Raw genomic sequence first — 55,541 nt, forward strand, 5'->3', positions numbered from 1 at the left:
GGCCCTTATCAAGATTGCGCACCCACAGCGTGAGGCTATGGCCTTGCGCCAGCAGCATGCGGCACAGCGCCTGGCCTAAAAAACCGGTGCCGCCGGTAACGAGTATGTGGAGGGAAGGCATAGGGTGTTCAGTGTTAAAAATCCATGTTTGAATAGCCAATATGGAACCTACATTCTCTAACAACTACCAGTTTCTCGCCCGCTATAACCATTGGTTCAACCAGCGTTTGTACGCGGCTTGCGACGGGCTCAGCGGTGCGGTGCGCCAGCAGGACAACGGCGCATTCTTTGGCTCCATCCACCGCACGCTAAACCACCTGCTGGTGGCCGACCAAGTTTGGCTGCGGCGCTTTGTGGATTGCGGCATAGCACACGGTGCCGCTTGGCCGGTGCTCACCGATGCCATCCGCATGCCAGCCCAGCACCCGCTGAACCAGCCCCTGCACGCCGACTGGACCGCCCTGCGCGCCCACCGCGAAGCGCTAGACACCGCCATTGAAACCTGGCTGGCCGATGCGCCCGCCGACATGCCGGGCTGGACCATGGTCTACGCCAACTCCAAAGGCACGCAGCGCCAGCATCCGATGTGGCAGGCACTGACGCATTTCTTCAACCACCAGACGCACCACCGCGGGCAGGTGACCACCCTGCTGTCGCAACAGGGCGTGGACGTAGGGGTGACGGATTTGATTGCGCTGGTGTAGACCGCGCTATCACTTTACACAAATACTCTCATTTTGATAGCATAATGTGTAGGCCGAAATTACGCCATCTCCATATCTGCATACAAAACTGAATGTAAAGACCATAGGGCAGCGCGTTACATTGAGAGCCTCCTAACGCTGTTGTCCACCATGACCGAACCGCACTTCGCCGACACCCACCCCATGGCTCTGCCGGCGGCCAGCCCCCAAGCCACCCGCGCCACCCCGCTGGGCATCCGCTTCACCAGCTCGGGCAGCGAATACTTTCGTATCTGGATCGTCAACCTGCTGCTGACCTTGGTGACGCTGGGTATCTACCACCCCTGGGCCAAGGTGCGGCGGCTGCGCTACTTTTATGGCAACACCCTGGTGGACGGCGCGGCGCTGGACTTCCATGGCAACCCCAAGAAGATGCTCAAAGGATCGGCGCTGGTAGCCGTGTTGTTTGGCCTGTATTCCCTGGCAGGCCAGTTTTCGCCGATGGCGGGGCTGATCGCACTGGTGCTCGTGGCAGTGATTGCACCGGCACTGGTGCGCGCGTCCATGCAATTCCGGCTGGCCAATACCAGTTGGCGCGGTCTGCGCTTTCGCTTCACAGGCAGCATGCCCGAGGTCTACCGGGCCGTGTTACCGCTGTACGCGCCCGCTGTGCTGATGGTGGCCCTAGTGACTTTTGCCGCACCGGATGCCGCACACCCCACGATTTCGCTGTGGTTCCTGCAGTTCATACTGGTCATGGTGGTGCTAGCGCTGGCCATCCAACCCTGGACCTTCTGGAAGCTGAAACAGTACCAGCACAACCACTATGCACTGGCCACACAGCAAACCCGCTTCACCGCCACACCCGGCTCTATTTACATACTTGGTTTAAAAATTTTGGGTGTCCTGCTACTGGCCATCGCGGTACCTGCGGCGATGACGGTCCAAGCCATCGATAAGCTCGCCCAAACCCGTTCCCTATCTGCAGGAGTGACGGCATTTTTACTGGTTATTTTTATGCTGTTTGTCATGCTGGCAGCGGTAAAACCCTACGCTATTTCGCGCACGCAAAATCTGGTGTGGAACCACACCCGCAGTGCTTCCCTGCAATTTCTCAGCGATTTGCGGTTCAAGCCGCTGCTCTGGTTGACGCTGAAAAACTGGCTGCTGATGCTGGTCACACTGGGCCTGTATTGGCCGTTTGCCGCCGTGGCCATGGCGCGGCTGCGGCTACAGGCCATGTCCATCCAAAGCGACATCGATATGAATACCCTGGTGGGCCAGCACGGCAGCGGCAGCAACGAAGCAGCGGGTGATGCGGCAGGCGATATGCTGGGCTTTGACCTGGGTCTGTAAAAGTGCCCACCCCGCCACTGCCTGCTACCTATTTCGACGGCCTGCAGGCCCGCCCCCACCCGGTCACACTGGACATCGCCGACGGCGCTTTGCACATCCACGGCGACGGCATTGCCCGCAGCGTGCCCCTGCACGGCGTGCGCTGGCCCGAGCGTACACGCCACGGCATGCGGGTCACGCATCTGGCCGACGGCGGCGAGCTGCACTGCGCCGACAGCGCTGCCTGGGATCGCTGGTACCTGTACCATGGCCAAAGCGAGTCGCTGGTGGTGCGCTTGCAGCAAAGCTGGCGCGGTGTGCTGGCCAGCCTGCTGGCCATGGTCGCGCTGCTGGTGGCGGTGCAACAGTGGGGCCTGCCGCTGGCTGCCCAGGCATCGCTGCTGGTACTGCCGCAAAGCGTGGATGTAACCCTGGGCGACACCACTTTGCTGGCAGTAGACCAGGACATGATGCGGCCCAGCCAGCTGCCACGGGCCGAACAAGCCCGCGTACAGGCAGCCTTTGCCCAAGCCGTAGCCCACTTACCGCCCGCCAGCGTGCCCGATTGGCAACTGGTGTTCCGTGCCAGCCACATCGGCCCCAACGCCCTGGCCTTGCCCGGTGGCACCATCATCATGACCGACGAAATGGTCTACCTGGTCGGGCGCGACACCGATGTATTGACCGCGGTGCTGGCCCACGAACTCGGCCACGTACAGCACCGCGACGGCGTGCGCATGCTGGTCCAGGTGACCTTGCTGGGCACCGTGGGCTCGCTGGTGCTGGGCGACTTCAGCACCTTGTTGGCAGGCACTACGGCCCTGCTCGGCCAAGCCGACTACTCTTGCGAAGCCGAGCACGCCGCCGACGTGGCCGCCGTGCAACTGCTGCAAGCCGCCCGCATCGACCCGGCCACCATGGTCACCCTGTTCGACAAACTGGCCGAGGCCCGCAAAGCCAAACATGCCGACACTTCAGAGCACTGGCTGGGGATTGCGTTTGCGTCCCACCCCAACGATGCGGAGCGGGTGCGGTTTTTCCAGCAGGCGGGCAAGGGACATTAGGTTTACAAGGTTTTTAGGCCTCTTGCGCTTATTCCACCTACGCTAGAAGCTATTTATTTCATAGCAAACACAGCTACAGCAACGCAATCCCCTTCAGGCTCAGAAAGCAGCTTTCGCGGGTGATCTGCACAAAGTCTTCCAGGTACGGTTTGGCCCCCTTGCTGCTAGCCGCGTACAGCCGCCCCGTCAGCCCCTGCGGCCCCACCGGACGCGCGACGACGTAGCCGCGGTCCAGATAACCCTGTACCGCCCACAGCGGCAGGGCCGCCAGCCCACGCCCACTGGCCACTAGCTGCAGCATGGCGATGGTCAGCTCGGTGGTGCGGCGGGCCACGCGCACCCCGGCGGGCTCCAGCACCTGGCGCACGATGTCCAGCATCTCGTCGGGCACCGGGTAGGTGATCAGGGTCTGGTCGGCAAAGTCCTCGGCGACCAGGTAGGGCTTGGCGGCCAGCGAGTGGCTGTGGGCCAGCAGCGCGCGGATCTCGAAGCTGAACAGCGGGTGGTAGTCCACCGCCTCGGTCGCGTCCAGCTCGGAGACGATGGCCACGTCGGCGCGGTTCTGGTGGATCAGACCAATGGGGTCGGCGTGGAACCCGGAGACGATGTCCAGCTCTACCTCGGGCCAGCGGTGGCGGAACGCGTCCATGGCGGGCATCAGCCAGTCGAAACAGGTGTGGCATTCCACGGCGATGCGCAACTGGCCGGTCTGGCCGTCCAGCAGGCGGGCCACGTCGCGCTCGGCCTCGGCTATTTGCGGCAACAGCGTATCGGCCAGCGCCAGCAGCCGCAGCCCCGCCGCGCTGAACTGCGGCGGCACAGATTTGCGCTCGAACAGTGCCGCGCCGTAGCGATCTTCCAGCAGCTTGACCTGGTGCGACAGCGCCGATTGGGTGAGGTTGAGCAACTGCGCTGCCCGCACCAGGCTGCCCGCATCGCGTAGCGCCACCAGGGTGCGCAGGTGGCGAAATTCCAAGGGCGACTGCATCATTAGTATTTTTCACGTTAATGTCTAAAAACTTTCGTTTGAATAATAAACGAGATTCCGGGACCATCGCTGTCATTCCCATCCACACAGAAAGACGGCTTCCATGGCGACCCACATCCATACCCTCGGCTTCCCCCGCATGGGCGCACACCGCGAGCTCAAGTTCGCCCTGGAAAGCCACTGGCGTGGCGACAGCAGCGCAGCCGAACTCGAAGCCGTGGGCTCCGAGCTTCGCGCCCGCCACTGGGCGGTGCAGCGCGATGCGGGACTGGACTATGTGACGGTGGGCGACTTCGCCTGCTACGATCACGTGGCCAACCACATCCAGCTGCTGGGCTGCGAACCGGCACGCTTTGGCTTCAGCGGCGCGGAGCCCGAACTGGCCCGCTACTTCGCCATGGCCCGGGGCCTGAACCCCAACCACGACCCCAGCGCAGATTGCAGCTGTGCCCACGCATCCACCCAGGGCCAGCCCGCGCTGGAGATGACCAAGTGGTTTGACACCAACTACCACTACCTGGTGCCCGAGTTTTCCGCCGCCACCCGTTTCCATCTCGCGTCCGAGCGATTGTTTGACGAGGTCGCCCAGGCCAAACAGGCAGGCCACCCGGTCAAGGCCGTGCTGCTCGGCCCCCTGAGCTTTTTGTGGCTGGGCAAGGCTGCCGACTGCGACCGGCTCACTTTGCTGGACGGCATGTTGCCCGTCTATGAAACCATCCTGGCCCGTCTCAAAACCCTGGGTGCCGACTGGGTGCAGATCGACGAGCCCATCCTCGGCCTGGACCTGCCCGATGCCTGGCGCCACGCCTTCGCGCCCGCCTACTGGCAACTGGCGCGCAGCGGTGCGCAACTGCTGCTGGCCACCTACTTCTCGCCCCTGCAAGACAACCTGCGCCTGGCCTGCCAGTTGCCCGTGGCCGGGCTGCACGTAGACGCAATGCGCGCCCCCGAAGAGCTGGTAGGAGTAGCCGACTGGCTGCCCGCGCACAAAGTGCTGTCGGTCGGCATCGTGGATGGCCGCAACATCTGGCGCACCGACCTGGATGCCGCCCTGGCCCGCCTGCGCCCGGTGGCCGACAAGCACCAGGGCCCGCTGTGGCTGGCCCCGTCGTGCTCATTGCTGCACGTGCCCTACAGCCTGGGGGCAGATGCCACGCAAGACGCGGAAGTCGGCACCTGGCTGGCGGGCGCGGTAGAAAAGCTGGCCGAGCTGCGCACCCTGCAAGCCGTGCTGGATGGACAGGATGCCAGCGCAGCACTCGCGGACAACCGCGCCGCCGGCCTGTCGCGCCGCACCAGCCCCCGCGTGCACCGCGCCGACGTGGCCCTGCGCCTGGCCCGCGCCACCGCCGATGACGACCGCCGCACCACGTCCTTCCCCCTGCGCCAAACGCAGCAAAGCCAGCACCTCAATCTACCCCTGCTGCCCACCACCACCATCGGCTCGTTTCCACAGACAGGCGAGATCCGCGCCGCCCGCGCCGCCTTCAAACGAGGTACTTTGGATGCCGCCCACTACCGCGCCCAGATGGAGCTAGAAATCACCCACGCCGTGCGCCAGCAGGAAGCCCTGGGCCTGGACGTATTGGTCCACGGCGAGGCCGAGCGCAACGACATGGTCGAATACTTTGGCGAGCAGTTGGACGGCTTTGCCTTCACCGCCAACGGCTGGGTGCAGTCCTATGGCTCCCGCTGCGTCAAGCCGCCCATCCTGTTTGGCGACGTGGCCCGCCCCGCGCCCATGACGGTAGGCTGGACCGTGTACGCCCAAAGCCTCACCACACGCCCCATGAAAGGCATGCTCACCGGCCCCATCACCATCCTGCAATGGTCGTTTGTGCGCGACGACCAGCCGCGCAGCAGCACCGCCCACCAAATCGCCTGGGCCATCCGCGACGAGGTGCAAGACCTGGAGCGCGCCGGCATCCGCCTGGTGCAGATCGACGAGCCCGCCCTGCGTGAAGGCCTACCCCTGCGCCGCACAGGCTGGGCGGCGTACCTCGACTGGGCCACCCGCGCCTTCCGCACCACCGCCAGCGGCGTGGCGGATGCCACACAAATCCACACCCACATGTGCTACGCCGAGTTCAACGACATCCTGCCCGAGATTGCCGCCATGGATGCCGACGTGATCACCATCGAGACCAGCCGCTCCGGCATGGAGCTGCTGCAAGGCTTTGGCGACTTTGCCTACCCCAACGGCATCGGCCCAGGCGTGTACGACATCCACTCCCCCCGCGTGCCCACGGTAGACGCGATGGTCGCCCTGCTCCGCAAAGCCGCCAGCGTGGTGCCGGTGGAGCGCCTGTGGATCAACCCCGACTGCGGGCTGAAGACCCGCGGCTGGAGCGAGACGCAGGCGGCGCTGGGGAATATGGTGCAGGCGGCGCGGCAACTGCGGGAAGAGCTGACGCAGGTTTGATGGCAAAAATAGCCTCTAGTGTTGGCACATCCATACAGCCACCCACCCGCTGGAGGCCGCCGCCCGCCGCTCCGGTGTGGAATACGCGCTACCGATCACGATTAGCGAGAACACCGTGATGTGCGCGGGCAGCGTGGTCACCAAGGATTTGCCCGCTAATGTGGTGGCGGCGGGGAATCCGTGCCGGGTGATGCGGGCGTTGTAGGAATGCTATCTAAATAGCAGCAGATTACGCTGATTAAATAAGCATTGGCAGCTTCTTTTTATGCGCTCATCAGCGCCAATTGAAATGCATTTTTGCAGTTAGAGTGACTCTTTGAAATCGTAATATTTGCGGGATACATCAGGTCAGATGCAATGAGTAAAAAACTTTCCTCGACACAACTCCTCGGTTCGCAACAAGGGATTGATGAGCGTCTTAAGCTTCTAAAAGCCCCCCATATGGCCCGCTTGGTCCAATTTAGAGAGCAACTTACAGAGGACGCTCCCACACACGTCCCGCACTTCGATCCGCTCGATGGCGGTGTGCGGGCACGCTGCCTACTGCTTCTTGACTCCCCTGGTCGACGTTCAGCAGATTCCGGCTCGACAACGGTCGTAGGGACTGGCTTCGTGTCCCGGGACAACCCCGACCCCACAGCAGACAACCTACGTGCAGCCACGCTTCAAATGGGTTTGCCGCGTGACGCAACTGTTCTATGGAACACGGTACCTTGGTACCTCGGCGACGCGAACAAGCTCGCCCCAACGGTCGCCGCCAACTGGCACGCTGCCATGCCTGCGCTTAGGCAACTCGTTCTTCTACTGCCGGAGTTGCAGGTCGTAATACTGCTTGGCCGGAAAGCCGAACGCGCAGAGAAAAATGCTTCGATCGGAGTTCGCTTCGCTGACCGTTCTGAAGTGCCCACATACAGGGAATCAGGCATACAACCATGCTCACCTGAAGATCAAGGTTCTTGATGAACTAAGCGTAGCCGCACGCCACCTGGGTTTCAAAAGCGTCTAGTCGTCACTAAGCGAATATGCCTACAGTACGTCAGGCACCGTCTGTCCTCTATTTAAAATAGTAGCTACTAGCGTAGGTGGAATATGCGCTAGCGGCACTTTTTTCTTAAATTTATCCTCACCGGCTATCCATAAACAACTCCGCCACCACCCCGCGCAGCCAGCGGCTGGCCGCATCGTGGTGGTAGCGCACATACCAGTACTGCTTCACCGTAAACGGCGGTATCGGCAGCGGGCACGCCTGCACGCGCAGACCGGCGGCCTGGGCCAGGGTTTCACCAATCTGGCGCGGCAACGTGGCGACCAGGTCGTTGTTGGACAGGATGGCGGCCAGGCCCAGAAAGCCGGGCAGCTCCAGCAGCACGCGGCGCTCTACGCCCAGGGCTTTGAGGGTGCTGTCCAGCAACTGGTAGCCGGTGCCCGAGACGATGCCGATGTGCGATTCGGCCAGATAGTCTTGCAGGGTGAAGGTGTTGCCAATGCGCGGGTGGCGGGCATTGCACAGGCAGATCCAGTCCTGGCCGAACAGGCTTTGCTGGTAAAAGCCCGCCTCTTGCCCGGCCTCTAGGCCGCGCACCAGGCCCAGGGCCAGATCGGCCTCGCCGGACTGCAGGGCAGGCACCAGGCTGGCATCGATGGTGGCGGCCTCCAGCCGGACCTGCGGGGCCAGGGCGCGCACGTGCGAAAACAGGCGCAGCAGCAGGGTGACGTGGCTGGCGTCGGTCATGAAGATGCGGAACTCGCGCCGCGAGATGGCGGGGTCGAACACGGCTTCGGATTCGGACAGACGGCGCAGGCCCTCCAGCACCTCGCGCACGGTGGCGATCAGGCCGTCGGTGCGGGGTGTGGGCTGCATGCCATCGGGCGTGCGCACAAACAGCGGGTCATTGAACTGGGTGCGCAGCCGCCCCAGCCAGATGCTGACGGTGGGCTGGCTCTGGCCCAGTTGCTCGGCCGACTTGGTGACGCTGCGCGTGGTGTAGAGCAGGTCCAGCAAGCGCAGCAGCTTGGGCTCCAGCAGGGTGGGATCGGTGTCGGCCATAAAGAATCTAAATGCTGGTTATTGCAGGCATTGCGGTGTAAGTATAGGTATGCAGCGCACGGGATACTGCCAAAATAGCGGCCTAACCACCTACTCCAGCATGCACAACCCATTCAACCGCGCCACCGAAGATGTGGGCAACATTGTCGAATTCGGCCACGTCAACCTGCGCGTGGCCAACCAGCAGCAGGCCATCATCTTCTACGCCATGGGCCTGGGTCTGACCCGCGACCCGTACCAGCGCGTGGGCATTGAAAACGCCTGGATGAACATCGGCAGCAGCCAGTTCCACCTGCCCACCGGCCGCGCCGAAGTACTGCGCGGCGTGGTAGGCCTAGTGATGCCCGACCTGGACGCGCTGCTGGCGCGACTGGGCCAGATTGCGCCGCTGCTCAACGGCACGCAGTTCAGCTTCGAGCGCCACGGCGAGGTGGTGCTGGCCACCTGCCCCTGGGGCAACCGCATCCACGTGCACGCGCCCGACCCGGCGCAGTTTGGCCCGCTGTTGCTGGGCATGCCGTATGTGGAGGTGGACTGCGCGCTTGGCACGGCGGCAGGGATTGCGCGGTTTTACGCCGAGATTCTGGGTGCACCGGGCAGCGTGCGCGAAGACGGGCGCGGCGCGTTTGCACGCATCCCCATGGGCCTGTGGGGCTATCTGGTGTTCCGCGAAACCGCGCGCCCCCTGCCTGCCTACGACGGCCACCATGTACAAATCAGCGTGGCCGATTTCTCTGGCCCGCACCAGCGACTGCTGGCGCGCGGGCTGGTCACCGAAGAAAGCAGCCAGAGCCAGTACCGCTTCCAGGACATTACCGATCTGGATACCGGCCGCGTGCTGGCCACGCTGGAGCACGAGGTGCGCGGCATGCGGCACGCCTCCTTCGCCCGCCCCCTGGTGAACCGCAACCTGGCCAACCACGGCGATGCCTACGTGCCGGGCTGGGAAGATACGGCTTGGCTGCGGCCCCCTAGCCCGTAAAGCCGAACAGGCGGCGCGGCGTGTCCCACTGCATGGCCTGCCTTGCCGCCGCATCGGGCACCAAGCGGTCGAACAGCGCCAGCAGAGGGCCGTAGTCGATGCGCTCGGGTGCCCGCAAAAACGGCCAGTCCGAAGCCCACACCAGCGACTGCGGCGTATACGCACCCACCAGCGCCTGCGCGAACGGCCCGGCATCCGAATACGGAAACGGCTGCACCGAGGTTTTCACCAAGCTGGAAACCTTCACTACCGCACGGCCCGTCTCGGCCAGTCCCAGCAGCGCCTGGAACCCGGCCTGGCCCACGCCCGCTGTGGAGTTGGGGCGGCCACAGTGGTCAAACAGCAGGCGCGCACCGCTGTCGACCAGCAGGGGTTTCAGGGCCACCAGTTCATCGTGCTGCACCTGCACTTGCGCCCACATGTCCAACTGGCGCAAACGCTCCAGCAAGGGACCGGCATCGCGGTAGTAGTCCACGCCCAGCAAAGCCACGTTCAGCGTCACACCCACCACGCCTGCGGCCTGCAGATCCTGCAGTTCCGCCAAGCTGGTGTCCAGCGGCACCACCGCTACGCCCTTGAAGCGACCTGCGCTGTGGACCACCGCGTCGAGCAGGCAACGGTTGTCAAAGCCATAGCCTGAATTGGGGCCAACGATCAGCGCATGGCTCACGCCGTGGGCATCGAGCGTGTGCCCTAGTTGCGCGGCGGTGGCGATCTCGTGCCCAGCGGGCTTGTAGAAGTTGTCTTGCGGGTACGGAAAACGGGCCGGATCGAAGATGTGTACATGGCAGTCGATCTTGGGGTGTACTGGGGTGTCCACAGAATGCTCCTTTGGTTTTGTACCAGATTGTCCATCCTGAATCGACCTGCATCTACATTGCCAAAAGCAATGCAATGTATTGCCTGCATTGCATTTACAGCATGATGACCAAAACCTACGATCTGCCTCCATAGATACGGGAGACGGTAGTGAAAATTTGCATTGTGGGCGCGGGGGCCTTGGGCTGTGCCATCGGTGGCGTGCTGGCGGAAGCCGGGCACGCGGTATGGCTGATCAACCGGGGCCAGGCGCAGGTGGATGCCTTGCGCCACCACGGGCTGACCCTGCGTGAAAACGGTGTGGACCGCCAGGTCGCCGTGCACGCCGCCACCCGCAGCGCCGAGATAGACGGTACGGTGGACCTGGTCATCGTGCTGGTCAAGTCCTTCCACACCTTCGAAGCTATTGACTCTGCACGCTGCATCGTCGGGCCTGACACCGTGGTGCTGTCGCTGCAAAACGGACTGGGCCACGAGGACGTGCTGGCCGAGGTAGTGGGCCGCCAGCATGTGCTGGCCGGTAAAACCTATGCCGGTGGCGTGATGCTAGCCCCCGGCCATGTGCTGGTGGGCACCCAAGGCAAAGAAACCCTGATCGGCGAGCTCGACGGCCAGGTGTCCGACCGGGCCACCGCGATTGCCGCCGCCTTCAACCAGGCCGGGCTAATCACCACCGTCAGCAACAACATCCTGGGCACCATGTGGGACAAGCTGTTGGTCAACGTGGCCACCGGTGCCTTGAGCGGCATCACCCGCCTGACGTACGGCGACCTCTACGCCGTACCCGAAGTCGAAGCCTACGCCGTGGCCGCCGTAGCCGAGGCGATGGCGGTGGCCAAGGCCGCAGGCATCCAACTGACCAGCACCGAGCCGCGCCAGGCCTGGGTGAAAGCCGCCGACGGCCTGCCCGCTGCGTTCAAGGCATCCATGCTGCAAAGCCTGGAAAAAGGCTCGGTCACCGAGATCGATTTTGTGAACGGCGCCGTGGTGCGCTGGGGCGTGAAGTACGGCGTGCCCACCCCTGTCAACCAGGCCCTGGTGGCCTGCATCAAAGGCATTGAGCGTGGATTGCCCCGCTGACCATTTACCAAGAGACAAAACCCATGACCCAAAAATCTTTTGTAGAGCACGTCGCCATGCGCGTCCAAGACATCCAGTGGCACATCCGCTTCTTCTACGAGGTGCTGGGCATGGACGTGCGCGAGATCGACGGCCCCGCCGATGCCCCGAACCAGTACTGGACGCTGGGCGGCATGCAGTTGATGAGCACGCCGGGCTTCACTGCCCCGCCCAGCAACGACGCGGGCTGGCTGGCCCACCTCGGCATCATGGTGCAAGACCTGCCCGCCGCCCTGCAGGCTGCGCAGGCCTGGGGCGTGAATCCCCTGCCCCAGGGCAGCAACTGGCTGCAATTGCCCGACGGCCTGGCGATTGAGCTGATCCAGGCCAGCGGCACGTCCGTCGCCGACGTGCTCGCCATCAACCCCCGCGCAAAACTCTGAGCCCCACCATGATCATCCCCACACTCCACTTTCAGACCCCCGAAAAATATTGGGACGATGCCCAGGTCGGCGACAGCTGCACCAGCCCCACCTACCTCGTGACCGGTGAGCGCATCGATGCCTATGCCGAGATCACCGGCGACTACACCCCCGTGCACGTGGACGAGGCCTACGCCAACGCCTCGCACTTCGGCTGCCGCGTGGCCCATGGGCTGATGGGCCAGTCGGTGGCCGACGGCCTGAAGACGCAGAGCGAATACCGCTTTCTGCCCGGCATGTCGCTGGGCTGGACCTGGGACTTTTTGCTGCCCATCAAGATTGGCGACGTGCTGCACGTGCGCTTCACCGTGGGCAGCATGCGCGCCAGCAAAAGCAAACCCGGCTGGGGCATCGTGGTGCTGCCGTCCGAACTGCTGAACCAGCACGACCAGGTGGTGCAAAAAGGCGAACACCGCCTCATGGTGCCGCGCCGTCCCGCGTGATGGAACAGCCCCAGGCTTGCGCACTGCGTGTCGCAGCGCCCCCCCCTTGCAGGGGGCAGCAGCAGCAGCCTGGCAAAGCCAGCTCTGCGCTGTTCACGAAAAGGCTTCGCTGCGCTCGCCTTCGGACTGCAAAAGCGAACCCTTTGCTTCGACATTCATCGTTACTAATTTCATAGCTACCTGTGTAGGCCGCACCTGCGCTAGAAGGACATTTCATGCCTAAAAACACCCAAGCCCTGCCGTTGGCCGGTTTCCGCGTGGTCGATTACAGCCACTTCCTGGCCGGGCCCTACCTGAGCCGCTGCCTGGCCGCCCTGGGCGCGGACGTGATCAAGGTGGAGCGGCCCAAGGCAGGCGATGCCGGGCGCGCCCACGCTTACTTCATCCAGGGCCAGAGTGGCTACTTTTTGCAGCAGAACATGGGCAAGCAGGGCCTGTGCATCAACCTCAAAGACCCGCGCGGCCTGGCGCTGATGCACAAGCTCACCGACGGTGCCGACGTGTTTGTCGAAAACTACCGCCCCGGCGCGCTGACCAAGCTGGGCCTGGGCTACGACGAGCTGTCCACCCGCAACCCCGGCCTGGTGTACTGCTCCATCTCGGCCTACGGCCACACCGGGCCGGACGCGCACCGCGCCGGATTTGGCCTGATCGCCGAGGCCAAGAGCGGCATCATGGCCATGGTCGGCTCACCGGGCGAGGCACCGCCGCTGCTGCGTGTGTCGCTGGGCGACATGTACACCGGCATCCACGGCGTGGCGGCGGTGTGCGCGGCCCTGCTGGGTCGGGTGAAATCGGGCCGCGGCCAGCATATTGATTTGTCGCTGTACGACTGCCTGGTGTCCATGCACGACTACGCGGTGCAGTGCTACACCTTGTCGGGCGGCAAAGAAATGCCCGAGCAAACCGGCCATGACATGCCGCAAAGCACGCTGTACGGCGTGTTCACCGCCAGCAACGGCTACCTGGTGATTGCCGCACAGGTGGACGATGCCTGGAAGCGTTTTGCACTGTTGATCGGCGGCGAGGCGCTGGCGGCCGACACGCGCTTTCATACCTCCGCCGGGCGCAATGCCCACCGGGTGGAAATCCTGGCCCTAGCCAAGGCCTGGGTGGCCGCCCGCAGCGTGGCCGAAGTGTTGTCGGCGCTGGATGCCATCGACGTGCCGAGCGCCAAGGTGCAAAACATCGAAGAGGTCTTGAACGACCCGCAGATCGTGGCCCGCAACATGGTCATCGAACAAGACCACCCGGTGCTGGGCAAGATCCGCATGCCCAACCTGCCGTTCCGCTTCTCCGACTGCGACACCTTGCCCCAAAGCGTCGCCCCCCGCATGGGCCAGCACAACCGCGAGATCGCTGCGGGCCTGGGCTACAGCGCCGAAGAGATCGACGCGCTGCTGGCGGCAGGCGTGCTCTACGCATCCGAAGACTAAAAGGAAAAACCATGACAGATCAATACGCCGTCATTGGCAACCCTATCAGCCACACCAAGTCGCCGTTCATCCACGGCAGCTTTGCCAGCACCACGGCGCAAGACCTGGTCTACACCGCCATAGAAGGCCCGCTGGACGGCTTTGCCGCCGCCGTGGATGCGTTTCGCGCCGCGGGCGGCCAGGGGATGAACATCACCGCGCCGTTCAAGCTGGATGCCTTCCGCTACGCCACCGAACTGACAGAGCGGGCCCGGCGCGCCGGGGCCGTCAACGCCATGAAGTTTGTGGGCGAGCGCGCCTATGCCGACAACTTTGACGGCGTGGGCCTGGTGCGCGACATCACCCACAACCTGGGCTGTGCCTTGCAAGGCCAGCGCGTGCTGCTGCTGGGCGCAGGCGGCGCGGCACGCGGGGCGCTGCTGCCGTTTCTGGAACAGAACCCGGCCCAGTTGGTCATCGCCAACCGCACCCTGGCCACGGCGCAGGCGATGACTGAGGGCACTTCGGCCACGGTCTGCAACTACGGCGATCTGGCGGGGCAAACCTTCGACATCGTCGTCAACGCTACCTCGGCCAGCCTGCGTGCCGAGTTGCCGCCCGTGCCCGCCAGCGTGTTCGCCCAGGCCCGGCTAGCCTATGAACTGGCCTATGGCAAAGGCCTGACCCCGTTTCTGCGGCTGGCGCACAACGCCGGGGTGGCGCAGCGGGCCGATGGCGTGGGCATGCTGGCCGAGCAAGCCGCCGAGGCCTTTGCCTGGTGGCGCGGCGTGCGGCCGGACACTGCGGTGGTAATTGCCCAACTGACGATTCCGCTGGTGTGATCGCTCCCGGCAACACCGTGCCGAAGGCATGCCCCGCCCGCCGCAAGGGGCTAGGCACGCGCGCCACAATGGCCCACTTTTAACCGTTGGAGACCCCGCGATGGACCTGCATCTACGCCACAAAAACGTACTCATCACCGGCGGCAGCAAGGGCATTGGCCTGGCCTGCGCGCAGTTGTTTCTGCACGAAGGCGCGCGCGTGGCCATCGTGTCGCGTTCGCAGGCCAACCTGGACGCGGCCAAAGCAGTGTTGGGCGACTGCTGGTGCATGGCGGTTGACCTGACAGACGCATCCGCCGCGGCCGCCACGGTGGAACGGGTCGAGGCCGAATTTGGCCCGCTCGACATTCTGGTCAATAGCGCCGGAGCCGCCCAGCGCACCAACGCCACCGACCTGACCCCCGCCGCCTGGCGCGCCGCCATGGATGCCAAGTATTTTTCGTACATCCACGTGATCGACCCGGTCATCAAGCGCATGGCGGCACGCGGCACGGGGGCCATCGTGAATGTGATCGGCAATGGCGGCAAAATTCCCTCGCCCACCCACCTGGCCGGGGGTGCCGCCAATGCTGCCCTGATGCTGGCCACGGCGGGCCTGGCGCTGGCTTATGCGCCCCAGGGCGTGCGCGTGGTGGGGCTGAACCCCGGCCTGACCAACACCAGCCGCGTTGCCGAAGGCATGCAGGCCGAAGCTCAACGTGCCGGGGTGTCCGAGGCCGAGGCCTTGCAGCGCATGGTCGCCAAAATGCCCCTGGGCCGCATGGCCGAGCCCGAGGAGATTGCCGACCTAGTGGTGTTCGCCGCATCCGAGCGCGGCCGCTACCTCACAGGGGCCAACATCACGGTGGATGGTGCCGGTGCGCCCACGGTGGTGTAGCCTTGAATTGCTATTTAAAATATAGCTACTAGTGTAGGTAATATATGCGCTAGATGCATATTTAATGCTTATTCTCAAACTTGCCGCAAGGGTAATCCCTAGGCTCCACATAATTAACCAGTTGGTACATTCACGGGTTTGGGCCTGCTGCGCTAGGCCTAACCGTTTGTATTTCCCCCATTTCAACGTCCAGGAAACCCCATGAAAATCGTCATGCTCCACGGCATCAACCACAACATGTTTGGCAAGCGCGACCCCAAGCAGTACGGCACCATCACGCTGGACGAGATCAACGCAAGCCTGTCGGCCTTGGGCCAGGAACTGGGTGCCACGGTGGAGGCTTTTCAAACCAACAGCGAAGCCGCCATGTGCGAGCGCATCCACCAGGCCTACACCGACGGCGCCGATGCGGTGCTGATCAACGCCGGGGCCTGGACGCACTACAGCTACGGCATCCGCGACGCGCTGGCTATCCTGACCTGCCCCATCGTCGAGCTGCACATGTCCAATATCCACGCCCGCGAAGCCTTCCGCCACGTCTCGGTGTTCGCCGAAATCGTCAAGGGCCAGATCTGCGGCTTTGGCGTGGACAGCTACCTGCTGGGCCTGCGCGCCGGCGTGTCGGCCGCCCAGGCAGCCAAGAGCGCCTAAAGGCCATTTGCTATATAAAAAATAGCTACTTGTGTAGTATTCATATGCGCTAGAAGCCTTTTTTTTATATATTTTCAACCCACATCCAAGAGCACAAAATGATCAGCGGCAAGACAGAAATCATCGCCCACATCGGCTTCCCCACCCACGCCTTCAAGGCGCCGATGATCTACAACCCCTACTTCGACCCGGCCGGTATCGACGCGGTGGTGGTACCCATGGGTTGCAAAACCGAGGACTACCCGGCCTTTTTGAAGGCCGTGTTCAGCCTGCAAAACATCCGCGGCGCGCTGATCACCATGCCGCACAAGGTCACCACCGTGGGCCTGCTGGACGAGGTGTCGCCCACGGCCCGCATTGCCGGTGCCTGCAACGCCGTGCGGCGTAACGCCGACGGCAAGCTCATCGGTGACATGTTCGATGGCGAGGGTTTTGTGCGCGGCGTGCAGCGCAAGGGCTTGCAGGTCACTGGCATCCGCGCGCTGGTGGTGGGCTGTGGCGGCGTGGGCTCGGCCATCGCGGCATCGCTGGCGGCCGCCGGAGTCAGCGCCCTGCAGTTGTTCGATGCCTACACCCCGTCCATGGAAGGCCTGGCCACCCGCCTGCGCGAGCACTACCCCGCGCTGCTGGTCGAAACCGGCTCCAACGACCCCGCAGGCTGCGACCTGGTGGTCAACGGCACGCCCATGGGCATGAACGACGGCGACCCGCTGCCCATGGACGTGGACCGCATCGCGCCCACCACCTTTGTCGGCGAAGTGGTGATGAAGTCCGAAATGACCGCCTTTCTGCGTGCCGCCGTAGCCCGCGGCTGCCCGGTGCAGGTGGGCACCGACATGCTGTTCGAGCAGATTCCGGCCTACCTGGAATTCTTTGACCTGCCCACCACCACGCCCGAAGTGCTGCGCGCGGTGGCCACGCTGAAATACTGATCGACCTGCTCTGGCTCGCTCTCCCCAGCATGGGAAAGGGGCGAGGAAGGGGCTGAACCCCATCCCATGCTCCAAATCCTTGCCATTACCGCGCCCATCTACCTGATCATCGCGGCGGGCTATCTGTCTGTGCGCTACGGCCTGTTCAGCAAACCCGACATGCGGGTGTTGGGCCGCTTTGTCGTCAACTTCTGCCTGCCAGCGCTGATTTTCAACGCCCTGTCCAAACGCCCGCTGGCCGAGGTGCTCAACGGCCCCTACCTGCTGGCCTACGCCGGTGGCTCGCTGGCGGTGGTAACGCTGGCCATGCTGGTGGGGCGGCGGCTGCGCGGGCAAACCATGCCGCTGGCCACCATGCAAAGCCTGGGCATGGCGGCCTCGAACAGCGGCTTTGTGGGCTACCCCATCGTGCTGCAGTTGCTGGGCCCCACAGCCGGCGTGGCGCTGGCGCTGACCATGCTGGTCGAGAACCTGCTCATCCTGCCGCTGTGCTTTGCCATGGCCGACAACGAGGGCCAGGATGCCGCCCGGCGCTGGCACCACACCCTGTTCATCAGCCTGCGCAACCTGCTGAAAAACCCCATGGTGCTGGCCATCCTGGCGGGCTTTGTTTTCGCCCTGCTGGACCTGCACCTGCCTGCCGTGCTGGCGCAGACCGTGCAGATCGTGGCCACTGCGTCCAGCCCTGTAGCACTGTTCGTCATCGGCGGCAGCCTGGTCGGCCTGAAGCTGGCCGGGATGCGCCGCGACCTGGCCTGGGTGGCCACAGGCAAGCTCATCCTGCACCCGCTGGCGGTGTTCACCTTGCTGTGGCTGCTGCCGCCCATTGCCCCGGAGCTGCGCGTCGCCGCCGTGCTGTTTGCCGCCATGCCCATGCTGAGCATCTACCCGGTGGTGGCCCAGAAATACGGGCTGGAAGGCTTCACCGCCGCAGCCCTGCTGGTGACCACCGTGGCCTCGTTTTTCAGCATCAGCACCTTGCTGTGGGCCATGCACCACCTGCTGGGCTGGACGGCTTGAGTTTTTTAATGAAATCGGCTTCTAGCGCATATTCCACATACACTACTAGCTATTAATTAAATAGCATTTTTGCGCCAAGGCTCAGCGGATGCGCAGGGTGTCGCCCAGGTAGGCCAGCAATCCATCGACCTTGGGCAAGGCTTGTCGGCTCAGTAGCCACACCAGATGCAGCGGCAGGCCCTCGGTGGCCCAGTCCGGCAGGATTTGCACCAGCCGACCGTCGCGCAGGGCATCGTCCACCAGCCAGGTCGCCAGCTGCGCAATGCCGAAACCAGCCACCACGGCCGCCACCTGGGCCTCGGCGTGGCTGACCACCACGCGGGCCTGCACGCTGCGGCGCTCGGCCGGGCCCGCGCCCTGGGCAATTCGCCAGGTAATGGCACGGTCATCCGCCCCGCCGTAGGCCACCGCGTCGTGGTCGGCCAACCCGGCCACCGCAGTGGGCGTACCGCGCTGGGCTAGGTAGCTGGGCGCAGCGCAAAAAATCAGCCGCTCGTTACCCAGAAAACGGTGCCCCAGGTTGGTCGGCCAACGGTCTGGCCCGCCGATGCGCACGGCCACGTAGATGCCCTCCTCCACCACGTCCACGAAGCGGTCGGTGAACGAAATATGGGGCTGCAGCCCTGGATGCCGCTCGCAAAAGGCCAGCAGCTACGGCAGCACCTTCAAGCGGCCAAAGGTGGCGGGCACATCCACCCGCAGCCGACCCGAAGGCTCCAGCCGCTCCGCCGCCAGCAGTTGCTCTGCCGTCTCCAGATCGTCCAGCACCCGCACGCAGATGCGGTAGAAGGCGCTGCCCGCGTCCGTCAGCTTCAGGCGGCGGGTGGTGCGCTCGAAGAGCTGGGTTTTCAGGCGGGCCTCTAGCCGCGCCACCGATTTGCCGACGGCGGAATTGGTCTGGTGCAGGCGCAGCGCGGCAGCCGTGAAACTACCCGCGTCGGCGGTAGCCACAAACGCTTCAATGCCCTTGAGACGTTCGGAAGGAAGCATTTTTCTCCGCCTTATTTAAGAAAATTCCTCCAGAGTTTAAAGAAATAGCATCGCAAATAAGAACTTAATTCTCCAATATGCTGCGCGCTTGTTGACTGTATTCCGGAGTTTCTTGCCATGTCCCGCGTCTTATCTAGCACCTTACCCCTCTCGGCCAGCAGCCCCCCGTCAGCGGCCCGTGGCCACAATCTGGCGGTCTTCGTGCTGGCAGTGGCCGCCTTTGTGATCGTGACCACGGAATTTCTCATCGTCGGCCTGCTGCCTGCGCTGGCGCGCGACCTGTCGGTCTCGGTCTCGGCCGCAGGCCAACTGGTGACCTTGTTTGCCCTGGTGGTGATGCTGTTTGGGCCGGTGCTGACGGCCTGGCTGTCGCACATCGAGCGCAAGCGGTTGTTTGTGGCCATTCTGTTGCTGTTCGCAGGCGCAAACGCGCTGGCCGCCCTGGCACCGAATGTGGGCGTGCTGGCGATTGCGCGCTTTGTGCCTGCCCTGGCCTTGCCGGTTTTTTGGGGTACGGCCAGCGAGACGGCGGGGCAGTTGGCCGGGCCTGCGCGCGCGGGCCAGGCGGTGTCGCGGGTCTACCTGGGCATTTCTGCCGCCATGCTGTTTGGCATCCCGCTGGGCACCTTGGCGGCGGATGCCATCGGCTGGCGCGGTGCGTTCTGGGTGCTGGCCGCGCTGTCGCTGGCCATCGCTGCGATGGTGCAGTGGTGCATGCCACGGCTGCAGGCAACGCAGCGGCTGCGCCTGGCAGAGCAGGCGCGCATTCTGCGCGACCCCGTTTTCGTAGCCAATGTGGCGCTCTCGGTGCTCGTATTTACGGCGATGTTCACCGCCTACACCTACCTGGCAGAAACGCTGGAACATGCCGCAGGCATTGCACCGGCGCAGGTGGGTTGGTGGCTGATGGGCTTTGGTGCGGTGGGTTTGGTGGGCAACTGGCTGGGAGGCCGCTGGGTGGGGCGGCATCCTCTGGCCACCACCGCCGCTTTCTGCGCCTTGCTGGCTGTGGGCATGGCGTTGACCATGCTGCTGGCGGGCGCGGCGCGGGTGTGGCTGGGCCTGGCGCTGGCGGTGTGGGGCGTGGCCAATACGGCGCTGTACCCGGTGTGCCAGATCCGGGTGATGCAGGCCGCATCCCACGCGCAGGCATTGGCGGGCACGCTGAATGTGTCGGCAGCCAATGCAGGCATTGCATTCGGTGCCGTCCTGGGCGGCTTGAGCATTCCGGCCTGGGGCGCGGGCAATGTGGGCTATGTGGCGGCGGCTATCGCCCTGCTGGCGGTGGTGGCTGTGCCCGCCGTTGCCTGGCTTAAAAAGCCTTAGCTCAGCGCGTGGCAGCTGTCTGGTGAATCACCACCACCACGGCATCCGGGTGCGACAACATCGCCACGTGGCTGGAGGCTACTTCGGTCACCCGCGCGCCCATCTTGTGCGCCATGGCGCGGCGATGGATTTAAGGAAAGTAGGTCGCTAGCGCTTATCCGCCATGCACTAGTAGCTCTTAATTCAATAGCATTAACCTATTCTGCAGCCTCGTGCTGCCAGCGCGGCAGCACGGCACCGCAGTCGCTGCAAAAGCGCGCACCGGGTGCATGGCCTTCGCTCAGGCATTCGTGGCAGGTGCGGGTGGTGGGCACGCGGGGCATGCGCTGCAGGGTGAATTCGGCGCTGACAATGCCGGTAGGCACGGCCAGCGTGCCCCAGCCCAGCAGCATCATCAACGAGGCGATCACCCGGCCCAGGTCGGTCTTGGGCGTGATGTCGCCAAAGCCCACCGTGGTCATGGTGGTGATGGCCCAGTACACGCCCACCGGGATGCTGGTGTAGCCGTTGGCCGCGCCTTCCACCACGTACATCAGCGTGCCCATCACCACGACCACCACCATCACAAAACTCATAAACACCAGAATCTTGCGCCGCGATGCCGACAGCGCCTGCCCCAGGGCGCGGAACTCCGCCACGTAGGCGGTGAGCTTCAGAATCCGGAAAATCCGCAACAGGCGCAGCACCCGCACATCGATCAGCGCATGCAGCCCCGGCACCAGCACCGCCAGGTAGGTGGGCAGCAAGGCCAGCAGGTCGATGGTGCCAAAGCCACTTTTCGCATAGCGCATGGGCCGCCGCACACAGGCCAGCCGGGCGATGTACTCCACGGTAAACACGGTGGTGAACACCCACTCGAGCACATTGAACACGGCGCTGTAGCGGGCATGCACCTCGGCCATGCTGTCCAGCACCACCACGCCCACGCTGGCCAAAATCACGCCGATCAACAGCAGGTCAAACAGCCTGCCCGCCCGCGTATCTGCCTCGAAAATCACCGTATAAATCTTCAGCCGCCAGCCCGTATCGGGCCGCCCAAACCGTTGTCCATCCAGAGGCTGTAAGGTCGTTTTTTTCGTCATGGCGGGATCTTATGCGGATAGGATGCGCCTGGGACCGAAGTACTTATCCAGGAGAGCACCATGGCCATCCAGCGAGATACCCCCTACAGCGGCATGAACTTCAGCGTGGACCTGGGCGACGGCCAGGAAGATGGCACCGGTGCCGGCCTGCTCGAAGTCGTCTTGCCGCACGCCGCCTTGACCGTGCTGACCTACCGCAACGGCAACGACCGCGACAACGCCGTCAAAAAGCTGCAAACCACCACCCAGTACAGCAACCTGGTCCTCAAACGCGGCGCGCTCGGCGCACTCAACTGGTACAGCTGGTGGAACGGCATGCGCAACGGCGAGCAAGGCATCCAGCGCAACATCACCGTGCGGCTGCTCAGCGAAGACCATGGCGACGTGGTGATGGTCTGGAAATTCCGCAACGCCCGGCCCGTGGGCTACCACTTCTCGCCCCTCAACGCCCTCGGCACCGAGGCGCTGGTCGAAACGCTGGAGCTGGTGGTGGAGCGGATGGAGATGGAATAGACCGGCTATCCTGCCCGGGATGCCCGCCCTGCCCGAAACCCCTGCCCCGCCCGACCACCTCACCGCGTACTTCTACAGCGGCGACACCTTGCGCAGCCGCAGTGTGGGCACCAGGGTGCTGCATGGCACGGTCGATGTGCCCGCGCCCCCGGCCCGGCTGTTGGCCGACTGGGAGCGTGACATCGCCACCCACCTGGGCCTGGAGCCCGGCGATGTAGACACCCTGCCCTTGGCCCGCGCCCGCATGCGCTGGCCCGACTACCCCCGCTGCGTGCAGGCCGTGGCCGACTGGCTGCACACCCTCGGCCTGCCCGACCTGCTGCCATCCTGCGACACCGCCCTCATGGCCTGCCGTGGTGCGCGCTACCACCACGACGGCGCGCAGTACGCGGGTGCCGCGTTTTGCAACCTGTTCCTGAGCGAAGACAAAGGCCTGGACGTGCACTTCCCCGGCACCGGCCAGCGCATCCCCCTGGCCCGGGGCGCCGTGCTGGTCTTCGACACCGGCCAGCCGCATGCCGTCATCCCGCGTGGCAGCAGCGGGTTTGATGCAGCCGACTTCCCGCCCGGGCGCGACTGCAGCCAGGTGTTTTTGACCTGGGAGCTGCCGATTACGCATCCCGGTGTGGGGCGCGTGCTGGGGGTGGAAATGGATACCGACCCGGTGCTGGGGATGGAGCAGGAGCAGGTGTGGTGCAGTGGTGCACCGGCCTGCGTGTGTGCGGAGACCGGGCGGTGGCAGCCAATGGACTGACGGGCAGGCAGAGCTTTCCCGGTGCATTGGCTACCCGGTCAACCGGTAAAACCGTTGTTTACACCCCAAACGCTGCCAACGCAAAATCCCCCCGCTGCAGCTCCTGCACCAGGTAGTCCACGCACACCTTCAGCTTGGCCGAATTGCCCAGCCGCGTGGCCGTCACCGCCCATACATTGGCCTGTTGGTAGTAGACGGGCAGCACGCGCTCCATGCTGCCGTCTTGCAGGCGGGCGGCCACGTCCCAGCTGGACAGCAGCACGATGCCATGGCCGTCTACTGCCCAGTTCTGCACCGCGTCGCTGTGGTTGGAGCCCAGGGTGCTGGTGACCTTGACCGACTCCACGCCCTGCGGGCCCTCCAGCCGCCACACACCGTAAGCCTGGTCGCGGTCGCGGAACAGCAGGCAGTCGTGCTGGGCCAGCTCGGCCAGGGTCTTGGGTGCGCCGCGGCGGGCCAGGTAGGCCGGGGCGGCGCACAACACGCGCACGCTCTGGGCCACGGGGTGGGCCACCAGATACGGCTCTTGCACATCGCCCACGCGAATGTCGATGTCGAAGCCTTCCCCCAGCACGTCCACCCGGCGGTCCACCAGCTCCAGCCAGATGTCCAGCGCCGGGTACTGCAGCTTGAGCCGCGCCAGGATGTGCGCCACGTGGTTGCGGCCCAGGCGCAGGCTGGTGCTGATGCGCAGCGCGCCTGAGGGTGTGGCCCGCGTGCGGCCCACCTCTTGCGTCAGGCTATCTGCGGTGTCCAGCACCTTGCGCGCCCAGAGCAAGGCAGTTTCGCCCTCGTCGGTAATGGACACGCGCCGCGTGGTGCGGTGGAACAGCGCCAGCCCCAGGGCTTTTTCCAGCCCGGCCACCCGCTTGCTCACATAGGCGGGCGAGATGCCCAGCTCCACCGCCGCCGCGTTGAAGCTGCTGCGCCGCGCCACGCAGCAGAAGACCCGCAGGTCGATCAATTCCCATTGATTGTTCACCATCAGCTCATTGTGAATCAGCTTCCGGGCTAATTACAAATCGATTGCTTATGAATACGATGCCGCACCGCAACCCAAAGAGACACCATGACCCAGCTAAAACTCGCCGTGGCAGGCGCAGGCATCATCGGCCAGGCGCATATCGCCATCCTGGCCCAAAGCAGCCGCTGCACCCTGTCGGCCATCGTCGACCCGTCCCCCGCCGCCGTGGCCACCGCCTCCCAGGCCGGGGTGCCGCTGTATACCTCGCTGGCCGCGCTGTTGGCCGCAGGCAAGCCGGACGGTATCGTGCTGGCAACGCCCAACCACCTGCACCTGCCGCAGGCGCTGGAGTGCATAGCGGCGGGCGTGCCCATCCTGCTGGAAAAGCCCATCGCCGCCACCCTGGCAGAGGGGCTGCAGCTGCAAAAAGTGGCAGAGGAAACCAGCGCCCGCGTGCTCATCGGCCACCACCGTGCCCACAGCCCCATCATGGCCAAGGCCCGGGAAATGGTCGGCAGCGGCAAGCTGGGCAAACTCGTCAGCGTGGTGGGCAGCGCCCAGTTCTTCAAGCCCGACGACTACTTTGCCAGCGGCCCCTGGCGCACCCAGCCCGGCGGCGGCCCCATCCTCATCAACCTGATCCACGAGGTGCACAACCTGCGCATGCTGTGCGGCGACATCACCGCCGTGCAGGCCTTTGCCAGCAACGCCACGCGCGGCTTTGCGGTGGAGGACACGGTGGCCATCAACCTGCGCTTTGCCAGCGGCGTGCTGGGCAGCTTCATGCTGAGCGACACCGCCGCCAGCGCCCGCAGCTGGGAGCAGACCAGCCAGGAAAATCCGGCCTACACCAGCTACGCCGACGAAGACTGCTACCTCGTCGCAGGCACCCTGGGAAGCCTGGCCGTGCCCACCATGCGCCTCAAAACCTACCCCCGCGCAGAAGACCGCTCGTGGTGGAAAGCGTTTGAGGTCAGCGTGGTGGGCATGGTGCGCGACGACCCGCTCAAGCGCCAGATGGACCACTTCGCCGATGTCATCGAAGGCAAAGCCGCACCACTGGTGAGCGCACGGGATGGGGTGCAAAACCTGCGGGTGACAGAGGCGATTACCCAGGCGGCGAAGACGGGGTTGGTAGTCACCATTTGAGTGTGAACTAGGCCTTAACCGCCAGGCAGAACCTTGTCCAATGGCAATTGCATGCTGGACTTCAGCCACCCCAGCGTGACCGAGGTGCGAAAGCGCCGTATGTTGTCGTCGCCCTCGAACAGCCGCTTGGTCAGCGCCTCGTAGTCGGCCATCGAGGCTACGGTCAGGATCAACAGGTAGTCGGCCTCGCCGATCACGCTGTAGCACTGCTGCACCGCAGGCTCGGCGGCGATGCGGGCGCGCAGGGGGGCGGTGCGGTCAGGCCGTTCGTTCTCAATGTGCACTTCGGTGATGATGGTCAGCGGCAAGCCGATCTTGGCCGCGTCCAGCACCGCCACATTGGCGCGGATCACACCACTGTCTTGCAACTTGCGGATACGGCGCTGCACCGCCGGAGCCGACAGATGCACGGCCTCGGCAATCGCGCGCTGGGGCACGCTGTTGTCCTTTTGCAAAATCTCCAGAATGGCAATGTCAAACGCGTCGAGGGGCATGGTGGCGGGCATGGTGAAGTCTGACAAGTAAGGTGTTAAGGTGAGCGAATCTTGCGTTTGTGCCCTGAATTTGCAGCGAAAACCAGGCGCTTGGCGATTTATATTTTCACCCATGGCTACGACACATTTTCAACGGGCAATTCCTTTTTTGGCAGTGCTGGGCGCGGTGACCGCGCTGGGTATCGGTACCTCCTGGGCGAAACAGCTGTTTCCGCTGGTAGGCGCGCAGGGCACGACGGCGGTGCGGGTGGGGTTTTCGGCGCTGCTCTTGCTGGCGCTGTGGCGGCCGTGGCGCTGGCATCTGTCGCGTGCCGACGCGATCTCCATCGCCTGCTATGGCGCCACGCTGGGGGCCATGAACCTGATGTTCTACATGTCGCTGCGCACGCTGCCGTTTGGCCTGGCCGTAGCGATCGAATTTGCCGGGCCCTTGACAGTGGCCATTGCCGCGTCCCGCCGCAAGGTGGACTTTGCCTGGCTGGCGCTGGCCGGTTTTGGCCTGCTCATGCTGCTGCCGCTGGGCCTGGGGGGCCGCGATCTGGACCCAATAGGCGTGCTGTACGCGCTGGCAGCGGCGGTGCTGTGGGGCCTGTACATCGTCTTTGGCAAGCGGGTCGGCCATCTGCATGCAGGGCATTCGGTGTCGCTGGGCCTGCTGGTGGCTTCCATCGTGGTGGTCCCGGTGGGCATCGCACACGCTGGTGCCGCGCTGCTGTCACCCACGGTGCTGTGGGTGGGGGTGTGCGTCGCGGCAATCTCCAGCGCGATCCCGATATCGCTGGAGATGGTGGCCATGAAACGGCTACCGAAAGAGGCTTTCGGCATCATGATCAGCATGGAGCCTGCGGTGGCCGCGCTGCTGGCCATGGGCCTGCTGGACGAGCACCTGGACCACCGGCAGTGGCTGGCCATCGCCTGCATCATGGCCGCCTCGATGGGCAGCGCCTCCACGGCGCGGCGGCCGCAGGCCCAGGTGCCGCAGGCAGCCGCCTGCCCTGCCGCCTGACGCAGTCGCTGCCACACGGCGGGGGAATGGACAGCCGAACACCCACCCGGGCTCGCGCCCTAGGCGCGATGGGGCGCTGCGCGCCCCCGATCCCGCTCCCCAGGGTCCCCATCTGTATGCGCCGAGGAGCACAGCTTTGGGCGGATCAGGGCTGGCGTCTGTTTGAGCGCCAGCGAGTTTAGCCAGACCCCGCCCAAAGCGCGCACCGCAGGTTCCCCGGCGCGAGAGCGACGGGGCGCTGGCAGTGGGGGTGGCCTTTCTTTTGGTTCCTTTTCTTTGGCCAAACAAAGAAAAGGGACTGCGCCGCCGGGCGCACATCCCGGCCAGCGGCGACTGAGGCATGTACCGCTATATAAGTCGCCCAAACCTCGACCAAAATATCTAAGGAAAATGTGGCTTCAGTGCTTATTCAAATAGCATAAAACGCTATAAAAATAAGAGCATTTAGTACCTTCAGCAATTAAAAAAAAATAATGTTGCACGAAAATTCTCAAGGTTTCGCCGGGCTATAGCGGTCAGCCGTTTATCTTGTATATCCCGTTGGTGTCAGGAGTTATGCATGGTCGTTTTTGAGATAGTTACCCCTGGAACTTGGCTGGATTACGAGGATAGAGATTGGACAGGGAGGATTCATAACCTACTTCGTTCCCTTGAATCTCATTTCTTTGAAGCAAATTCGGCACTGAATTTGTTTATCAGCACGCAGTCGATTCGCCCATCGTTTGCGGATCGAAACAACTGGGAACACGACTCTCAGCGTCGCTCAGAGATTGAACGCGCTGTAGAAGAAGAGCACAGAGGCTGCATGTCTCCAGAGAACTGGGATGAAATTCATTTTGAAGCCGAGGTCCGTTTTAAGCGCGAAAAATGGTCGAACGGTGGAATTCCTCGCGCGTTCCAACAAGATTTGCCATTTATCTATGCGCGCGCCTTTCTTTACGCACTCGATGCTTTTGAGAAATTTCTTGCCGTTCTCTCGAAGGAGGCTAACGTTTCAAAAGAAGTCGCGAGTTTCTATGCGCAGATGGCCGAAGATTTCCCAGACCTCCGGGGTGTGCGAAACACTGTTCAACATCTCGAAGATCGCTCGCGCGGGCTTGGCGCTGGTAAGAACCCGCAACCGCTTGATCTGAAGCCGATAACGAACAGCCTTATCAATGCTCCGGACGGAGGCGTGCTTGTTCTGAATAGCTTAAACGGAAGTCGGTACGGTTCCACAATGGCGGACGGTCATTATGGGGAGGTAGATGTCTCACTGGATTCAATGGGGCGCTTGCAAAAAATTATTGAAGGAGTCTTACAGTCGTTTAAGTGGCGTGGTGCGAAGCAACACGCGCCGAGTACGTGACCCACAACCATTCATGGAGGGCCATATCGTGCGGCAGCGATAGCCTTGGCTCTGTTGAGACCCGCACTCAGCCCTACCCCCGCCCCAACGCATCCTGCCCCCCCGGCCCCAACACCCCCAACCTTACATACCCCGCCAACCCAAACGACGCAGCATCCCGCAACTTCACCCCCCGCGCACGCAACCGCTGCAGCCGCAACGACAAATCATCCCCCGGCGGCCGGGCGCAAAAGAAGTTCGCCACACTAGGCACACACTCCCACCCCAGCGTGCGGCACAGAATAATCTGCCGCGCCTTCCACTCCCGCAAAGTCCGCAGCGACTGCGCCAACCACACCTGGCTGTCGGGCTGGCACCAAGCCTGCAACATGGCCACGCCGTGCGCGCCCACGGGCCAGGACGGGCACAGGGCCTGCAGCGTCGCGGTGTCAGCCCCCCGCGGCGCAATCGCATACGCGGCGCGGATGCCGGTCAGGCCTAGCGCTTTGTTGGGGGTCCACATCTGCCATACCCGGTCCAGGCGCGCGGCATCCAGGCTGGGTGTGCCTTCCAGGCGCAGCGGGGCGTAGGCACAGTCGAGCACCAGGCTCTGGCCGGGCTGCAATGCGTCCACCAAGGCCGCCAGACCGGGGTGCGCCTGCCCCAGCGGGCTGGACGGCTCACAAGCCCACAGCAATTGCGCGTGCTGGGCATCGGCCGACACCAAACCCCAGGCCTGCGCCGCCTGCGCGTAGTCGCCGTAGTGGTGCTGCGGCAGGCACACGCCCTGGCCCCAGTGGAGCGCGCTGATGCGGTGGATAAACTCGCTGGCGCTGGCCGCCAGCAGCACCCGCGCCGCATCCACACCATGGAACGCGGCCAACTGCGCCCGCAGCGCCGTGTACTGCGGGTCGGGGTAGCGGGTGGCATCGGCTTGCTGCACGGCGGCCAGGGCGTGGGGGCAGGGGCCGCAGGCGTTGCTGTTGGTGGAGAAGTCAAACTGGGGCACGCCCAGCGCATCTGGCCCACCGTGAACCGCCGTCATAACCACCTCTCTATCAAAATCATAGCTACTACCGCATACAGAACCAGCGCCAGTACCGCATTACGCGCATGGAAAATAGCCACAGGCGTATCCCACGATGCGGGCTCGCGGAGCGCCGGGTTCAGCGTGTACACGCCCGGCTTGCCCAGGCGCACGCCCAGGCACAGCGCCATGGCTGCCATCGGCCAGCCGCTGTTGGGGGATGGCGTGAGGCGCGCCTGCTGCCCCAGCGCCCGCCACTCGGTGCGGTAGTCCAGCACCATCAGCAGCACGGCAGTGATGCGCGCGGGCAGCCAGCTCAGCACGTCGTCGGCCCAGGCCGCCCACTTGCCCGCCCATTCCCAGACCCGGCCATTGCGCGTGCCCCGGTAGCCCCACATCGCATCGGCGGTGTTGGCAAAGCGGTACAGCGCCGCGCCGGGCAGGCCCAGCAGCACGAACCAGAAGATGGGGGCGACGACCGAGTCGTTCAGGTTCTCGGCCAGCGACTCGATGGCGCTCTCGCGCACCTGGCCCTCGGTGAGCGCGGCCACGTCGCGGCTGACCAGCCAGGCCAGGCGCTGGCGGCCCGCATCCAGCGATTCACCCAGGGCCGCCTCCACCGCCAGCACTTCGCTCTTCAGCATCGCCCAGGCCAGCAGGGGTTTGAGCAGCAAGCCCAGCAGCAGCACCGCCAGCAGGCTACCGGACCACGCACCCAGGGCTTGGGGGAGCTGCAGAATACTTTTTTGCAAAAACCACGCCGCTACATAAACCGTAGCTGCTCCCGCCCACCACATGAGCGCAGCAAGACTGAAAGACTTGTAATCGGGTGTGGCGGTGGCCGTTGTCGGAGCCACCCGCCGCCCAGCCCAGCCGAGGTAATTGCCCATCCACACCACCGGGTGCCAACGCACGGGTGGTTCGCCCAGCCGCCAGTCGACCAGCACGGCCAGCACCAAGGCGGCAGCCCACAGCACGCCGCTTACACCGGCCGCAGCTGGTCCGCCAGCGAACGCGTCTTGTCGGTGGCCACGTCGCCGGTGTGCAAGGTGGATTTGCGCTCGATCAGCAGGATGTGGCATTCCTCCTCGGCTACCGGGTTGTGCCGCATGCCCTTGGGCACGACATACATCTCACCCTGCACCAGCTCGACCACGGCGGTTTCCAGCTCAATGCGCAAATGGCCTTTGAGGACCAGGAACATCTCGTCCTCATGGTCATGGCTGTGCCAGGCCAGGGAGCCCAGCACCTTGGCAACCTTGATGTACGAGTCGTCCAGCTCGGCGATCACGCGGGGCGACCAGTATTCGGTCAGCGATGCGGCGATGTCGGCAGGGGAACTGATGGGAGTCATGGCGTGTCTGTAGGTTGAAAAATGGGGCTAGTCTGGAATCAAGCGCTTGCCCAGGCCCACGGCCTCGTCTTGCGCGTAGCCCAAGTGGCGGTAGAAATCGAGTACGGCGGTGTTGCTGCTGCGCACCTGCAGGTTCAGCTTGGGGCAGCCCAACGCCAGCAGTTGCTGCTCGATGTGCTGCATCAGGGCCGCACCCAGGCCGTGGCCGCGCTGACTCGGCTCTACCGCCAGGTAGTTGACCCAGCCGCGGTGGCCGTCGTACCCGGCCATGGCCGTGGCGATAAGTTGACCGTCGGCCTCGCCCACCAGGAACAGCTCGCGCTGCACCTGCAGTTTGCGGGCAATGTCCTTGTGCGGGTCGTTCCAGGGGCGGGTCAGGCCGCAGGCCTGCCACAGGGCGACCACGGCGGCTTCGTCGGTTTCTTGGTAGGGGCGTATATGCATGGTGGGGGTATTGTCAGGCCCCGAACAAGCTGGAGGCCTGGCCCCAGGCATCGTCAAACACCAGCCCGGCCAGGGCCTCGCGCCGGGCCCAGTTTTGCTGCTGCAGCATGGGCTGGTCGTAGAACTGTTCGACCGGCCCCAGGCACAGCAAGGCGATGGGTTCGGCCCCCTCGGGCAGGCCCAGCGCATCGGCCAGGGCCAGCGGATCAAACAGCGACACCCAGCCCATGCCCAGCCCCTCGGCGCGGGCGGCCAGCCACAGGTTCTGGATGGCGCAAGCGCTGGAGGCCAGGTCCATCTGCGGCAGGGTGCGGCGGCCAAAAATGTGCTGCTCCCGGCCATTGGGCAGCACCACGGCCAGCACCTCGGCCGCATCCAGCAGGCCTTGCACTTTGAGCCGCATGAAGTCGTCTGCACGCTCGCCCAGTGCCTGGGCGGTCAGCAGGCGCTCGGCCTCTACCAGGGCGTGCAGTTGCTGGCGCAGGGTCGCCTGGGTGATGCGGATAAAGCGCCAGGGCTGCATGAAGCCCACGCTGGGGCCGTGGTGGGCCGCCAGCAACAGGCGTTGCAGCAGCTCGGGGGCCACGCTGCCGCCGCTGAAATGCCGCATGTCGCGGCGCTCGAAAATGGCACGGTAGACGGCAGCGCGCTCGGGGGCGCTGAAGGCGTTGTCGACCATCAGCCGCCACCCCGCTCTAGTTTTGGTAGCGCAACCCACTGCTGGGACAAGCGCTGGATGGTGATTCGGTCATCAAAGACCTGCTCTACTGCCCGGTGGGTGGCGGCATCGGCGCAGGCACCGGCGTGGCACACGCGGCCTTGGGCCAGCACTAGCAGGTCGTCGGCCTGCAGCGCGATCGACAGCTCGTGCAGCACGCTGACCACGGTGTGGCCACGGGCCACCAGCTCGCGCACCAGCAGCAGCCAATCGGTCTGGTGCGGAGGGTCCAGATTGGCCAGGGGTTCGTCCATCAGCAGCACCGGGGCCTGCACGGCCAGGGCGCGGGCCAGCAGCACACGCTGGCGTTCGCCGCCCGAGAGCTGGCCCAAGCTGCGGGCGCGCCAATCCCAGGCCTGGGTGGCGCGCAGGGCCTGTTCCACGGCGGCCAGGTCCTGGGCGCTGGGTGCCGCCAGCCAGGGGCGGTGCGGAATGCGGCCCAAGAGCGCCACATCCCAGACGCTGAGGTCGTCGGCGCTAGCCTCCCCCTGCCCCAGCCAGGCCAGGGTTTGGGCGCGCTGGCGGGCGGGCATGCTGGCCATATTCTGGCCCAGCAGCGTCACCGTGCCAGTGAACGGCAGCAGGCCCGCCAGCACCTTGAGCAACGTGGATTTGCCCGCGCCGTTGGGGCCGACGATGCCGGTCCAGCAGCCCGCTTGGATATCGACGCTGACACCCTGCAATACAGGTACTTTTGACAGGCTGGCGCTTATGGATTCAGCGTGGATAGCTACATTCTTCATAGCACACCGCCCGTGCGCTTGTGCATGCGCCACAGCAGGTAGCTGCCGCCCAGTACCGCCGTGAGCACGCCCACCGGTAGTTCCTGCGGGGCGGTGAGCCAGCGGGCCAGGATGTCGGCGGCCAGCAGCAGCACGCCGCCGGTCAGGCTGGCCAGCAGCATCAAGCGGCTGTGCGTGGTGCGCACCAGCGAGCGGGCCACGTGCGGCGCGGCCAAGCCTACAAAGGCGATCATGCCGGTCTGCGCCACGGCGGTGCCGGTGGCCAGCGCCAGCACCAAGATCAGCGCGGCGCGCATGCGCGGCAGCGGCAGGCCCAGGCTGGCAGCTGTGGCTTCGCCCAGGGTCAGCCCGTCCAGCACCGAGCCGAGCAGCCAGGCCACGGTGGTACACACGGCCCACACGGCCAGCATCAGCAGGCAGGCGGTCCAGCCCACAAAACCGGTGCTGCCCAGGTTGAAGCCCTGTAGGGCGCTGAGGATGTCGGGGATGGCCAGCGTGACCAGGTCCTTGCCCGCGCCCAGCACCACGCCCACGATCACGCCCGCCAGCAGCAGGCGCAGGGTGTGCTGCACGCCCCGGGCCAGCGCCAGCGTCAGCAGCACGCCGCACACGGCCCCGGCAAAGGCCGCACCCGTCAGCCCCACGCGCACCAGCCAGGCGGTGGCAAAGGGCGACACGCCCAGCACGGCCAGCGCCAAAGCCATGGCCAGCGACGCCCCCGAGGCGCTGCCCAGCAAATACGGGTCGGCCAGCGGGTTGCGGAACAGGCCCTGCGCCACCGCGCCCGCCAGCCCCAGCAAGGCCCCGGCCACCCAGGCCCCCAAGGTGCGCGGCAGGCGGATGTCCCAGACGATTTGCAGGGCGATGGGGTCGTGGCGGGCGGGCAGCACGCTGTCGAAACCGGTGCTGCCGATGCTGGTGCCGACCAGCAGCAAGGCGAACGCCAGCAGCAGCAAAACCAGAGCGAGCGCACCGGGGTGGGACTTCACGGAGCCTTCTCCAGCAGGCACGCAGCCATAGCCCGCGCGGCCTCGGCCATGCGCGGGCCGGGGCGCACCAGCACGTCAGACTGCTCAGGCTTGAAGCTGCACACCCGCTGCTCGCGGATGGCGCGGATGCCACCCCAGCCCGGGCGCTGCGCCAGGCCTATGCTGTTGCGGTCGCCGACCATGATCAGGTCGGGGTTGGCGCGCACCACGAACTCGGGGTTCAGCTTGGGGAACGGGCCCAGCGCGGCGGGGACCACGTTCTGCACGCCCAGCCGCGTCAGTGTCTCGCCGATGAAGGACGTGGTGCCAGCGGCGTACGGTGCGGCGTTCACCTCGAAGTAGACCCGGGTGGCTTTGACCCGCGCGGGCAGCGACTGGGCTGCTGCCGACACACCGGCATCGATGCCGCGCCAGATGCGGGCGGCATCGTTGACCGCCAACAATTGCCCCAGCGTGCCCAGCACGCGCTGCACGTCGGCATAGGTTTTGGGCTCCAGCGCCACTACCTTCAGGCCCAGCGCCTCCAGCCGGGCGCTGGCGCGGGAGGCGGTGGCCAGCAGCACCACGTCGGGGTGCAGGGCCACGATGGCCTCGATGTTCGGGTCCAGCCCTCCCCCCACCTGGGGCAAGGCGCGCACGCTGGCCGGAAAGTTGGAATAGCGGTCTACCCCCACCAGGCGCGCGCACTGCTCCAGCGCACAGACGCTTTCGGTCAGCGAGGGCAGCAGGCTGACGATGCGCTGCGGGGTCTGGGCGAACTGCACGGTGGTGCCGCGGTCGTCAGTGACCTGCAGGGCGTGGGCCGACGATGCCAGACACAGCAGCAATGCCCAAAACCTCATGCTGCATCCTTCAAGGTCAACGGCAAACCCGCCGCCATCAACGTCACCCGCTGGCAGCGCTGCGCCACCTGCTGGTTCAGGCTGCCCAGCGCATCCACAAAGGCCCGCACCTCGCGGCCCAGGGGGATCACGCCCAGGCCGATCTCGTTGCCCACCAGCACCAGCGGGCCGGGCGCAGCGCCAATTGCTTCCAAAAATATAGCTACTGGCGTATGCGGAATATGCGCTAGAGGCTGATTTTCTTTAAATTCTGCAGGCATGAGCAAGTTGGTCAGCCACAACGTCAAACAGTCCACCACCACCAGCGTGTCGGGGTGGCTGTGCTGGCGAATAGCCTCGGCCAGCAACAGCGGCTCTTCCACCGTCACTATGCCCGGCACGCGCTCGGCCCGGTCGCGCTGGTGGCGGGCGATGCGCTCCACCATCTCCGCGTCCCAGGGCTGGGCGGTGGCGATGAACACGGCGCGGTGGCCTGGATCGGCCAGCCACGCCGCAGCCAGCTGCTCGGCGCGGCGGGACTTGCCGCTTTTTTGGCCACCGAGGATGAGTTCGCTGCGGGTCATACCGGCCTAGAACTTGTAGCGCAGCGAGGCCGTCACGGCACGGCCTGCTTCGGGGTAGATCGACTGGGTCTCGCCCGCAGTGCAGCCGTAGGCCTGGGTGTAGTACTTGTGGCCGGTGGCATTGGCCACGCCCAAGGCCAGCTCGGCGGCACCGAAGCGGTAGGCGTAGCGCACATCCACCGTGGTGTAGCTGGGCATGGTGCAGGCATTGGCAAAGTCGGGGTTTTGCGAGGCCACCCAGTTCACGCCTGCATCCAGGGTGTGGCCGGGCGCGGGCCGCCAATCGGTGCGCACCGCCAGGGTTTTCTTCGGCACCAAGGCCAGGTTTTTACCAGCGTAGGCACCTTCGGTGAAGGTGGCTTTGCGCAAGGCGGCATTCAGGCGCAAGTCCCAGGCGGCGCTGAGGGCGTGGCGCGACTCCAGCTCCAGCCCCTGGCGCTGGGTCGGGTCAAAGTTGACATTGGCACCGAAGGGGCCGTAAGGGCCCTGGCCCGACGGGTCGTAGCCAATTTCGTGCTGGAGCTTGCTGCGGTACACGCGCACATCCACCTGGCTTTGCTCCAGCGTCCAGCGCGCACCCAGCTCCATGTCGCGCGAGGTTTGGGCCTGCAGCGACACGTTGGGGTTGGTGAAAGAAAACTCGTCGACGTTCGCCAGGCGGAAGCTGCGGCCCACCCGGGCGTAAACGGTCACATCGGCTGCCACCGGCTGGCTCAGCCCCAGATTCCAGGCGTTTTGGCGTTCTTTCAGGGTCGATGCCGACGCAGCCTCGGCCTTTTTCATTTCTTCGGTACGCCAGCCGATACTGAAACGGGTGCCCGTGGCCGCCAGCGTGAAGTCGTCTTTGGCATACAGCGCCGTGCTGCGGGCGGTGGCCACCGTGCCGACCGGAGTGAAGCTGGATTGGGTGGTGGTGCGTTCCCACGCTCCCTTGTCCATACCGATGACGAAAACGTTGTCCGATGCCCCTACTTTGCGCGCATTGCGGGCGCGCACGCTGTAGTTGGACGCGTCCACGTCGTAGCCGTACGGGCTGCCGTAGACCACGCTGGTGTATTTTTTCGTCCGTTGGTTGGCATCGGCAGCCAGTTGCCAGTCGCCCACGGTGGCCTCGGCAAACACACCGGCATTGTCTTTCTTGAACGAGCCGAAGTCGGTTAACGATTGGGCCTGGCGGAGGTTGGCGGCGTACTGCGCTGCCGTCAATGCGCCTGGCAAACCGCTGTCTTGGTCGTTGCGGCCCGCGCGCGCGCCCAGGCGCAGCCATTCGTTGCGCCACTGCCCCGTCACCGCCAGGGCTTGCGTGCTGGAGACGAAGTTGTCGCGGTGGCCGTCGCTGCGGCGGTCGTCGGCCGCCACGTCCAGCGAAAACCCGCCGGAGGCGATTACGGCATTGGCCCGCAGGTCCTTCAAATTATGGCTGCCCACGGCGGCGTACACCTCGGCCGAACTGACCCGTTGCACGCCCATGGCCGCCTTGGTGGTGACCACAATCACACCGCCGGTAGCCCCCTCGCCGTACAGGACCGCACCGGTGCCGCGCAGAATTTCAATGCGGGCGACGGATTCGATCGGGATGGAGGCCAGCCCGGCGGTCGCCATATCGGCCTCGTTCAGGCGCAGGCCGTCCACGATCACCACCTGGTTGCTGTCGGCTGTGACACCAAAGCCGCGCAGGTCCAGGCTGTAGTTGTTGCCGCCCGAGATGTCCAAACGGCCTACTACGCCCAGCAGCTTCATCACGGCTTCGTTCACCGTACTGGCACCCGAGGCCTGGATTTCCTCTGCGGTGATAACGCTTACGCCAAACGGCAGCGGGGCGGCAGGTTCGGCGAAACGGGTCGCGGTGACCACCACCTCTTTGAGCTGTGTCTGGGCCCAAGACGGCAATGCGGCGGCCAAGGCCAAGGGCAGCACGGCCAAGCGTGCAGAGGCGAAAACAGTTTTCATGGAAGGCAATCAATCAGCAATAGGCCCGCACCGGCGTCCCCGCCAGGGCTTGGGCATCAAGGCAATGCGATTTTTTGAAATTAAAAAAGACGCACCACCACCTTGTTGGCCGGTATCCGGGCTGGCGGAGAACTTTCACCGTCTTCCCAGATGCGTGCGCATCCAGTGACTGGGTGGTGAAAGATGAGCATGGGGCTCATCCGCTTTACCGTTGCGGGGGCAGCGCAGGCTTAAAGGTGGTAAATATGTTCCAACACCTCCTCCTGCTTCCCGTTGAACTGCGGCATGTGAACCACGTCGCGAGCACCAACCCACTGATTTTACGGTTGAATCGCGCCCCACTAGAATGTGCAAGCTTATGGCCACCCCCACCCAAATTGAACAAGTTGCAGAACGTACCGAGCGCCTGCTGGTGCGTTACCGCAAATTGCAGCGCGCCAACCAGTTGCTGACCGAACAGGTCGCCGGGCTGGCCTATGAACGCGATTCGCTCAAATCCCGCCTCGGCGCAGCCCGCGCCCGCATCGACGCACTGCTGGAGCGCTTGCCCCAGATCGGCAACCCGCCCGCCATCCGCCCCGCCCCCCGCAAGGACGCAGAATGAAGCAGCTCGACGTGCAGATCCTCGGCCAAAGCTATTTGCTGGGCTGCCCGGAGGGCGGCGAAGCGCGCCTGCTGGAGGCCGTGAAGATGGTCGATACCGCCATGTGCGCCATCCGCGACGGCGGCAAGATCAAGGCCCGCGACCGCATCGCCGTGCTGGCCGCCCTGAATTTGGCCTTCGACCTGACCGACCGGGCCCGAGCGCCCGTGCGCCCTGCGCCCGTGCAGTCCGAGGCCGCCAACGACGACGACCCGGTGCTGACCACGTTGATTGGGCAACTCGACTTGGCTTTAGGCGACGACGGCCACCTGATTTAGCCTAGAATCAAAGCGTCTGCGGTGCATGCCGGGCTTTATATTTCCTTGAACCAATGCTCCATGAGCCCGGGCCTGGAATATCCCCTGGGGAGCGTGATCATCTCGCGTTAGATGAACCCAACTCCAGGGTGACCTAGCCCACCTGAACCCCGGTTCAGGATGCCGGTCCGGTGGCTTCCGCAGACACCTAATTTCTTCTTCGAGCCACTCGGCCTCGACATCCACACTTCCCACCCATTCAGCCAACACCCCACCGGGCGGTGCCGTAGACGCGGGTAACAACTTGTAGTCACGGGGTAAAGCTACGGCGCTTTGCGCGTGGTGTGCCTGGTTGCGCTTATAAACGAACCAGTACATTCAAAAAAAGACCACAATGGACCCCACTGCATCCCCTGTGCCGCGCCGTTTGCTGCTGACCGGTTTGCTGGCCAGCTACAGTTTTTCTATCTTTAACCTGCCCACTGCCTGGGCCACTGGCGACAGCAAAACCGACACCACGCCGATGCCCGAGGCCTTTGTCAAGGTATCACAGTGGCTCACCGGTCGCTCCACACTCGACATGGCGCAGGCCGAGCGCCTGCACACCGCACTGCTAGCCCAGGATGGCACTTTCGACACGCAACTGGCCTTGCTGGCGGCGTTTATCGCGCAAAAAAATCCCGATCTGGCCACGTTGCAAGCCGCGCTGGACACAGAAAAAGCCCGCTTTGCTACTCTGCCCGCCAGCATCCTCACCGCCTGGTATGTGGGCGTGGTGGGCAGTGGTGTGGCGGCGCGCTGCGTTACCTACGAAGCCAGTTTGATGAGCCTGGCCGTGGCCGACCGCCTCAAGCCGCCCAGCTATGCCTACGGCCCGTACGGCAGTTGGAGCCGCAACCCGCTCGCCATCCCCTAAAACCATCAAAAAATACCCCATGAATGAACCACTTTCGGCCGATGTTGTCGTCATCGGCTCGGGCATCGTCGGCGCGCTGGTTGCCCAACGCCTGGCTTTGCAAGGCGCTTCGGTGCTGATCCTGGAATCCGGCCCCCGCGTGGGCCGCGACCGCCTGGTCGCCAACTTTCGCAACTCGCCACGCAAAAGCGACTTCATGTCGCCCTACCCTTTTTCTGCCTGGTCGCCACACCCGGTGTACCAGCCGATGGACAACGACTACCTGGTGCAGGCCGGACCGTACCCCTACAAGGCCGAGTACATCCGCATCGTGGGTGGCACCACCTGGCACTGGGCGGCACAGGCCTGGCGCGTGCTGCCCAACGACCTGCGCATCCACAGCCTGTAAGGCGTGGGCCGCGATTGGCCGATTGCTTACGAGGACCTGGAACCGTTCTACCAGGAAGCCGAGGTAAAAATGGGCGTGTCCGGCGCGCCCAACAACGGCTCGCCACGCGCCAAGCCGTTCCCCATGCAGCCGGTGGCCGAGTCGTTTCTGGAGCAGCGCTTTCGCGAACGGCTGGCGGGCAGCGGGCTGGACGTGATCACCAACACCACGGCACGCAACAGCATCAACTACGACGGCCGCCCGGCCTGCTGCGGCAACAACAACTGCATGCCGATCTGCCCGATCGATGCGCAGTACCATGGCGGCCTGGCGGTGGACGCGGCGGAAAAAGCCGGTGCCAAACTGGTCGAGAACGCCGTGGTCTACCGCATTGAACACGACGCGCAAGACCGCATCGTCGCCGTGCATTACTACGACCCAGACAAGGGCACGCACCGCGTCACCGGCAAGACCTTCATCCTGGCCGCCAACGGCATCGAAAGCCCCAAGCTCTTGCTGCTCTCCAGCAGCGAAAAATTCAAAAATGGCCTGGCCAATAGCTCGGGCAGCGTCGGCCAGAACCTGATGGACCACCCCAGCAACGGCCTGACCTTCGATGCCGAAGAAGAACTGTGGCCTGGCCGCGGCCCGATGAGCCCGGCGTCCATCAACGGGCTGCGCGACGGGGCGTTTAGGTCCGAATCCGCAGCCTTTCGCATCGACATCTCCAATTCGTCCCGGGTGGAATCCATCACCCGGAATTTGATCGCCAAAGGGGTGTACGGCCCGGAGCTAGAGCGCCAGATCCGCTTCTACGCGGCACACGAGGTCAGCCTGAAGAACGTGCTGGAAATCTTACCCAACCCCGACAACAAGGTGGTGCTGAGCGACAAGAAAGACGCGCTCGGCATCCCCCGCCCGCAGGTGCACTACGCCATGAGCGACTACGTGCACAAGGGCATGGCGGCGGCTAAAGCGCAATACATCCGCATTGCCACCATGATGAGCGGCACCAACCTGCGCCATACGCCCGACGGTATTTATGGCAACAACCAGCACATCACCGGCACGGTGAGCATGGGCGCAGACGCCAAAAACTCGGTGGTGGACGGCTTTGGCCGCGCGCACGACCACCCCAACCTCTACATCGCCAGCACCGGCGTGATGCCGACGGCAGCCACTGTCAATTCGACCCTGACCGCCGTGGCCATTGCGCTGCGCTCGGCCGAACACATCCACGCCAACGCTTGAAGATGCCCATGCTCAAAACCCATTTATGCGCCTTGGTTGCGGCTTGTCTCAGCGTGTTCTCGGTAGCCGCCCATGCGGACACTACCGAACTCGTCACCCGCGGCCAGTACCTGGCCACCGCCGGTGACTGCATCGCCTGCCACAGCGCCCCGGGCGGCAAACCGTTTGCGGGTGGGCTGGAGATCACCACGCCGTTGGGCAAGATCGTCTCGACCAACATCACACCCAGCACCACGCATGGCATCGGCAGCTACACGCTGGCCCAGTTTGGCGCTGCGCTGCGCCACGGCGTGCGGGCAGACGGTGCGCATCTTTACCCGGCCATGCCGTACACCGCGTATGCCAAGGTGAATGACGCGGATGTGGCGGCGCTCTACGCCTATTTCCACGAGGGTGTGCAAGCGGTGGATGCAGCGCCGCCACCTACGGCCTTGCCGTTTCCGTTCAATATCCGTTTGTCGATGGCGGCCTGGAACCTGCTATTCCTCGATGACAAGCCGTTTGCACCAGATGCCAAGCAAAGCGCCGAATGGAACCGGGGCGCCTACCTGGCCCTGGGCCTGGCGCATTGCAGCACCTGCCACACGCCGCGCAATCTGCTGATGGCCGAAGACCTGTCGAAAAGCCTGGGCGGTGACGTGCTGGCCAGCTGGTATGCGCCCAACATTAGCAGCGATGCGCTCAGCGGCATTGGCGGCTGGAGCCAGGCCGAACTGGTGGCCTACCTGCGTACCGGGCATGCCGAGGGCAAAGCCCAGGCGGCTGGCCCTATGGCCGAGGCCATCGACAACAGCTTTCGCCACCTGAGCGAAGCCGATGTGAACGCCATGGCGGTGTATTTGAAGTCCACCGCCCCGGTACACAACCCGGCCGATACCCAGGCCGCCTACCGCTGGGGCCAGCCGACCGCCGGGTTTGTGGAGGTGCGCGGGGTCGATCTGCCCGCCGATGCCAACCAATGGGCCGGTGCCCAGCTGTACGACGCACACTGCGCGTCTTGCCACCAGGCCAGCGGCGAAGGCGTGGGCCTGGCTTTCAACGGCGCGCGGCTGCCATCCCTGTTCCACAACACGGCACTCGGCCATGCCAACGCCAACAATCTGGTGTCCGCAATTTTGGAAGGCGTGCAACGCCAAAGTGGTGGGCCCAATGTGCTGATGCCGGCATTTGCCAAGGACCTGTCAGACACGCAAATCGCCACCTTGGGCAACTACCTGCTGCAGCATTTCGGCAACCCGGCAGCCCACGTCACGGCGGAACAGGTCAGCACCTTGCGCAGCGGCGGAGAAGCCAGCGCACTGGTGCTACTGGCGCGCATCGGCATGGGGGTTGGTTTGGTGTTGTTGTTGCTGTTGCTGCTGCTTACCTGGCTGCTGCGTCGCAAAACACGCTAGAACCCGCTCTTAGGCTGCCATCCGCTCCATGGCGTCGGCGATCACCCGGTCCAGATCCTCGCTGGGCACGCCGGGTGCACACAAAAACCCCTGGTACTGGTCGCACAGCAGGCGCTGCAACAGGTCGCGCTGGGCGACGGTTTCCACGCCCTCGGCAATCACCGTGAGCTTGAGTGCCCGGCCCATCTGGATGATGGCGCTGACGATGGCCTGGTCGCTCTCGTCATCGGGCAGGCCGCTGATGAAAGAGCGGTCGATTTTCAGCTTGTGAATGGGGAATTTCTTCAAATACGCCAAGCTGGAATAGCCGGTACCAAAATCGTCGATCGACAAAAATACCCCCAGCCCCGCCAGCGCCCGCAGCCGGGCCAGGGCCTCGTCTGCGTCTTGCACCAGGATGGATTCGGTCAACTCCAGCTCCAGCAGGGCCGGGGCCAGCCCGGAATCGGCCAAGGCACTGGCCACGCGTTCCACAAAATCGCTTTGCTGGAACTGCAGGGCCGACACGTTGACCGACACCCTGCGGTCATAGCCTTGACGTTGCCACACAGCCGCCTGCCGCACCGCCTCGTTGAGCACCCAGGTGCCGATGGTGATGATGTAGCCCGACTCTTCGGCCACCGGGATGAACTGGCCGGGCGACACCGAACCCCGCTCGGGGTCCTGCCAGCGGATCAACGCCTCCACGCCCAGCACCGCACCGGTGGTCAGGCTGACCTGCGGCTGGTAGTGCAGCCGAAAATGCCCGGCCTCCATGGCCTGGCGCAGGCTGTGCTCCATCTTCATGCGCGATAGCAAGGCCACGTTCATCTGCGGCTGGTAGAAGCGGAAATTGCCGCGGCCGCGTTCCTTGACGCGGTTCATGGCCGTGTCGGCCGACTTGATCATGTCGTCCAGCGTTTGTCCATCCACCGGGTACATGGCCACGCCAATACTACAACCCATCGAAAAATCCACCCCATCCATATGGAAAGGCTGGGCCAGGCTTTCCAGTACGCGCTGGGCCACCATCTTGGCCCCCTCGGCATCGGCCTGGTGCAGGTACATCACAAATTCGTCACCGCCCAGGCGGCACAAGGTGTCTACCTGGCGCAGGCAACGCAGCATGCGCTGCCCCACCTCGACCAGTACACGGTCGCCAAACAAATGGCCCAGCGAATCGTTGATATTTTTGAACCGGTCCAGATCGAGAAACAGAACGGCGAACTCGCCCCCGTCCCGCTCGGCCAAGCGCAATGCAAAGTCCACCCGCTGCGACAGCATCAGACGGTTCGGCAGGCCGGTCAGCACATCGGAATAGGCCAGCTGCTCGATGCGCTCGAAGCTGGCTTTCTTTTCGGTCAGGTCTTTGAAGAAACCAATGCTTTGCGTCACCACGCCCTGGGCATCGCGCAAGGCCACCCACGACAGATGCACCACACAGGTGCTGCCATCCCCGCGTTGGTGCAGGGCCTCACCATCCCAATGGCCTTCGCGGTGCCAGCCGCGCTGGACGCTGTTGAACAGCTCGCCGCCGCTGGTGTCCTGGAACAAGGTGGGGGCCAACTGCCCCATGAACTGCGCCTGGCTGGAGCGGCTCAAGCGCTCGCAGCTGGGGTTGACCGCCACAATCTGGTGCTGCGCATCGGCAATAAAAACCGCATCCAGGCTGGACTCGAACACCTTGCCCGCCAGCTGCAATTGCGCCTCGGACTCGACGCGCTCGGTGATGTCGCGAAACGAATACACCCGGCCAATCGACCGCCCCAGGCTGATCTGTGGCCGCGTCACACGCTTCAGAATTCGCCCGCTGCGCAGCAGCAGCATGTCGGTGCCCTGGTACAGCGGCGTGTTGACAATCAAGTCCATGCGCCGCTGGTAGGCTGCAATATTTACCACCACCCGGGCCATATGGGCGTACAACGCGGCATCGTTGTGCGGGTCCAGCAGGGCTTCGGGCAGGTCCCACAGCTCGGCAAACTGGCGGTTGCGCACCGTCACCACGCCGTCCAGGCTGCACACCAGAATGCCGTCTACCGTGGACTCCAGTGTGGCCTGCATTTCGGCCAGCACCAGCTCCAGACGGTCTTCCATCCTGCGCAGCGGGCCCAGGTCGCGCAGGGCCACCACGTACACCAACGCATCGTCGCCCAAGGCCAGCGGGCTGACGCGGCGATCCACCAGCAGGCTGCGGCCATCGGCATGCAAGACCAGGCTTTCGGAATGGATGCGTTGCTCCTGGGGGGCATGGCCTGCTGCCACGTCGGCCCAAAAATACAGGTCTTCGGGGACCGGGCTGAAGTCGGTGACCAACTGGCCCAGCATCGCATCGCGCGGCAGGCCCAGTAACTGGGCGGCTGCAGCGTTGACCATCACAATTCGGCAGTCGCTCGGCGCAACAATCCACACGGCATCGGGCAGGCTATCGATCAATGCCCCCAGCACACCGGTGTTCACCCTAGGCACCAGGCCGGTCGCTGCCGACCACCCGCTCAAAGAAATACGACACCCGCTGTCGGGGCGATAAATAGTCTTGCACCACGCGCGGCAGTTGCGAAGGTTTGAGGCTGCGCCTAATGCCCAGCTCGGGCGCGTGCTCCAGGTCCACCATCAAAGCCTCGTCGCGCGGCACGCTGGCATCGAACACGATCACGTAGGGCTTCAGGGGCCGGGTCGAATTAACCGACACCACCATTGCGTAGCCATCGTTGAGCAACTGCACCACCGAGCCCGGCGGGTACACGCCCATCATGCGGATGAACGCGCCCAATGTGGCGGTATCAAAGCGCGCTTTCATCTGGGCAAAAATCAGCGACAAAGCCTCGTGCGGGGTCATGGCATTGACCAGCCGGGGCGGGTTGCACAGGTTGTCGTAGCGGTTCACCAGCGCCAGAATTTTGCCGCTGGCCGACAGGTTGGCCCCCACCAGACCCGAGGGGAAACCACTGCCGTCGGCCAGTTCGTGGTGCTGGGCAATCGACCGCAAAACGTCTTCCGACAAACCCATGCGCCGCCCCATCACCAGGCTGTGCTCCACATGCTCCTGGTAGACCAACTGCTCGGAGGCCGAAAACCCTGGATCCTGGTAGCGCATACGCTCGGCCATCTGGACCTTGCCCAAGTCGTGCAGCAACGCCGCCAAGCCCAGGTCGGTGAGCGCAGCGGCCGGCAGCCCCAGGGCCTTGCCCAGCAGCAGCGACACGACCATCACATTGACCGGGTGCACCGCGCTGCGCTCGCCCATGGCCTCGGACAACAGGCGGATGGCCGACTCGCCTTCGGCCAGGATGTCGTCGACACACCCGGCCACCAGGGCCGTGCTTTCTTCGCGCATCTGCCCCGCCCGGCTGCTGGCTTGCTCTACGACCCGCCGGTACTGTTGGGTGGCTTCGCCAAACCGGCGTTCGCACACCGCCAGGCTGCGCCGCTGGGCTGCCAGCCGGTCACGGCGCTGCAAACGCAGCATTTCGGCTTCGCTCAAGGCAGGCTGGGGAGCGCTTTCAGGGTCTGGCGCGCTGGGGCTAGAAACCCGGTGGGGCAAGCCTTCGGGCTCGGCCAATGGCGCAGGAGAGCTGTCGGGAGGCGCATCGCTTTGGTCCGGAAAGTACCGCACCTGGCTCACGCCCAAGGACAGAATCGTCTTGATCTGGTCGTCCGAGGTGATTTTGAAGCTGCCCTTGGGAAAAGGATGGTCCATCCAGCCCAGGTCCAGCTGTATGAAGAGTCCACGCCGCAGTTGGGCAACGTCTATCCACCGAGAGGATGTTTCTCCCATGGTTCAGTCGTATACAGCTAAAAAATGCATTTTTTGATTATGCCGCCAGCGGGTGACATTTTGTTACTAAGCGTGAAATAGTTCACAGTAAAGGCATTTACTTTTGGCCTATGAAAATAACAAAACAGTACATAGAACAATGAAAAGTACCCGTAGTTATAACCCGGTGTAATCAGAATATCGTCAAAGCACCCGCAAACTTAAATCAAATCGTCACATTTTGTATATTGTGCGCGCGCTGCCAGGCATACACCAAGAACAGCTAAACCGGCCACAGTCAGGGAGACCTTGGAACCGGTTTTGACGGGCCACTGGATCGCCCCCAGCGAGGGGGTTGACTCAACCTGGGGGGGTTCCATAGATTGCGCGCAAGCTGTTTTTTTGCACTTTGCCCATCGCGTTGCGTGGCAACTCGGCCACTACAAAGCAGTGTTTGGGTACTTTGAAGTTGGCCATGCGGGCCTTCAGTGCCGCCAAAATCTGCACCGGGTCGATTACCGCCCCCGCCTGCGCAATGACTACGGCCACGCCCACTTCGCCAAAGTCGGCATGCGGCACGCCCACCACCGCACTCTCGGCCACGCCGGGCAGTTCATTGATGGCGGCCTCGACCTCGGCGGGATAAACGTTGTAGCCGCCACTGATGATCAGGTCTTTGCTGCGGCCCACGATGTGCACATAGCCCCGTGCATCGATCTGGCCCACGTCGCCGGTTTTGAAGAAGCCATCGACCGTGAACTCTTCGGCCGTCTTCTCGGGCATGCGCCAGTAGCCCTGGAACACGTTCGGCCCACGCACCTGGATGCCGCCGATCTCGCCCGTGGGCAGCGGCTGGTTCGCACCGTCCACCACGCGCAACTGCACGCCAGGCAGTGGGAAACCCACGGTGCCGCCGCGCCGCTCGCCGTCGTCGGCACGGTAGGGGTTGGAGGTCAGCATGGCGGTTTCGCTCATGCCGTAGCGTTCCAAAATGGTGTGGCCGGTTCGCGTTTGCCATTCTTTGAAGGTGTCGATCAGCAGCGGGGCCGACCCGGCGATGAACAAACGCATATTGCGCGCCGCCTCGGGCGTGAGCCCCGGCTCCTGCAGCAGGCGCACGTACAGCGTGGGCACGCCCATGAACACCGTGGCCCGGGGCAGCCATTCCACCACTTTGCGTGCATCAAACTTGGCGCTCCACAGCATCTTGCTGCCATTGAGCAGCGCACCGTGGAGGGCTACAAACAGGCCATGCACGTGGAAGATGGGCAAGACATGGATCAGCACATCGCTCGGCTGCCAGCCCCAGTAGTCCTTCAGCGTGGCGGCGTTGCTCAGCAGATTGCCGTGCGACAGCATCGCGCCCTTGCTACGCCCGGTGGTGCCGCTGGTGTACAGAATGGCGGCCAGGTCGTCGGCCTGTTGGTGCGCCACAGTGTGCTGGTCGCTGTGGTGGGCGGCACGGTCCAGCAGGGAGCCGGTGCGGTCGCTATTCAAGGTAAAGACGTATTCGGTGCCCGCCATGAAAGCGATCTTGCTGACCCAGCCAAAGTTGGGGGCACTGCAAACCACCACAGCAGGCTCGGCATTGCCAATGAAGTAGCGGATTTCATCGGCCTGGTAGGCGGTGTTGAGCGGCAAAAACACATAGCCCGCGCGCAAGGTGGCCAGGTACAAGACCATCGCCTCCACCGATTTGTCCACCTGCACGGCAATGCGGGCCCCGGCTGGCAGGCCCAATGAGGCCAGGAGATTGGCCAGCATGGCCGTGCTGCGGTCCAGGTCGCGCCAGGAGTACAACAGGCCGCTGTCGGTCTCTATGGCCACGGCATCCAGATCGGACGGGAAACCGGCCCGCAGCGCCGTAAACAGGTTGTTGTTGCGCTCGGGCATGCCGTGGTCCTTACAAGTCAAATACTATCTATTTCATAGCTACTAGCGTAGGTAGAACATACGCTAAAGGTCATTTTTACTTAAATTTTGTCTTTAACTGCGGCGTGGCGACTTTGCCCGCCCACCACCACATCAGCGCACCGCCCAGGATCATCGGCACGCACAGCCATTGGCCCATGCTCATGCCCAGCGACAGCAGGCCCAGGAAGGCATCGGGCTCGCGGAAGAACTCGGCAATAAAGCGGAACACGCCGTAGCCAAACAGGAATGCCGCCGCCACCTGGCCCGGCGCACGCTCTTTGCGCGCATACAGCCACAGCAACACGTACAGCAGCAAACCTTCCATCAGGAACTGGTAGACCTGCGATGGGTGGCGCGGCAGCGGGCCGCCGTCGCGGAACACCATGCCCCAGGGCAGATCGGGTGCACTCAGCCGTCCCCAGAGTTCGCCGTTGATGAAGTTACCGACCCGACCCGCCGCCAAACCGGTGGGCACGCAGGGCGCCACAAAGTCGGCCACTTGCCAAAACGGCTTTTTGCGCGAGTAGGCAAACCACACCATGGACGCAATCACGCCCAGCAACCCGCCGTGGAAAGACATGCCGCCTTGCCACACATAGAACACCTCCAGCGGATGGCTGAGGTAGTAGCCGGGCTTGTAAAACAGGCAGTAGCCCAGGCGCCCGCCCAGCACCACGCCCATCACGCCCAGGAACAAAATATCCTCCACGTCTTTGGACACCCAAGCCCCCGGCCCGGTGATGTGGACAAACGGCGGATGCCGCAAGCGGCGGATGCCCAGGAACATGAATAGCGCAAATGCGGCCAGATAGGTCAGGCCGTACCAGTGGACCGCGAGGGGCCCGATTTGCAGGGCGATGGGATTGATTACAGGGTGGATCAGCATGGGCGGTATTGTGCCTTCAGCCAAACCAGTTCTTCGCGGGTACCCGCCCGTGGCCGGTACCCGCAACCCACCCAGCGGGTGTAGCCCAGATCGTCCAGCAATTACAGCGACCGCAGCAAATACGGATAGTGCAACTCGCCCCGGTTGGGCTCCTGCCGGTCGGGCACGCCTGCAATTTGCACGTGGATGCGCTTGCAGCCCGTGGCCCGCGCGAGCTGCGGGGCCTCGACACCTTTGAACCCGTCTTCGGCGCATGCCTGGAAGCGGTCCATGAACGGGAATTCGGGATACAGCAACGAGAGGTTGGCGGCAAATTTGGCCATGGTTTACGTTTACGGAGCGCACTGCGCATACGATGTGCCAACTCTTCCAAAGGAGCCCATGCCGCACACCGCACACGTCACAGGCGATGGCAATACCGTGGTGCAGATTACAGGCGACCACAACACAGTGGTGCTGGGCCGCGCCTTCCTGACGCTCACGCGGTTTGACAGCCAGCGCCGCGCCTCCCATTCGCCGAGCCACCCGCTGAACGCCCTGTCGCCCTACTCCCGCTCCACCCGCCTGCTGGGCCGCGACGACGAACTGGCCAGCCTGCGCGCTTTTTTGTCCACCCCCAAACCCATCAGCGTACGCGCCATGGTCGGCAGCGGTGGCAGCGGCAAGACCCGGCTGGCGCTGGAACTCTGCGACCAGATGCAGACCGAGGGCTGGAACGCCGGCTTCGCCACCAGCACCGAGGCCGACCGCTTCCTCCAAGCCCAAAACCTCAGCGCCTGGGGCTGGCAAAAGCCCACTCTGGTGGTGATGGACTACGCTGCCGCCAAAGCCGAGGCACTGGGCCCATGGCTGGACGAACTGGCCGACCGCACCGCGGCAACTCCGCACCCCTTGCGCATTCTGCTGCTGGAACGCAGCGCCGACCCGGCCTCTGGCTGGTGGGCCAGCGTGTTTGGCGGCGGCTGGCGCGCCCTGGGCAAGCTGGCCTTGCTGGACCCCGCCGCGCCCGTACCGATTCGCCCGCTGGCCACGCCAGCGCACCGCGTCGCCTTGCTGCAGGACATGCTGGCCCTCGCCAGCCCCGCCCCACCTGTCGCGCTGCCACTGCACGACCCGGCGTTCGGCCAGCAGCTGATGCAGCTCAGTTGGGGCGGCGATCCGCTGTTTTTAATGCTAGCCGCCATGGCCATGGTTAGCCAAGGCCATGGCGCTCTGGCGCTGGGCCGCACCGACCTAGCCGACTTGGTGGCCCAAGGGGAAATCGACCGCCTCGCCAAACTGGCCCGCGCCCACGGCCTGACAGCCGACCTGGTGCTGCACCTGGCCGTCTGCGCCACACTGGCCCAGGGCCTGGCACGCGCCGCGTTTCTGCCCTTCGCCGCCACAGAACAACAAGCCACCGGTTGGACCCAGCCCGATGCCCCCGCCGCCCTGTTCAAGCTGCTGCAGCAAGCCCTGCCCGGCCCCCAAGGCATCGCCCCGGTGATCCCCGATATGGTGGGCGAAGCCATGGTGGTACGGTTGCTGCAGGGTGACGAAGGTCGGGAGGCTGTACTGCGTTGCTACGCCGCCACGGGCCATCGGGTGGCGGAGACGGTGATCCGGTGCGTGCAGGACTTTGCGGGGGTGGCAACAGGGCCGATAGGGTGGCTTACAGGTATCTTCGAAGCGGTACAAAACGATAAGTTGGCCCTCAACGCACTCGCCACGAGCCTACCGACCCAAAGTATGGCCCTGCGAGAACTCAATCTGCGAGTGATGCACCAGGTTCTGGCGATAAGTCCTGACCAGCCTGCAGCAGAAACCGCCGGTGCCCATGCTTATGCCCTGAATAACCTGGCTCTTGCGCAAAGGGCCCTCGGTCAGCACTTGCTGGCACTGCAGACTGCACAGCGGGCATTGGCAAAGTTTGCGAGCCTGGCGCAGCAATGGCCCACCGTATTTATGCCGGATCTGGCGGCAACCTTTGTCAATACATCCACCATGCACAACGCCTTGGGCCAGCATGTACAGGCCTCGCAAACCGCGCAACTGGCTGTAGACGTATACAAACACCTGGAGCAGCAGCAACCCGGTGTCTTTACGCCAGATTTAGCCAGAGCACTGGGTAACCTGGCCAACCGGCAGAGTGATCTGGGGCAGCTCGTATCAGCCGCGCAATCAGCGCAGTCGGCCGTAGCACTGCTGCGCCCGCTGCAAGCACAACAAATGGACGTATTTACCGCTGATCTGGCGATGGCACTGACCTGCCAGTCCAACGCGCACAGTGATTTGAACCAGCACCAAGCCGCGCTAGCAACCGGGCAAGAGTCTGTGGATTGGTTTCGTACACTGGCAGCGCAAAGACCAGACATCTATTCGCCAGATTTAGCCAAAGCACTCAATAACCTGGCGAACACGCACGGCAATCTCCTGCAACACGCAGAAGCACTCCAGCCAGCGCAGCAAGCGGTCCATATCAACCGCAACCTGGCTGCCCAAAGGCCAAATGTGTTTACACCAGACCTCGCCTTATCGCTCAACAATTTAGCCCTCATACAACGCAAGCTGGGCCAGGACGAGACGGCGTTAACGCTGGCCCACCAGTCTGTCCAGCTGTACTGCGACTTGGCAGAGCAGCTACCCGACGTCCACATAGTCCATCTGGCCAATGCATTAGAAACACGCGCAACCATACAAACCGCGATGGGCCAGCACCCGTCTGCCTTGGCATCCGCACAGCAAGCGGTCGATCTGTACCGCAGCATGGACACCATGCCGAGTGCCGTGCTGGCACCCCTGTTCGCCAGAGCCTTGATGGGTTTAGCCCGCACGAGCAGCCAAGTGTGGGGCGCAGCAGCGGCACTGGCCAGCGCGCGCGAAGCGGTAGCGCTCTTGCGCCCCGAGTTTTTGCTACAGCCAGAAGTCCACCACCAACCGATGGGATATCTTTTAGCCCATTACTGCAGGCTGCACGACGCAGCGGGCGAAGAATTCGATGCCGACTTACTGGAGCCCCTGAACCGCTACTTCAACCCACCACAGGAATAACCATGCTCGACCCTACCGTTCTAAGCACCCTGGCCAGCGCCACCGTGGCCCTGCTTGCACCCCTGGTCGGCAAAGCCTTTGAAAAAGGGGCCGAAGAAGCCGCCAAAGGCACGGCAGGCCTGCTGGTGGAGCGCCTGAAAGCCCGGCTCAGCGGCACCCGCGCCAAAGACGCGCTGGACGATGTGGCCCAGCAGCCGCAGGACACCGACAGCCAGGCGGCATTGCGCGTGCAACTCAAAAAAGCCATCGAGGCCGAGCCCGCGCTGGCGGACTTTTTGCAGCAATGGCTGGAAGATGGCCGCAAACAGGCTGCAGCACTGGGCATCCAGCAAACCGCCACCGTCACCGGGGACCACAACAAAACGGTGCAAATTGCGGGGTCGGGCAATTCGGTGGGTTGACGGGCCACACTGCAGCTTCACTATTGAATTTATAGCTACCTGTGCATATGAAATAAGCGCGAGAACCTACTTTTATATCGTAAAAGTGTTTAGGTTGGGCATGCCCGTGGTCACTGCCGGGTCAACACCACGTGGGTGGCCAGTGGTGAGCTCTCGCACCGGGTGCAGGCGTAGCCCAAGGCGGGAAGGTTCACGCCTTCGAAGAGCCGCTCGCCAGAGCCGAGCAGGACGGGGGAGATGGCGATGTGCATCTCGTCGATCAGGCGCTGGCGAAGGTACTGTTGGATCACGCTGACACCGCCACCCAGACGCACATCCTTGCCTCCGGCTGCTTCTCGCGCACGCTCCAGTGCGACCGCAATGCCTTGCGTCACGAAGTGGAAGGTGGTGCCGCCTTCCATGACCAACGGTGCGCGGGCGTGGTGGGTCAGCACGAACACCGGCACGTGGTAGACCGGGTTATCGCCCCACCATCCGCGCCAGCTCTCGTCCGGCCACGGTCCGCGCACCGGCCCGAACATGTTGCGGCCCAGAATCCAGGCCCCGATGTTCTGAAAGCCCCGCGCGGCAAACTCCTCGTCGACACCTTCCGTCGATCCGCCATCGCCACCAAACACGTGCTGGCGAAACGTGCGCGTGGACATCGCCCAGCCATGCAGCCCGGTGCCGCCCACGCCGAGCGGGTTGTCGAGGTCCTGGTTCGGACCTGCGCCGAAGCCGTCGAGAGAGAGGGTGAAACTTTCTACGCGAAGCTTGGACATGGCATTTCTCCAGGTTGCGAGTGGCGACGAAATTTGTTTGCCCGCCGCACGGAACCATGACTATAGCCCGGCGAAAGCACGCCATGCGCCTGGGGAATCCCCGCAAAGGCATACTCCCGCCATGGCTTCCGGCACACCGCTCAACACCTCTTCCCCCCACCCAACCCGCACCCGCCTGCGCTGGCCGCTGCGGCTGCTGGGCCTGGTGCTGCTTTTGCTCCTCGGCCCCATGGGCGTGCTGGCCTCGGGCACGCTGGATTTGCAGACCCCTTGGAACCAAGCCCGCAGCGACAGCACCGGCCAAACGCCCGACCCGGCAGTAGAGCGGCGCGCGGTGGTGCAGGTGTTTGGGGCGCGCACCGTGCGCTGGCGCGGCTCTTTTGCCATCCATCCGTGGATCGCGGTCAAGCGCCCGGGCGCAGACCACTACACCACCTACCAGGTGGTGGGTTGGCGCGCCCAAAACGGCGAGGAATCGCTGGTCACCGGCAGCAGCAGCCATCCCGATGCCCGCTGGTACGGGGCCTATCCACAGCTGCTGGCAGACCACCGTGGCGCGGACGCAGACGGCATGATCGATGCCATCGAGGCGGCGGTGGCCGACTATCCCTGGGGCCACGAATACCGACTCTGGCCCGGCCCGAACAGCAATACCTTCGTCGCCTGGGTCGCCCGCCGCGTGCCCGCGCTGCACCTGGACCTGCCGCCCACGGCTATCGGCAAGGACTATCTGGGTGCCAGCACCTTCATCGACCATGCCCCCAGTGGCACGGGCTGGCAGGTGTCGCTGCTGGGGCTGGCAGGGGTGACGGTGGCGCGGGAAGAAGGCCTGGAGCTGAACCTGCTGGGGCTGGGCTTCGGCATCGATGTGAACCACCTGCAGCTGCGCCTACCGGGCTTTGGAAAAGTGCCCTCGCGGTAAGCTCTAGATTCAGTAAAAAATAGGCCTCTAGCGATTATTCCACCTACACTAGCAGCTATCAAAAATAGAGCTACTGCGCTACAAAAGCAATAAAGCGCTGCAGCGCCGGGCTGGGCTGGGCCGCCGACCACACCAGGCTGGTTTCGCACCCTGGCAGAGCCACGCCACCTTTGCCCTTTTTGCCCGGCTCCATGCTGCGGTACACCACGCCCGGCCGCTGGAACTGCGTCACGCTGTGCGGCACCCAGGCGCAGCCCAGCCCGGCAGACACCAGGTTGACGATGGTCTGCATCTGGATAGCCTCCTGCGCCACGGTGGGCAGGTGCCCGGCGGCGTGGTAGGCGGCAAAGATCGCGTCATACAGAGACGGCACGATGCGGCGCGGAAAGATCACCAGCGGTGCGTCCAGCACGGCGGCCAGCGTCAGCCGGGGCAGTGCGGCCAGGGCGTGCTGCTCGGGCACGGCCAGCACCAACGGCTCCTGGTGCACGGTGTGGCGCTCCAGCCCGACCGGGGCGAAACCCGGGGCGTGCAACATGAAGCCCGCGTCCATCTCGCCCCGGGCAAAGGCTTCCAGCTGCACATCGCCGGTGGCCTCTACCAGCTCCATCTGCACCTGCGGGTACAGGGCGCGAAAGCCGCGCACCCACTGCGGCAGCAGCGCAAACCCCACCGTGGACACAAAGGCCAGCCGCAGGCGGCCCAGCTCGCCCGCCGCCGCCGCCCGGGCGTGCTCGGGCAAGGCCTGGGCCCGGGCCAGCAGGTCCAGCACCTCGGGCAGCAGCGCCCGCCCGGTGGCGGTGAGCTGCACGCTGCGCTTGGTGCGGTCAAACAGGCGCACGGCCAGGCGCTTTTCCAGCAGGGCGATGGCCTGGGTCAGCGGCGGCTGGGTCATATGCAGGCGCTGGGCGGCGCGGCCAAAGTGCAGCGCGTCGGCCAGCACGGCAAACTGGTTCCACAGTCTTAATTCAATGTCATTCATATGCACAACATATTAATACGCACTTAAAAATAGATTGGACTCGTATTTTCGGGTGGCGGATACTGCAGCCTGCAAAATAGCTTCCCCACGACACAAAGAGACCCCCATGGAAACCAAACCCATCGTTTTGAACCCCCGCTCCAAGAACATCACCGAAGGCAAGTCGCGCGCGCCCAACCGCTCGATGTACTACGCCATGGGCTACGAAGAAGCGGATTTCAAGAAGCCCATGGTCGGCGTGGCCAACGGCCACAGCACCATCACCCCCTGTAACAGCGGCCTGCAAAAGCTCACCGACGCGGCCATCGCGGCGATTGAAGCGGCGGGCGGCAACGCCCAGGTGTTCGGCACGCCCACCATTTCCGACGGCATGGCCATGGGCACCGAGGGCATGAAATACAGCCTGGTCAGCCGCGAAGTCATCAGCGACTGTATTGAGACCTGCGTGCAAGGCCAGTGGATGGACGGCGTGCTGGTGGTGGGCGGCTGCGACAAGAACATGCCCGGCGGCCTGATGGGCATGCTGCGTGCCAACGTGCCCGCCATCTATGTGTACGGCGGCACCATCCTGCCCGGCACCTACAAGGGCAAAGACCTGAACATCGTCAGCGTGTTCGAAGCCGTGGGCGAAAACGCCGCCGGCCGCATGAGCGACGAAGACCTGCTGCAGATCGAGCGCCGCGCCATCCCCGGCACGGGCTCCTGCGGCGGCATGTACACGGCCAACACCATGTCCAGCGCGTTCGAGGCTTTGGGCATCAGCCTGATCTACTCGTCCACCATGGCAAATCCGCACGACGAGAAGCTGAACTCGGCGCAGGAATCGGCCCGTGTGCTGGTCGAGGCCATCAAAAAGGACCTCAAGCCCCGCGACATCGTGACCCGCAAGTCCATCGAAAACGCCGTGGCCGTGATCATGGCCACCGGCGGCTCGACCAATGCCGTGCTGCACTTCTTGGCCATCGCCCACGCGGCCGAAGTCGAATGGACGATTGACGACTTCGAGCGCGTGCGCGTCAAAACCCCGGTGCTGTGCGACCTGAAGCCCAGCGGCAAGTACCTGGCCGTGGACCTGCACCGCGCGGGCGGCATCCCGCAGGTGATGAAGACCCTGCTGGCCGCCGGCCTGCTGCACGGCGACTGCATCACCATCACCGGCCAGACCGTGGCCGAGGTGCTGGCCGACATCCCCGACGTGCCGCGTGCCGACCAGGACGTGATCCGCCCCATCACCAACCCCATGTACGCCCAGGGCCACCTGGCCATCCTCAAAGGCAACCTGTCGCCCGAGGGAGCGGTGGCCAAGATCACCGGCCTGAAGCGCCCGGTGATGACCGGCCCGGCCCGCGTGTTTGACGACGAGCAGTCGGCCCTGAAAGCCATTTTGGCCAACCAAATTGTGGCGGGCGACGTGATGGTACTGCGCTACCTGGGCCCCAAAGGCGGCCCCGGCATGCCCGAAATGCTGGCCCCCACCGGCGCGCTGGTCGGCCAGGGCCTGGGCGAGTCGGTCGGCCTGATCACCGACGGCCGCTTCTCCGGCGGCACCTGGGGCATGGTGGTGGGCCACGTGGCCCCCGAGGCGGCGGTCGGTGGCACCATTGCCTTCATCGAAGAGGGCGACTCCATCACCATCGACGCGCACCAGTTGCTGTTGCAACTCAACGTGGATGACGCCGTGATCGCCCAGCGCCGCGCCGCCTGGACAGCCCCCAAGCCCCGCTACACCCGCGGCGTGCAGGCCAAGTTCGCCTTCAACGCATCCACCGCCAGCAAGGGCGCGGTGCT

The 55,541-nt window shown here is 64.2% G+C and carries 52 protein-coding genes, 3 pseudogenes and 1 riboswitch (1 of these 56 running past the window's edge); of the genes and pseudogenes, 30 read left to right on the forward strand and 25 right to left on the reverse strand.

Annotated elements, in window-relative coordinates:
- A partial coding sequence (locus Q0T48_RS19280; RefSeq protein WP_295960125.1) for an NAD-dependent epimerase/dehydratase family protein occupies positions 1–121 on the reverse strand: 121 nt, incomplete at its 3' end.
- 40 nt (positions 122–161) lie between these two features.
- On the opposite strand from Q0T48_RS19280, the gene Q0T48_RS19285 reads away from it, so the two are divergent.
- The 3 genes from Q0T48_RS19285 (at position 162) to Q0T48_RS19295 (ending at position 3,082) form a co-directional block, all read left to right on the forward strand.
- Entirely contained in the window at positions 162–704 is a 543-nt protein-coding gene (locus Q0T48_RS19285; protein ID WP_295959800.1) for a DinB family protein, read from the forward strand.
- 150 nt (positions 705–854) lie between these two features.
- Positions 855–2,039, forward strand: a complete 1,185-nt coding sequence (locus tag Q0T48_RS19290) for a YjgN family protein (protein ID WP_295959803.1) — start codon at positions 855–857, stop codon at positions 2,037–2,039.
- 2 nt (positions 2,040–2,041) lie between these two features.
- Positions 2,042–3,082, forward strand: coding sequence for a M48 family metallopeptidase (locus Q0T48_RS19295; protein ID WP_295959806.1), 1,041 nt, complete (start codon positions 2,042–2,044; stop codon positions 3,080–3,082).
- Positions 3,083–3,155: 73 nt separating this feature from the next.
- Here the strand turns inward: Q0T48_RS19295 and Q0T48_RS19300 are convergent, their stop codons facing one another.
- Positions 3,156–4,073 carry a LysR family transcriptional regulator gene (locus Q0T48_RS19300; RefSeq protein WP_295959807.1) on the reverse strand — a complete coding sequence of 306 codons (918 nt, stop codon included), beginning with the start codon at positions 4,071–4,073 and terminating at the stop codon, positions 3,156–3,158.
- 100 nt (positions 4,074–4,173) lie between these two features.
- Between Q0T48_RS19300 and metE the strand changes: the two genes are divergently transcribed.
- Complete coding sequence (metE, locus tag Q0T48_RS19305; RefSeq protein WP_295959811.1) at positions 4,174–6,492, forward strand: 5-methyltetrahydropteroyltriglutamate--homocysteine S-methyltransferase; 2,319 nt, start codon at positions 4,174–4,176, stop codon at positions 6,490–6,492.
- Between the two features lie 441 nt (positions 6,493–6,933).
- A complete protein-coding gene (locus Q0T48_RS22090) occupies positions 6,934–7,452 on the forward strand; it encodes a uracil-DNA glycosylase (RefSeq protein WP_366888266.1) in 519 nt (172 codons plus the stop codon).
- 163 nt (positions 7,453–7,615) lie between these two features.
- Here Q0T48_RS22090 and Q0T48_RS19310 read toward each other — a convergent pair whose 3' ends face one another.
- The gene (locus Q0T48_RS19310; RefSeq protein WP_295959813.1) at positions 7,616–8,539 is read right to left on the reverse strand and encodes a LysR family transcriptional regulator; all 924 of its coding nucleotides are present in this window, start codon (positions 8,537–8,539) and stop codon (positions 7,616–7,618) included.
- Positions 8,540–8,639: 100 nt separating this feature from the next.
- On the opposite strand from Q0T48_RS19310, the gene Q0T48_RS19315 reads away from it, so the two are divergent.
- Entirely contained in the window at positions 8,640–9,521 is an 882-nt protein-coding gene (locus Q0T48_RS19315) for a hypothetical protein (RefSeq protein WP_295959817.1), read from the forward strand.
- Here Q0T48_RS19315 and Q0T48_RS19320 read toward each other — a convergent pair.
- Positions 9,511–10,341, reverse strand: coding sequence for an amidohydrolase family protein (locus Q0T48_RS19320; RefSeq protein ID WP_295959820.1), 831 nt, complete (start codon positions 10,339–10,341; stop codon positions 9,511–9,513). The two genes, Q0T48_RS19315 and Q0T48_RS19320, sit on opposite strands and share 11 nt — an antisense overlap.
- A gap of 149 nt (positions 10,342–10,490) precedes the next feature.
- Here Q0T48_RS19320 and Q0T48_RS19325 point away from each other — a divergent pair, with 149 nt between their 5' ends.
- The 9 genes from Q0T48_RS19325 to Q0T48_RS19365 all read left to right on the forward strand — a co-directional run bounded on the left by Q0T48_RS19325 (position 10,491) and on the right by Q0T48_RS19365 (position 18,061).
- The gene (locus Q0T48_RS19325) at positions 10,491–11,420 is read left to right on the forward strand and encodes a ketopantoate reductase family protein (RefSeq protein ID WP_295959823.1); all 930 of its coding nucleotides are present in this window, start codon (positions 10,491–10,493) and stop codon (positions 11,418–11,420) included.
- A 23-nt stretch (positions 11,421–11,443) separates the two neighbouring features.
- Positions 11,444–11,842 carry a VOC family protein gene (locus tag Q0T48_RS19330; protein WP_295959825.1) on the forward strand — a complete coding sequence of 133 codons (399 nt, stop codon included), beginning with the start codon at positions 11,444–11,446 and terminating at the stop codon, positions 11,840–11,842.
- An 8-nt stretch (positions 11,843–11,850) separates the two neighbouring features.
- Positions 11,851–12,324: a MaoC family dehydratase gene (locus Q0T48_RS19335; protein ID WP_295959828.1), complete on the forward strand. Its 474-nt coding sequence runs from the start codon at positions 11,851–11,853 to the stop codon at positions 12,322–12,324.
- 215 nt (positions 12,325–12,539) lie between these two features.
- Positions 12,540–13,760, forward strand: coding sequence for a CoA transferase (locus Q0T48_RS19340; RefSeq protein ID WP_295959829.1), 1,221 nt, complete (start codon positions 12,540–12,542; stop codon positions 13,758–13,760).
- Positions 13,761–13,771: 11 nt separating this feature from the next.
- Positions 13,772–14,581: a shikimate dehydrogenase gene (gene aroE, locus Q0T48_RS19345; RefSeq protein ID WP_295959832.1), complete on the forward strand. Its 810-nt coding sequence runs from the start codon at positions 13,772–13,774 to the stop codon at positions 14,579–14,581.
- A 100-nt stretch (positions 14,582–14,681) separates the two neighbouring features.
- Positions 14,682–15,458 carry an SDR family oxidoreductase gene (locus Q0T48_RS19350; protein ID WP_295959836.1) on the forward strand — a complete coding sequence of 259 codons (777 nt, stop codon included), beginning with the start codon at positions 14,682–14,684 and terminating at the stop codon, positions 15,456–15,458.
- A 201-nt stretch (positions 15,459–15,659) separates the two neighbouring features.
- Complete coding sequence (locus tag Q0T48_RS19355) at positions 15,660–16,109, forward strand: type II 3-dehydroquinate dehydratase (protein WP_295959838.1); 450 nt, start codon at positions 15,660–15,662, stop codon at positions 16,107–16,109.
- A 98-nt stretch (positions 16,110–16,207) separates the two neighbouring features.
- A complete protein-coding gene (locus Q0T48_RS19360; protein ID WP_295959841.1) occupies positions 16,208–17,041 on the forward strand; it encodes a ThiF family adenylyltransferase in 834 nt (277 codons plus the stop codon).
- A 66-nt stretch (positions 17,042–17,107) separates the two neighbouring features.
- Positions 17,108–18,061, forward strand: coding sequence for an AEC family transporter (locus tag Q0T48_RS19365; protein WP_295959844.1), 954 nt, complete (start codon positions 17,108–17,110; stop codon positions 18,059–18,061).
- Positions 18,062–18,142: 81 nt separating this feature from the next.
- On the opposite strand, the pseudogene Q0T48_RS19370 reads toward Q0T48_RS19365, so the two are convergent.
- Positions 18,143–19,051 (reverse strand): annotated as a pseudogene (locus Q0T48_RS19370) (LysR family transcriptional regulator).
- 117 nt (positions 19,052–19,168) lie between these two features.
- Here Q0T48_RS19370 and Q0T48_RS19375 point away from each other — a divergent pair.
- Positions 19,169–20,377: an MFS transporter gene (locus Q0T48_RS19375; protein WP_295959846.1), complete on the forward strand. Its 1,209-nt coding sequence runs from the start codon at positions 19,169–19,171 to the stop codon at positions 20,375–20,377.
- Between the two features lie 197 nt (positions 20,378–20,574).
- On the opposite strand, the gene Q0T48_RS19380 is transcribed toward Q0T48_RS19375, so the two are convergent.
- Positions 20,575–21,459: an ion transporter gene (locus Q0T48_RS19380; RefSeq protein ID WP_295959849.1), complete on the reverse strand. Its 885-nt coding sequence runs from the start codon at positions 21,457–21,459 to the stop codon at positions 20,575–20,577.
- A 60-nt stretch (positions 21,460–21,519) separates the two neighbouring features.
- Here Q0T48_RS19380 and Q0T48_RS19385 point away from each other — a divergent pair, with 60 nt between their 5' ends.
- Together Q0T48_RS19385 and Q0T48_RS19390 are read left to right on the forward strand one after the other, a co-directional pair.
- Complete coding sequence (locus tag Q0T48_RS19385; protein WP_295959852.1) at positions 21,520–21,972, forward strand: phage tail protein; 453 nt, start codon at positions 21,520–21,522, stop codon at positions 21,970–21,972.
- A 19-nt stretch (positions 21,973–21,991) separates the two neighbouring features.
- Positions 21,992–22,726 (forward strand): hypothetical protein, encoded by a 735-nt coding sequence (locus Q0T48_RS19390; RefSeq protein ID WP_295959854.1) that lies wholly within the window; start codon positions 21,992–21,994, stop codon positions 22,724–22,726.
- 58 nt (positions 22,727–22,784) lie between these two features.
- On the opposite strand, the gene Q0T48_RS19395 is transcribed toward Q0T48_RS19390, so the two are convergent.
- Complete coding sequence (locus tag Q0T48_RS19395; protein WP_295959857.1) at positions 22,785–23,711, reverse strand: LysR substrate-binding domain-containing protein; 927 nt, start codon at positions 23,709–23,711, stop codon at positions 22,785–22,787.
- Between the two features lie 84 nt (positions 23,712–23,795).
- Between Q0T48_RS19395 and Q0T48_RS19400 the strand changes: the two genes are divergently transcribed.
- On the forward strand, positions 23,796–24,839 hold the full coding sequence (locus tag Q0T48_RS19400; RefSeq protein WP_295959860.1) for a Gfo/Idh/MocA family oxidoreductase: 1,044 nt from the start codon (positions 23,796–23,798) through the stop codon (positions 24,837–24,839).
- Between the two features lie 14 nt (positions 24,840–24,853).
- On the opposite strand, the gene Q0T48_RS19405 is transcribed toward Q0T48_RS19400, so the two are convergent.
- A complete protein-coding gene (locus Q0T48_RS19405) occupies positions 24,854–25,345 on the reverse strand; it encodes an Lrp/AsnC family transcriptional regulator (RefSeq protein WP_295959863.1) in 492 nt (163 codons plus the stop codon).
- A gap of 100 nt (positions 25,346–25,445) precedes the next feature.
- Between Q0T48_RS19405 and Q0T48_RS19410 the strand changes: the two genes are divergently transcribed.
- Both Q0T48_RS19410 and Q0T48_RS19415 read left to right on the forward strand, forming a co-directional pair.
- On the forward strand, positions 25,446–26,339 hold the full coding sequence (locus Q0T48_RS19410; protein ID WP_295959866.1) for a DMT family transporter: 894 nt from the start codon (positions 25,446–25,448) through the stop codon (positions 26,337–26,339).
- Between the two features lie 559 nt (positions 26,340–26,898).
- A complete protein-coding gene (locus Q0T48_RS19415) occupies positions 26,899–27,687 on the forward strand; it encodes a hypothetical protein (protein WP_295959869.1) in 789 nt (262 codons plus the stop codon).
- Positions 27,688–27,760: 73 nt separating this feature from the next.
- Here the strand turns inward: Q0T48_RS19415 and Q0T48_RS19420 are convergent, their stop codons facing one another.
- Genes Q0T48_RS19420 through Q0T48_RS19465 form a run of 10 tightly spaced genes read right to left on the reverse strand, consistent with a single transcriptional unit; the run spans position 27,761 to position 36,296 of the window.
- The gene (locus Q0T48_RS19420; protein ID WP_295959872.1) at positions 27,761–28,711 is read right to left on the reverse strand and encodes an aminotransferase class I/II-fold pyridoxal phosphate-dependent enzyme; all 951 of its coding nucleotides are present in this window, start codon (positions 28,709–28,711) and stop codon (positions 27,761–27,763) included.
- Entirely contained in the window at positions 28,708–29,670 is a 963-nt protein-coding gene (gene cbiB, locus Q0T48_RS19425; protein ID WP_295959874.1) for an adenosylcobinamide-phosphate synthase CbiB, read from the reverse strand. The genes Q0T48_RS19420 and cbiB overlap by 4 nt, the downstream gene beginning before the upstream one ends.
- A gap of 5 nt (positions 29,671–29,675) precedes the next feature.
- A complete protein-coding gene (locus Q0T48_RS19430; protein WP_295959878.1) occupies positions 29,676–30,047 on the reverse strand; it encodes a cupin domain-containing protein in 372 nt (123 codons plus the stop codon).
- Between the two features lie 27 nt (positions 30,048–30,074).
- Complete coding sequence (locus Q0T48_RS19435) at positions 30,075–30,491, reverse strand: GNAT family acetyltransferase (protein ID WP_295959913.1); 417 nt, start codon at positions 30,489–30,491, stop codon at positions 30,075–30,077.
- Between the two features lie 13 nt (positions 30,492–30,504).
- The gene (gene bluB / locus Q0T48_RS19440) at positions 30,505–31,170 is read right to left on the reverse strand and encodes a 5,6-dimethylbenzimidazole synthase (protein ID WP_295959916.1); all 666 of its coding nucleotides are present in this window, start codon (positions 31,168–31,170) and stop codon (positions 30,505–30,507) included.
- Positions 31,170–31,952, reverse strand: a complete 783-nt coding sequence (locus tag Q0T48_RS19445) for an ABC transporter ATP-binding protein (RefSeq protein ID WP_295959918.1) — start codon at positions 31,950–31,952, stop codon at positions 31,170–31,172. The genes bluB and Q0T48_RS19445 overlap by 1 nt, the downstream gene beginning before the upstream one ends.
- Positions 31,949–32,941: an iron ABC transporter permease gene (locus Q0T48_RS19450; protein ID WP_295959920.1), complete on the reverse strand. Its 993-nt coding sequence runs from the start codon at positions 32,939–32,941 to the stop codon at positions 31,949–31,951. Before Q0T48_RS19450 ends, Q0T48_RS19445 begins: the two co-directional genes overlap by 4 nt.
- Entirely contained in the window at positions 32,938–33,783 is an 846-nt protein-coding gene (locus tag Q0T48_RS19455; protein ID WP_295959923.1) for an ABC transporter substrate-binding protein, read from the reverse strand. Before Q0T48_RS19455 ends, Q0T48_RS19450 begins: the two co-directional genes overlap by 4 nt.
- Positions 33,780–34,346 carry a bifunctional adenosylcobinamide kinase/adenosylcobinamide-phosphate guanylyltransferase gene (locus Q0T48_RS19460; protein ID WP_295959926.1) on the reverse strand — a complete coding sequence of 189 codons (567 nt, stop codon included), beginning with the start codon at positions 34,344–34,346 and terminating at the stop codon, positions 33,780–33,782. Before Q0T48_RS19460 ends, Q0T48_RS19455 begins: the two co-directional genes overlap by 4 nt.
- Before the next feature lie 6 nt (positions 34,347–34,352).
- Positions 34,353–36,296 carry a TonB-dependent receptor gene (locus Q0T48_RS19465; protein ID WP_295959930.1) on the reverse strand — a complete coding sequence of 648 codons (1,944 nt, stop codon included), beginning with the start codon at positions 36,294–36,296 and terminating at the stop codon, positions 34,353–34,355.
- A gap of 89 nt (positions 36,297–36,385) precedes the next feature.
- Positions 36,386–36,622, reverse strand: a riboswitch (cobalamin riboswitch).
- A gap of 32 nt (positions 36,623–36,654) precedes the next feature.
- On the opposite strand from Q0T48_RS19465, the gene Q0T48_RS19470 reads away from it, so the two are divergent.
- The 5 genes and pseudogenes from Q0T48_RS19470 to Q0T48_RS19490 all read left to right on the forward strand — a co-directional run bounded on the left by Q0T48_RS19470 (position 36,655) and on the right by Q0T48_RS19490 (position 41,124).
- Positions 36,655–36,900 (forward strand): DUF904 domain-containing protein, encoded by a 246-nt coding sequence (locus Q0T48_RS19470; RefSeq protein ID WP_295959933.1) that lies wholly within the window; start codon positions 36,655–36,657, stop codon positions 36,898–36,900.
- On the forward strand, positions 36,897–37,217 hold the full coding sequence (locus Q0T48_RS19475) for a cell division protein ZapA (RefSeq protein WP_295959936.1): 321 nt from the start codon (positions 36,897–36,899) through the stop codon (positions 37,215–37,217). Before Q0T48_RS19470 ends, Q0T48_RS19475 begins: the two co-directional genes overlap by 4 nt.
- Before the next feature lie 373 nt (positions 37,218–37,590).
- Positions 37,591–38,112 (forward strand): sugar dehydrogenase complex small subunit, encoded by a 522-nt coding sequence (locus Q0T48_RS19480; RefSeq protein WP_295959939.1) that lies wholly within the window; start codon positions 37,591–37,593, stop codon positions 38,110–38,112.
- A gap of 19 nt (positions 38,113–38,131) precedes the next feature.
- Positions 38,132–39,730 (forward strand): annotated as a pseudogene (locus tag Q0T48_RS19485) (GMC family oxidoreductase).
- A gap of 8 nt (positions 39,731–39,738) precedes the next feature.
- The gene (locus Q0T48_RS19490) at positions 39,739–41,124 is read left to right on the forward strand and encodes a cytochrome c (RefSeq protein ID WP_295959943.1); all 1,386 of its coding nucleotides are present in this window, start codon (positions 39,739–39,741) and stop codon (positions 41,122–41,124) included.
- 9 nt (positions 41,125–41,133) lie between these two features.
- On the opposite strand, the gene Q0T48_RS19495 is transcribed toward Q0T48_RS19490, so the two are convergent.
- The 5 genes and pseudogenes from Q0T48_RS19495 to Q0T48_RS19515 all read right to left on the reverse strand — a co-directional run.
- The gene (locus Q0T48_RS19495) at positions 41,134–43,560 is read right to left on the reverse strand and encodes an EAL domain-containing protein (protein ID WP_295959946.1); all 2,427 of its coding nucleotides are present in this window, start codon (positions 43,558–43,560) and stop codon (positions 41,134–41,136) included.
- 1 nt (position 43,561) lies between these two features.
- Positions 43,562–44,878 (reverse strand): HD domain-containing phosphohydrolase, encoded by a 1,317-nt coding sequence (locus tag Q0T48_RS19500; RefSeq protein ID WP_295959949.1) that lies wholly within the window; start codon positions 44,876–44,878, stop codon positions 43,562–43,564.
- A 339-nt stretch (positions 44,879–45,217) separates the two neighbouring features.
- Positions 45,218–46,750 carry a malonyl-CoA synthase gene (locus Q0T48_RS19505; protein ID WP_295959952.1) on the reverse strand — a complete coding sequence of 511 codons (1,533 nt, stop codon included), beginning with the start codon at positions 46,748–46,750 and terminating at the stop codon, positions 45,218–45,220.
- Positions 46,751–46,826: 76 nt separating this feature from the next.
- Positions 46,827–47,657 carry a prolipoprotein diacylglyceryl transferase gene (gene lgt / locus Q0T48_RS19510; protein ID WP_295959955.1) on the reverse strand — a complete coding sequence of 277 codons (831 nt, stop codon included), beginning with the start codon at positions 47,655–47,657 and terminating at the stop codon, positions 46,827–46,829.
- Positions 47,651–47,842, reverse strand: a pseudogene (locus Q0T48_RS19515) (hydroxypyruvate isomerase); the annotation flags it as partial. The gene lgt and the pseudogene Q0T48_RS19515, both read right to left, overlap by 7 nt.
- A gap of 196 nt (positions 47,843–48,038) precedes the next feature.
- Here Q0T48_RS19515 and Q0T48_RS19520 point away from each other — a divergent pair.
- Together Q0T48_RS19520 and Q0T48_RS19525 are read left to right on the forward strand one after the other, a co-directional pair.
- Positions 48,039–50,687, forward strand: coding sequence for a tetratricopeptide repeat protein (locus tag Q0T48_RS19520; RefSeq protein WP_295959958.1), 2,649 nt, complete (start codon positions 48,039–48,041; stop codon positions 50,685–50,687).
- Positions 50,688–50,689: 2 nt separating this feature from the next.
- A complete protein-coding gene (locus tag Q0T48_RS19525; RefSeq protein WP_295959961.1) occupies positions 50,690–51,088 on the forward strand; it encodes a hypothetical protein in 399 nt (132 codons plus the stop codon).
- A 110-nt stretch (positions 51,089–51,198) separates the two neighbouring features.
- Here the strand turns inward: Q0T48_RS19525 and Q0T48_RS19530 are convergent, their stop codons facing one another.
- Positions 51,199–51,849, reverse strand: coding sequence for a dihydrofolate reductase family protein (locus Q0T48_RS19530; protein WP_295959964.1), 651 nt, complete (start codon positions 51,847–51,849; stop codon positions 51,199–51,201).
- A 121-nt stretch (positions 51,850–51,970) separates the two neighbouring features.
- Here Q0T48_RS19530 and Q0T48_RS19535 point away from each other — a divergent pair, with 121 nt between their 5' ends.
- Positions 51,971–52,771 (forward strand): DUF3750 domain-containing protein, encoded by an 801-nt coding sequence (locus Q0T48_RS19535; protein WP_295959965.1) that lies wholly within the window; start codon positions 51,971–51,973, stop codon positions 52,769–52,771.
- Positions 52,772–52,841: 70 nt separating this feature from the next.
- Here Q0T48_RS19535 and Q0T48_RS19540 read toward each other — a convergent pair whose 3' ends face one another.
- Positions 52,842–53,753, reverse strand: coding sequence for a LysR family transcriptional regulator (locus Q0T48_RS19540; protein ID WP_295959968.1), 912 nt, complete (start codon positions 53,751–53,753; stop codon positions 52,842–52,844).
- Between the two features lie 106 nt (positions 53,754–53,859).
- On the opposite strand from Q0T48_RS19540, the gene ilvD reads away from it, so the two are divergent.
- Positions 53,860–55,541, forward strand: the 5' portion of a protein-coding gene (gene ilvD / locus Q0T48_RS19545; protein WP_295959970.1) for a dihydroxy-acid dehydratase. It continues 13 nt past the right edge of the window; 1,682 of the gene's 1,695 nt are visible here — the first part of the coding sequence; it begins with the start codon at positions 53,860–53,862; the stop codon falls past the right edge of the window.

Origin of the sequence: Rhodoferax sp., from assembly GCF_025354435.1 — a bacterium.
GTDB lineage: Bacteria > Pseudomonadota > Gammaproteobacteria > Burkholderiales > Burkholderiaceae_C > Rhodoferax_B.

Excerpts from the sequence above, each read along its gene's own strand:
- Q0T48_RS19400 (WP_295959860.1), top strand. The coding sequence starts at position 23,796 with ATGACCCAGCTAAAACTCGCCGTGGCAGGCGCAGGCATCATCGGCCAG.
- aroE (WP_295959832.1), top strand. The coding sequence starts at position 13,772 with ATGACAGATCAATACGCCGTCATTGGCAACCCTATCAGCCACACCAAG.
- Q0T48_RS19465 (WP_295959930.1), bottom strand. The coding sequence starts at position 36,296 with ATGAAAACTGTTTTCGCCTCTGCACGCTTGGCCGTGCTGCCCTTGGCC.
- lgt (WP_295959955.1), bottom strand. The coding sequence starts at position 47,657 with ATGCTGATCCACCCTGTAATCAATCCCATCGCCCTGCAAATCGGGCCC.
- Q0T48_RS22090 (WP_366888266.1), top strand. The coding sequence starts at position 6,934 with ATGGCCCGCTTGGTCCAATTTAGAGAGCAACTTACAGAGGACGCTCCC.
- Q0T48_RS19470 (WP_295959933.1), top strand. The coding sequence starts at position 36,655 with ATGGCCACCCCCACCCAAATTGAACAAGTTGCAGAACGTACCGAGCGC.
- Q0T48_RS19340 (WP_295959829.1), top strand. The coding sequence starts at position 12,540 with ATGCCTAAAAACACCCAAGCCCTGCCGTTGGCCGGTTTCCGCGTGGTC.
- Q0T48_RS19415 (WP_295959869.1), top strand. The coding sequence starts at position 26,899 with ATGGTCGTTTTTGAGATAGTTACCCCTGGAACTTGGCTGGATTACGAG.
- Q0T48_RS19525 (WP_295959961.1), top strand. The coding sequence starts at position 50,690 with ATGCTCGACCCTACCGTTCTAAGCACCCTGGCCAGCGCCACCGTGGCC.
- Q0T48_RS19285 (WP_295959800.1), top strand. The coding sequence starts at position 162 with ATGGAACCTACATTCTCTAACAACTACCAGTTTCTCGCCCGCTATAAC.
- Q0T48_RS19500 (WP_295959949.1), bottom strand. The coding sequence starts at position 44,878 with ATGGGAGAAACATCCTCTCGGTGGATAGACGTTGCCCAACTGCGGCGT.
- Q0T48_RS19335 (WP_295959828.1), top strand. The coding sequence starts at position 11,851 with ATGATCATCCCCACACTCCACTTTCAGACCCCCGAAAAATATTGGGAC.
- Q0T48_RS19530 (WP_295959964.1), bottom strand. The coding sequence starts at position 51,849 with ATGTCCAAGCTTCGCGTAGAAAGTTTCACCCTCTCTCTCGACGGCTTC.
- Q0T48_RS19460 (WP_295959926.1), bottom strand. The coding sequence starts at position 34,346 with ATGACCCGCAGCGAACTCATCCTCGGTGGCCAAAAAAGCGGCAAGTCC.
- Q0T48_RS19410 (WP_295959866.1), top strand. The coding sequence starts at position 25,446 with ATGGCTACGACACATTTTCAACGGGCAATTCCTTTTTTGGCAGTGCTG.
- Q0T48_RS19430 (WP_295959878.1), bottom strand. The coding sequence starts at position 30,047 with ATGACTCCCATCAGTTCCCCTGCCGACATCGCCGCATCGCTGACCGAA.
- Q0T48_RS19540 (WP_295959968.1), bottom strand. The coding sequence starts at position 53,753 with ATGAATGACATTGAATTAAGACTGTGGAACCAGTTTGCCGTGCTGGCC.
- Q0T48_RS19315 (WP_295959817.1), top strand. The coding sequence starts at position 8,640 with ATGCACAACCCATTCAACCGCGCCACCGAAGATGTGGGCAACATTGTC.
- Q0T48_RS19385 (WP_295959852.1), top strand. The coding sequence starts at position 21,520 with ATGGCCATCCAGCGAGATACCCCCTACAGCGGCATGAACTTCAGCGTG.
- bluB (WP_295959916.1), bottom strand. The coding sequence starts at position 31,170 with ATGGTCGACAACGCCTTCAGCGCCCCCGAGCGCGCTGCCGTCTACCGT.
- Q0T48_RS19435 (WP_295959913.1), bottom strand. The coding sequence starts at position 30,491 with ATGCATATACGCCCCTACCAAGAAACCGACGAAGCCGCCGTGGTCGCC.
- Q0T48_RS19360 (WP_295959841.1), top strand. The coding sequence starts at position 16,208 with ATGATCAGCGGCAAGACAGAAATCATCGCCCACATCGGCTTCCCCACC.
- Q0T48_RS19355 (WP_295959838.1), top strand. The coding sequence starts at position 15,660 with ATGAAAATCGTCATGCTCCACGGCATCAACCACAACATGTTTGGCAAG.
- Q0T48_RS19330 (WP_295959825.1), top strand. The coding sequence starts at position 11,444 with ATGACCCAAAAATCTTTTGTAGAGCACGTCGCCATGCGCGTCCAAGAC.
- Q0T48_RS19455 (WP_295959923.1), bottom strand. The coding sequence starts at position 33,783 with ATGAGGTTTTGGGCATTGCTGCTGTGTCTGGCATCGTCGGCCCACGCC.
- Q0T48_RS19520 (WP_295959958.1), top strand. The coding sequence starts at position 48,039 with ATGCCGCACACCGCACACGTCACAGGCGATGGCAATACCGTGGTGCAG.
- Q0T48_RS19505 (WP_295959952.1), bottom strand. The coding sequence starts at position 46,750 with ATGCCCGAGCGCAACAACAACCTGTTTACGGCGCTGCGGGCCGGTTTC.
- Q0T48_RS19290 (WP_295959803.1), top strand. The coding sequence starts at position 855 with ATGACCGAACCGCACTTCGCCGACACCCACCCCATGGCTCTGCCGGCG.
- Q0T48_RS19535 (WP_295959965.1), top strand. The coding sequence starts at position 51,971 with ATGGCTTCCGGCACACCGCTCAACACCTCTTCCCCCCACCCAACCCGC.
- Q0T48_RS19420 (WP_295959872.1), bottom strand. The coding sequence starts at position 28,711 with ATGACGGCGGTTCACGGTGGGCCAGATGCGCTGGGCGTGCCCCAGTTT.
- Q0T48_RS19380 (WP_295959849.1), bottom strand. The coding sequence starts at position 21,459 with ATGACGAAAAAAACGACCTTACAGCCTCTGGATGGACAACGGTTTGGG.
- Q0T48_RS19310 (WP_295959813.1), bottom strand. The coding sequence starts at position 8,539 with ATGGCCGACACCGATCCCACCCTGCTGGAGCCCAAGCTGCTGCGCTTG.
- Q0T48_RS19365 (WP_295959844.1), top strand. The coding sequence starts at position 17,108 with ATGCTCCAAATCCTTGCCATTACCGCGCCCATCTACCTGATCATCGCG.
- Q0T48_RS19490 (WP_295959943.1), top strand. The coding sequence starts at position 39,739 with ATGCTCAAAACCCATTTATGCGCCTTGGTTGCGGCTTGTCTCAGCGTG.
- Q0T48_RS19375 (WP_295959846.1), top strand. The coding sequence starts at position 19,169 with ATGTCCCGCGTCTTATCTAGCACCTTACCCCTCTCGGCCAGCAGCCCC.
- Q0T48_RS19475 (WP_295959936.1), top strand. The coding sequence starts at position 36,897 with ATGAAGCAGCTCGACGTGCAGATCCTCGGCCAAAGCTATTTGCTGGGC.
- Q0T48_RS19445 (WP_295959918.1), bottom strand. The coding sequence starts at position 31,952 with ATGAAGAATGTAGCTATCCACGCTGAATCCATAAGCGCCAGCCTGTCA.
- Q0T48_RS19300 (WP_295959807.1), bottom strand. The coding sequence starts at position 4,073 with ATGATGCAGTCGCCCTTGGAATTTCGCCACCTGCGCACCCTGGTGGCG.
- metE (WP_295959811.1), top strand. The coding sequence starts at position 4,174 with ATGGCGACCCACATCCATACCCTCGGCTTCCCCCGCATGGGCGCACAC.
- Q0T48_RS19405 (WP_295959863.1), bottom strand. The coding sequence starts at position 25,345 with ATGCCCGCCACCATGCCCCTCGACGCGTTTGACATTGCCATTCTGGAG.
- Q0T48_RS19350 (WP_295959836.1), top strand. The coding sequence starts at position 14,682 with ATGGACCTGCATCTACGCCACAAAAACGTACTCATCACCGGCGGCAGC.
- Q0T48_RS19395 (WP_295959857.1), bottom strand. The coding sequence starts at position 23,711 with ATGGTGAACAATCAATGGGAATTGATCGACCTGCGGGTCTTCTGCTGC.
- Q0T48_RS19390 (WP_295959854.1), top strand. The coding sequence starts at position 21,992 with ATGCCCGCCCTGCCCGAAACCCCTGCCCCGCCCGACCACCTCACCGCG.
- Q0T48_RS19480 (WP_295959939.1), top strand. The coding sequence starts at position 37,591 with ATGGACCCCACTGCATCCCCTGTGCCGCGCCGTTTGCTGCTGACCGGT.